At 61.1% G+C, this 57,546-nt stretch carries 52 protein-coding genes, 1 tRNA gene, 2 pseudogenes and 1 riboswitch (2 of these 56 only partly in view); of the genes and pseudogenes, 32 read left to right on the top strand and 23 right to left on the bottom strand.

What is annotated here, in order from left to right:
* The 10 genes and pseudogenes from U5A82_RS07510 to U5A82_RS07470 form a co-directional block, all read left to right on the top strand.
* Positions 1-1,209, top strand: a pseudogene (locus tag U5A82_RS07510) (cell wall hydrolase) (it extends 131 nt beyond the left edge of the window).
* 79 nt (positions 1,210-1,288) lie between these two features.
* On the top strand, positions 1,289-2,623 hold the full coding sequence (locus U5A82_RS07505; RefSeq protein WP_326289852.1) for an aminotransferase class V-fold PLP-dependent enzyme: 1,335 nt from the start codon (positions 1,289-1,291) through the stop codon (positions 2,621-2,623).
* 304 nt (positions 2,624-2,927) lie between these two features.
* Positions 2,928-7,091 (top strand): DNA-directed RNA polymerase subunit beta, encoded by a 4,164-nt coding sequence (gene rpoB / locus U5A82_RS07500; RefSeq protein ID WP_326289850.1) that lies wholly within the window; start codon positions 2,928-2,930, stop codon positions 7,089-7,091.
* 81 nt (positions 7,092-7,172) lie between these two features.
* Positions 7,173-11,459 (top strand): DNA-directed RNA polymerase subunit beta', encoded by a 4,287-nt coding sequence (rpoC, locus tag U5A82_RS07495; protein WP_326289848.1) that lies wholly within the window; start codon positions 7,173-7,175, stop codon positions 11,457-11,459.
* A 294-nt stretch (positions 11,460-11,753) separates the two neighbouring features.
* A tRNA-Gln gene (locus tag U5A82_RS07490) sits at positions 11,754-11,827 on the top strand.
* Between the two features lie 640 nt (positions 11,828-12,467).
* Positions 12,468-12,620, top strand: coding sequence for a helix-turn-helix domain-containing protein (locus U5A82_RS21710; protein WP_442802160.1), 153 nt, complete (start codon positions 12,468-12,470; stop codon positions 12,618-12,620).
* Between the two features lie 161 nt (positions 12,621-12,781).
* Positions 12,782-13,354 carry a helix-turn-helix domain-containing protein gene (locus U5A82_RS07485; RefSeq protein WP_326289846.1) on the top strand — a complete coding sequence of 191 codons (573 nt, stop codon included), beginning with the start codon at positions 12,782-12,784 and terminating at the stop codon, positions 13,352-13,354.
* A gap of 60 nt (positions 13,355-13,414) precedes the next feature.
* Entirely contained in the window at positions 13,415-13,753 is a 339-nt protein-coding gene (locus tag U5A82_RS07480) for a hypothetical protein (protein ID WP_326289845.1), read from the top strand.
* A gap of 24 nt (positions 13,754-13,777) precedes the next feature.
* Entirely contained in the window at positions 13,778-14,212 is a 435-nt protein-coding gene (locus U5A82_RS07475) for a hypothetical protein (RefSeq protein ID WP_326289843.1), read from the top strand.
* Positions 14,134-14,571, top strand: a complete 438-nt coding sequence (locus U5A82_RS07470) for a JAB domain-containing protein (protein ID WP_326289842.1) — start codon at positions 14,134-14,136, stop codon at positions 14,569-14,571. The genes U5A82_RS07475 and U5A82_RS07470 overlap by 79 nt, the downstream gene beginning before the upstream one ends.
* On the opposite strand, the gene U5A82_RS07465 is transcribed toward U5A82_RS07470, so the two are convergent.
* Both U5A82_RS07465 and U5A82_RS07460 read right to left on the bottom strand, forming a co-directional pair.
* Positions 14,568-15,248, bottom strand: coding sequence for a S24 family peptidase (locus tag U5A82_RS07465; protein ID WP_326289840.1), 681 nt, complete (start codon positions 15,246-15,248; stop codon positions 14,568-14,570). The two genes, U5A82_RS07470 and U5A82_RS07465, sit on opposite strands and share 4 nt — an antisense overlap.
* Before the next feature lie 721 nt (positions 15,249-15,969).
* The gene (locus tag U5A82_RS07460; RefSeq protein ID WP_326289839.1) at positions 15,970-16,584 is read right to left on the bottom strand and encodes a hypothetical protein; all 615 of its coding nucleotides are present in this window, start codon (positions 16,582-16,584) and stop codon (positions 15,970-15,972) included.
* A gap of 188 nt (positions 16,585-16,772) precedes the next feature.
* Here U5A82_RS07460 and U5A82_RS07455 point away from each other — a divergent pair, with 188 nt between their 5' ends.
* From U5A82_RS07455 to U5A82_RS07425, 7 genes and pseudogenes are all read left to right on the top strand, one after another.
* Complete coding sequence (locus U5A82_RS07455; RefSeq protein WP_326289838.1) at positions 16,773-17,585, top strand: S1/P1 nuclease; 813 nt, start codon at positions 16,773-16,775, stop codon at positions 17,583-17,585.
* 1 nt (position 17,586) lies between these two features.
* Positions 17,587-17,787, top strand: a complete 201-nt coding sequence (locus tag U5A82_RS07450) for a DUF5818 domain-containing protein (protein ID WP_326289836.1) — start codon at positions 17,587-17,589, stop codon at positions 17,785-17,787.
* 58 nt (positions 17,788-17,845) lie between these two features.
* Positions 17,846-18,037: a hypothetical protein gene (locus tag U5A82_RS07445; RefSeq protein WP_326289834.1), complete on the top strand. Its 192-nt coding sequence runs from the start codon at positions 17,846-17,848 to the stop codon at positions 18,035-18,037.
* 215 nt (positions 18,038-18,252) lie between these two features.
* Positions 18,253-18,426: a hypothetical protein gene (locus tag U5A82_RS07440; protein ID WP_326289833.1), complete on the top strand. Its 174-nt coding sequence runs from the start codon at positions 18,253-18,255 to the stop codon at positions 18,424-18,426.
* Between the two features lie 15 nt (positions 18,427-18,441).
* Positions 18,442-18,696 (top strand): annotated as a pseudogene (locus U5A82_RS07435) (DUF2513 domain-containing protein); the annotation flags it as partial.
* Positions 18,693-18,887, top strand: a complete 195-nt coding sequence (locus U5A82_RS07430) for a DUF6961 family protein (protein WP_326289832.1) — start codon at positions 18,693-18,695, stop codon at positions 18,885-18,887. The pseudogene U5A82_RS07435 and the gene U5A82_RS07430, both read left to right, overlap by 4 nt.
* A gap of 103 nt (positions 18,888-18,990) precedes the next feature.
* Positions 18,991-19,161, top strand: a complete 171-nt coding sequence (locus U5A82_RS07425; protein ID WP_326289831.1) for a hypothetical protein — start codon at positions 18,991-18,993, stop codon at positions 19,159-19,161.
* Between the two features lie 425 nt (positions 19,162-19,586).
* Here U5A82_RS07425 and U5A82_RS07420 read toward each other — a convergent pair whose 3' ends face one another.
* The 3 genes from U5A82_RS07420 to U5A82_RS07410 all read right to left on the bottom strand — a co-directional run bounded on the left by U5A82_RS07420 (position 19,587) and on the right by U5A82_RS07410 (position 24,757).
* A complete protein-coding gene (locus tag U5A82_RS07420; protein WP_326289830.1) occupies positions 19,587-20,612 on the bottom strand; it encodes a restriction endonuclease in 1,026 nt (341 codons plus the stop codon).
* Between the two features lie 240 nt (positions 20,613-20,852).
* Positions 20,853-23,789, bottom strand: a complete 2,937-nt coding sequence (locus tag U5A82_RS07415; protein WP_326289828.1) for a hypothetical protein — start codon at positions 23,787-23,789, stop codon at positions 20,853-20,855.
* A gap of 362 nt (positions 23,790-24,151) precedes the next feature.
* The gene (locus U5A82_RS07410; protein ID WP_326289827.1) at positions 24,152-24,757 is read right to left on the bottom strand and encodes a TetR/AcrR family transcriptional regulator; all 606 of its coding nucleotides are present in this window, start codon (positions 24,755-24,757) and stop codon (positions 24,152-24,154) included.
* 165 nt (positions 24,758-24,922) lie between these two features.
* Between U5A82_RS07410 and U5A82_RS07405 the strand changes: the two genes are divergently transcribed.
* The 3 genes from U5A82_RS07405 (at position 24,923) to U5A82_RS07395 (ending at position 27,146) form a co-directional block, all read left to right on the top strand.
* Positions 24,923-26,068: an MFS transporter gene (locus U5A82_RS07405; RefSeq protein ID WP_326289826.1), complete on the top strand. Its 1,146-nt coding sequence runs from the start codon at positions 24,923-24,925 to the stop codon at positions 26,066-26,068.
* A gap of 206 nt (positions 26,069-26,274) precedes the next feature.
* The gene (locus U5A82_RS07400; protein WP_326289825.1) at positions 26,275-26,706 is read left to right on the top strand and encodes a DUF1810 domain-containing protein; all 432 of its coding nucleotides are present in this window, start codon (positions 26,275-26,277) and stop codon (positions 26,704-26,706) included.
* An 80-nt stretch (positions 26,707-26,786) separates the two neighbouring features.
* Positions 26,787-27,146, top strand: coding sequence for a hypothetical protein (locus U5A82_RS07395; protein ID WP_326289823.1), 360 nt, complete (start codon positions 26,787-26,789; stop codon positions 27,144-27,146).
* An 87-nt stretch (positions 27,147-27,233) separates the two neighbouring features.
* On the opposite strand, the gene U5A82_RS07390 is transcribed toward U5A82_RS07395, so the two are convergent.
* From U5A82_RS07390 to rlxS, 3 genes are all read right to left on the bottom strand, one after another.
* Positions 27,234-27,461 (bottom strand): helix-turn-helix domain-containing protein, encoded by a 228-nt coding sequence (locus U5A82_RS07390; RefSeq protein WP_326289822.1) that lies wholly within the window; start codon positions 27,459-27,461, stop codon positions 27,234-27,236.
* Positions 27,458-27,877 (bottom strand): ribbon-helix-helix protein, CopG family, encoded by a 420-nt coding sequence (locus tag U5A82_RS07385; RefSeq protein WP_326289821.1) that lies wholly within the window; start codon positions 27,875-27,877, stop codon positions 27,458-27,460. The genes U5A82_RS07390 and U5A82_RS07385 overlap by 4 nt, the downstream gene beginning before the upstream one ends.
* A 167-nt stretch (positions 27,878-28,044) precedes the next feature.
* A complete protein-coding gene (rlxS, locus tag U5A82_RS07380; RefSeq protein WP_326292873.1) occupies positions 28,045-30,117 on the bottom strand; it encodes a relaxase/mobilization nuclease RlxS in 2,073 nt (690 codons plus the stop codon).
* A gap of 277 nt (positions 30,118-30,394) precedes the next feature.
* On the opposite strand from rlxS, the gene U5A82_RS07375 reads away from it, so the two are divergent.
* Positions 30,395-30,757 (top strand): hypothetical protein, encoded by a 363-nt coding sequence (locus U5A82_RS07375; RefSeq protein WP_326289819.1) that lies wholly within the window; start codon positions 30,395-30,397, stop codon positions 30,755-30,757.
* A gap of 73 nt (positions 30,758-30,830) precedes the next feature.
* Here U5A82_RS07375 and U5A82_RS07370 read toward each other — a convergent pair whose 3' ends face one another.
* Genes U5A82_RS07370 through U5A82_RS07360 form a run of 3 tightly spaced genes read right to left on the bottom strand, consistent with a single transcriptional unit; the run spans position 30,831 to position 33,857 of the window.
* Entirely contained in the window at positions 30,831-31,742 is a 912-nt protein-coding gene (locus tag U5A82_RS07370) for a HEPN domain-containing protein (RefSeq protein WP_326289818.1), read from the bottom strand.
* 49 nt (positions 31,743-31,791) lie between these two features.
* On the bottom strand, positions 31,792-32,037 hold the full coding sequence (locus U5A82_RS07365) for a sigma factor-like helix-turn-helix DNA-binding protein (protein WP_326289817.1): 246 nt from the start codon (positions 32,035-32,037) through the stop codon (positions 31,792-31,794).
* A gap of 59 nt (positions 32,038-32,096) precedes the next feature.
* Positions 32,097-33,857 carry a ParB/RepB/Spo0J family partition protein gene (locus U5A82_RS07360; protein WP_326289816.1) on the bottom strand — a complete coding sequence of 587 codons (1,761 nt, stop codon included), beginning with the start codon at positions 33,855-33,857 and terminating at the stop codon, positions 32,097-32,099.
* A 560-nt stretch (positions 33,858-34,417) separates the two neighbouring features.
* On the opposite strand from U5A82_RS07360, the gene U5A82_RS07355 reads away from it, so the two are divergent.
* Positions 34,418-35,470 (top strand): IS110 family RNA-guided transposase, encoded by a 1,053-nt coding sequence (locus U5A82_RS07355; RefSeq protein WP_326292872.1) that lies wholly within the window; start codon positions 34,418-34,420, stop codon positions 35,468-35,470.
* Between the two features lie 430 nt (positions 35,471-35,900).
* Here the strand turns inward: U5A82_RS07355 and U5A82_RS07350 are convergent, their stop codons facing one another.
* The 3 genes from U5A82_RS07350 to U5A82_RS07340 form a co-directional block, all read right to left on the bottom strand.
* A complete protein-coding gene (locus tag U5A82_RS07350; RefSeq protein WP_326289815.1) occupies positions 35,901-38,240 on the bottom strand; it encodes a S8 family peptidase in 2,340 nt (779 codons plus the stop codon).
* Between the two features lie 10 nt (positions 38,241-38,250).
* Entirely contained in the window at positions 38,251-39,288 is a 1,038-nt protein-coding gene (locus tag U5A82_RS07345; protein WP_326289813.1) for an AAA family ATPase, read from the bottom strand.
* Between the two features lie 99 nt (positions 39,289-39,387).
* On the bottom strand, positions 39,388-40,167 hold the full coding sequence (locus U5A82_RS07340; protein WP_228221171.1) for a hypothetical protein: 780 nt from the start codon (positions 40,165-40,167) through the stop codon (positions 39,388-39,390).
* Positions 40,168-40,230: 63 nt separating this feature from the next.
* Between U5A82_RS07340 and U5A82_RS07335 the strand changes: the two genes are divergently transcribed.
* Positions 40,231-40,461: a hypothetical protein gene (locus U5A82_RS07335; protein ID WP_228221170.1), complete on the top strand. Its 231-nt coding sequence runs from the start codon at positions 40,231-40,233 to the stop codon at positions 40,459-40,461.
* Positions 40,462-40,662: 201 nt separating this feature from the next.
* On the opposite strand, the gene U5A82_RS07330 is transcribed toward U5A82_RS07335, so the two are convergent.
* From U5A82_RS07330 to U5A82_RS07305, 6 genes are all read right to left on the bottom strand, one after another.
* Complete coding sequence (locus U5A82_RS07330; RefSeq protein ID WP_326289811.1) at positions 40,663-42,237, bottom strand: hypothetical protein; 1,575 nt, start codon at positions 42,235-42,237, stop codon at positions 40,663-40,665.
* A gap of 201 nt (positions 42,238-42,438) precedes the next feature.
* The gene (locus tag U5A82_RS07325; RefSeq protein WP_326289810.1) at positions 42,439-42,732 is read right to left on the bottom strand and encodes a zinc finger domain-containing protein; all 294 of its coding nucleotides are present in this window, start codon (positions 42,730-42,732) and stop codon (positions 42,439-42,441) included.
* A 7-nt stretch (positions 42,733-42,739) separates the two neighbouring features.
* Positions 42,740-43,183: a hypothetical protein gene (locus tag U5A82_RS07320; protein ID WP_326289808.1), complete on the bottom strand. Its 444-nt coding sequence runs from the start codon at positions 43,181-43,183 to the stop codon at positions 42,740-42,742.
* On the bottom strand, positions 43,180-43,341 hold the full coding sequence (locus tag U5A82_RS07315; RefSeq protein WP_326289807.1) for a hypothetical protein: 162 nt from the start codon (positions 43,339-43,341) through the stop codon (positions 43,180-43,182). Before U5A82_RS07315 ends, U5A82_RS07320 begins: the two co-directional genes overlap by 4 nt.
* 292 nt (positions 43,342-43,633) lie before the next feature.
* Positions 43,634-44,281, bottom strand: a complete 648-nt coding sequence (locus U5A82_RS07310) for an HNH endonuclease (protein WP_326289806.1) — start codon at positions 44,279-44,281, stop codon at positions 43,634-43,636.
* Positions 44,281-45,408, bottom strand: a complete 1,128-nt coding sequence (locus U5A82_RS07305) for an AAA family ATPase (protein ID WP_326289805.1) — start codon at positions 45,406-45,408, stop codon at positions 44,281-44,283. The genes U5A82_RS07310 and U5A82_RS07305 overlap by 1 nt, the downstream gene beginning before the upstream one ends.
* 295 nt (positions 45,409-45,703) lie before the next feature.
* On the opposite strand from U5A82_RS07305, the gene U5A82_RS07300 reads away from it, so the two are divergent.
* The 7 genes from U5A82_RS07300 to cls all read left to right on the top strand — a co-directional run bounded on the left by U5A82_RS07300 (position 45,704) and on the right by cls (position 54,146).
* Positions 45,704-47,116, top strand: a complete 1,413-nt coding sequence (locus U5A82_RS07300; RefSeq protein ID WP_326289803.1) for a DUF5623 domain-containing protein — start codon at positions 45,704-45,706, stop codon at positions 47,114-47,116.
* A gap of 181 nt (positions 47,117-47,297) precedes the next feature.
* Positions 47,298-48,302 carry a nucleoid-associated protein gene (locus U5A82_RS07295; RefSeq protein ID WP_326289801.1) on the top strand — a complete coding sequence of 335 codons (1,005 nt, stop codon included), beginning with the start codon at positions 47,298-47,300 and terminating at the stop codon, positions 48,300-48,302.
* Positions 48,295-49,479: a hypothetical protein gene (locus tag U5A82_RS07290; RefSeq protein ID WP_326289799.1), complete on the top strand. Its 1,185-nt coding sequence runs from the start codon at positions 48,295-48,297 to the stop codon at positions 49,477-49,479. Before U5A82_RS07295 ends, U5A82_RS07290 begins: the two co-directional genes overlap by 8 nt.
* A 519-nt stretch (positions 49,480-49,998) precedes the next feature.
* Positions 49,999-50,069: riboswitch (Fluoride riboswitch) on the top strand.
* A 23-nt stretch (positions 50,070-50,092) separates the two neighbouring features.
* On the top strand, positions 50,093-51,481 hold the full coding sequence (locus U5A82_RS07285; protein WP_326289797.1) for a voltage-gated chloride channel family protein: 1,389 nt from the start codon (positions 50,093-50,095) through the stop codon (positions 51,479-51,481).
* Entirely contained in the window at positions 51,474-51,869 is a 396-nt protein-coding gene (locus tag U5A82_RS07280) for a DUF190 domain-containing protein (protein ID WP_036528654.1), read from the top strand. Before U5A82_RS07285 ends, U5A82_RS07280 begins: the two co-directional genes overlap by 8 nt.
* Positions 51,866-52,681: a universal stress protein gene (locus U5A82_RS07275; RefSeq protein WP_326289793.1), complete on the top strand. Its 816-nt coding sequence runs from the start codon at positions 51,866-51,868 to the stop codon at positions 52,679-52,681. The genes U5A82_RS07280 and U5A82_RS07275 overlap by 4 nt, the downstream gene beginning before the upstream one ends.
* Positions 52,682-52,748: 67 nt before the next feature.
* Complete coding sequence (gene cls / locus U5A82_RS07270; protein WP_326289792.1) at positions 52,749-54,146, top strand: cardiolipin synthase; 1,398 nt, start codon at positions 52,749-52,751, stop codon at positions 54,144-54,146.
* Here cls and U5A82_RS07265 read toward each other — a convergent pair.
* Genes U5A82_RS07265 through copM form a run of 3 tightly spaced genes read right to left on the bottom strand, consistent with a single transcriptional unit; the run spans position 54,130 to position 56,497 of the window.
* Positions 54,130-54,702, bottom strand: a complete 573-nt coding sequence (locus U5A82_RS07265) for a DedA family protein (protein WP_326289790.1) — start codon at positions 54,700-54,702, stop codon at positions 54,130-54,132. The genes cls and U5A82_RS07265 overlap by 17 nt on opposite strands.
* On the bottom strand, positions 54,699-56,135 hold the full coding sequence (locus tag U5A82_RS07260) for a YncE family protein (RefSeq protein ID WP_326289788.1): 1,437 nt from the start codon (positions 56,133-56,135) through the stop codon (positions 54,699-54,701). The genes U5A82_RS07265 and U5A82_RS07260 overlap by 4 nt, the downstream gene beginning before the upstream one ends.
* Positions 56,132-56,497 carry a CopM family metallochaperone gene (gene copM / locus U5A82_RS07255; protein WP_263499663.1) on the bottom strand — a complete coding sequence of 122 codons (366 nt, stop codon included), beginning with the start codon at positions 56,495-56,497 and terminating at the stop codon, positions 56,132-56,134. Before copM ends, U5A82_RS07260 begins: the two co-directional genes overlap by 4 nt.
* Positions 56,498-56,697: 200 nt before the next feature.
* Here copM and U5A82_RS07250 point away from each other — a divergent pair, with 200 nt between their 5' ends.
* The gene (locus tag U5A82_RS07250) at positions 56,698-57,294 is read left to right on the top strand and encodes a uracil-DNA glycosylase (protein WP_326289783.1); all 597 of its coding nucleotides are present in this window, start codon (positions 56,698-56,700) and stop codon (positions 57,292-57,294) included.
* Between the two features lie 83 nt (positions 57,295-57,377).
* Positions 57,378-57,546: the 5' end (the start) of a LysR family transcriptional regulator gene (locus U5A82_RS07245; protein ID WP_326289781.1), read on the top strand. Its footprint extends 701 nt past the window's final position; the window shows 169 of its 870 coding nt (coding positions 1-169); it begins with the start codon at positions 57,378-57,380; the stop codon falls past the right edge of the window.

Raw genomic sequence — 57,546 nt, 5'->3', positions numbered from 1 at the left:
CTGGATGCGGTAATGGCGGCCCGTATGAAGCGGCCGACTACCCCGCCCCCGCCGGTCGAGCCGGTCGAGGTCTTCGCCCTGCCACGCGACAAGGCGGTGGCGTTCAACGCCGCCATCCCCTTTTCCCGCGATCCCAATCCCGCGGCCAGCCCCTTCCTCTTTCGCGGCGGGCAGGTCGATCTTGCCCGCGCAGTCGATTGCCTAGCGGCGGCGGAGATTTACGAGGCCGGGGACGATGCCATCGGCGAGCAGGCGGTGGCGCAGGTCGTGCTGAACCGCGTGCGTCACCCGGCCTTCCCCAAGTCCGTGTGCGGCGTGGTGTTTCAGGGACAGGAGCGCCGGACCGGGTGCCAGTTCACCTTCAGTTGCGACGGGGCGCTGGCGCGGACGCCCAACCCGGTGGCCTGGGCGCGGGCGCAGCAGATCGCCCGCAGCGCGCTGGCGGGACAGGTCTACAAGCCGGTCGGCCACGCCACCCATTATCATACCGACTGGGTCGTGCCCTATTGGAGCAGCAGCCTGGACAAGATCGTGGCGGTCGGCACCCATATCTTCTTCCGCTGGCGGGGATGGTGGGGCACGCCGCCCGCCTTCCGCCGGACCGTGGATGGCGGCGAGCCGCTGATCCCGCAGATCGGACGGCTTTCACCCGCCCATAGCGCCCAGATGCTGCCCTTGCCCGGCGTCATCACGCCTACCGGCGAGAGCGCCGAGGCCATCGCCGCACAGGCCCGGCATGCGATCGGCCTGGACCAGATCGGCAAGAGCGTGGGCGGCGTGCGGCTGATCGCGCTGGCCGATACGCGCAGCTTCGTCGTCGAATTGCCGCGCGGCAGCAGGCCGGACAATTGGCCCGAAAGCGCCCGCACCTTTTGCGCGGGACGACCGCAATGCCGGATCATGGGATGGACCACTAACGACGCCCCGAAGGAATTGCCGCTGACCCTGGCCAATCTGGCCGCCATGCGCTTTTCCTACATCCATGACACCACGACGGGATTGCAGAAGTCGCTGTGGAACTGCGCGCAGACGCCGCGTGCAGCCAAGAGCGAATGTATGCGCCAGCGTATTTCGGTTCCCTTGCCCACGCCTGTGGATGATGCGGGACTGGCGGGCGTGCGTCGCAAGGAACGGTTCGAGACGGTGAAGATCGCGCCGGTCGGGCCGAGCGCTGCCTCGCCCGCTGCGACAACGAACGCGACACCTTAATCGCTTTTTCGCTCGCATGGCGGGTTCGATCGCCTGCTCCGTCATGGTATGTTATTACATTCGCGATGTGGGGCAGATTATGGTGACGCGGCGGGCTTTTCTGGGCAGCGGCATGGCGATGGGCGGTGCGCTGGGATTGGCGGGCGGCGGCGGGGTGTCGGCGGCGAGCACCAAGGAAGGGGCCTGGCCGCAGGAACCGCCCTTCGCCTTTACCGGCGACATGACGGATTTCGATGCGGCGCAGGCGGCGCTGATGCGGCTCTATCGCGTGAACCGGGATTTCGCGACCTTCGACGCGGCCTATTATGGCGCGATGACGCTGCCGGTGCAGGCCGCCTACGCAGCGCGGTCGCATTGGGTCAACCAGAACCATGCGCTATTCCTGCGCAATGCCGCGCCCGGCCATCCGCGCGACGTCGAGTTGGACAGGTCGCGCGAAGCTGTCGCGCAACTGCTGGGCGCATCGACCGACGAGATCGCGTTGGCGGGCGGCGGGACCGAAGCGCTCTATGCGCTGATCGCCAATTATGCGCTGCTCCGGCCCGGGGACGCGGTGATCTACGCCGATGTCGATTATGACGAGATGCAGTTCGCCTGCGACTATCTGGAGAAGAGCCGGGGCGCGCGGATCGTGCGCTTTTCCCTGCCGGAACCGCATAGCGAAGCGAACATCCTGGCCGCTTACGACAAGGTGCTGAAGGAGACGCCCCGCGCCAAGCTGCTGCTGTTGACGCACCTGTCCAACCGCAATGGGCTGGTGCCGCCGGTCAAGGCGATCGTGGAGATGGCGCGGGCGCGCGGCGTCGATACGATATTGGACAGTGCGCAGGCGGTGGGGCACCTGCCCTTCACCGTCGCGGACACCGGCGCGGATTTCATCGGCTTTTCGCTGCACAAATGGCTGGCCGCGCCGCTGGGCACCGGCGGCATCTATATCCGCAAGGCGCGGTTGCAGGACATCGCGCCCTGGCTGGGCAACCGCATCCATGGGCCGGAGGATATCCGGGCGCGCATTCCCACCGGAACTGTCGACTTCGCTGCACGGCTGACGGTCCCGCGCGCGATCGCGATGCATGATGCGATCGGCGGCGCGGCGAAATATCGCCACCTGCTAAGGCTGCGCGACTATTGGGTCGATCGGGTCCGGGACATCAAGGGACTGGAGATCATGCTGCCGCAGGAACCGGGTCGCTATGGCGCGGTCACCGGCTTTCGCCTGCCCGGCATGACCGGCCCGGACGACGCGAAGAAGGCCGCCGCACTGTTCCTGGCGAAATACAGGCTGCTGGTTGTGGCGAAGGCGGGCCTGGCGTCCGGCCCAGTGTTGCGGGTGACGCCCGCCCTGTTTAACAGTGGCGCCGAACTGGACCGGCTGGTGGCGGCGATCCGGGCGGAACGCGGGCTGTTTGGCTGACCCCCCTTCACAAACCGGGCTATCATGGCTATATCGGCGTCAATCCGGTTGTCCTGTGCCCTTCAAGGTTGCGGGTCGGCCGTCCCCCGGATCGCTCGGGGTCCAGCATCGAATTGCGCGCGAAGCTGGCGGAATTGGGCGACTTCTGATGGGTCACAAAGTGCTGACAGTGCGGATCGGACAGCCCCGGCCCGCACTTTTTTGCGTGGAATGACGGGTGCGAATCACCTGCTATTCCATAGCGCACAGGCTGAGTATTCGCCGGGATGCGAAAAAATGCGACGAATGAAGGCAAGGACAACGCATGGCGACCAAAGCTCTCCCAACGATCAGCAACACCGGCGCGAAGAAGCGCATCAGGAAAGTGTTTGGCGACATCCACGAAGTGGTGCAGATGCCCAACCTGATCGAGGTCCAGCGGGAGAGCTATGAACAGTTCCTCCGGTCCGACCCGTCGATCGGTTATGTGTCCGGCCTGGAAAAGACGCTGCGCAGCGTCTTCCCGATCCGCGACTTCGCCGGCACCGCCGAAATGGACTTCGTTCATTACGAGCTGGAAGACCCGAAGTATGACGTCGAGGAATGTCGCCAGCGCGGCATCACCTACGCGGCGCCAATGCGCGTTACCCTGCGCCTGATCGTGTTCGAAGTCGATCAGGATACCGAAACTCGCTCGGTCCTGGATATCAAGGAGCAGGACGTCTACATGGGCGACATGCCCCTGATGACGGGTAACGGCACCTTCATCGTCAACGGCACCGAGCGCGTGATCGTCAGCCAGATGCACCGTTCGCCGGGCGTCCTGTTCGACCATGACCGTGGCAAGACCCACTCGTCGGGCAAATATCTGTTCGCCGCACGCGTCATCCCCTATCGTGGTTCGTGGCTCGATTTCGAGTTCGACGCCAAGGACATCGTCAACGTCCGTATCGACCGCAAGCGCAAGCTGCCGGTCACGGCGCTGCTGTTCGCGCTGGGCCTGACGCCCGAAGAAATTCTGGGCGAATTCTACAACAAGGTCGTGTTCGTCCGTGGCGAAGGCGGCTGGGTCATCCCCTATCTCGCCGAAGCGTGGCGCGGCCTGAAGCCTGCGTTCGACATCGTCGACGCCAAGACCGGCGAAGCGATCTTCCCGGCTGGCACGAAGATTTCGCCCCGCGCCGCCAACAAGGCGGAAAAGGACGGGCTGGAAACGCTGCTGATCCCGACCGAGGAAGTCTATGGCCGCTACAGCGCCTATGACCTCATCAACGAGAGCACCGGCGAAATCTACATCGAGGCGGGCGACGAAGTCAGCCCCGAGAATTTGGAAAAGCTGGACAAGGCGGGCATCGATCGCCTGGAACTGCTGGACATCGACCATGTCGGCACCGGTCCCTGGATCCGCAACACGTTGAAGGCCGACAAGGCCGAAGACCGCGACCAGGCCCTGTCCGATATCTATCGGGTCATGCGCCCCGGCGAACCGCCGACGAAGGAAACCGCCGAAGCGCTGTTCGCCGGCCTCTTCTTCGATCCGGAACGCTACGACCTGTCGGCCGTGGGCCGCGTGAAGCTGAACATGCGTCTCGACCTCAATGCCGAGGACACCGTGACGACGCTGCGGACCGAGGATATCCTCGCCGTGGTCAAGGAACTGGTGAACCTGAAGGACGGCAAGGGCGAAATCGACGATATCGACAATCTCGGTAACCGTCGTGTCCGTTCGGTCGGCGAATTGCTGGAGAACCAGTATCGCGTCGGCTTGCTGCGCATGGAACGCGCTGTCAAGGAGCGCATGTCGTCGGTCGACGTGTCGACGGTGATGCCGAACGACCTGATCAACGCGAAGCCCGCCGTGGCCGCGGTGCGTGAATTCTTCGGCTCCTCGCAGCTGTCGCAGTTCATGGATCAGACCAATCCGCTGTCGGAAGTCACCCACAAGCGCCGCGTGTCGGCGCTCGGGCCGGGCGGCTTGACGCGCGAGCGCGCAGGCTTCGAAGTCCGCGACGTTCACCCGACCCATTATGGCCGTATCTGCCCGATCGAAACGCCAGAAGGCCCGAACATCGGTCTGATCAACAGCCTCGCGACGTTCAGCCGCGTCAACAAGTACGGCTTCATCGAAACGCCGTACCGCAAGGTCGTGGACAACAAGGTCACCGACGACGTCGTCTATCTGTCGGCGATGGAAGAGGCCAAGCACACGATCGCGCAGGCCAACGCCGAAGTGAATGCAGACGGTCATTTCGTCGAGGATCTGATCTCCTCACGCGAAGCCGGTGAATTCCTGATGGCGCCGCGCGACCATATCACCCTGATGGACGTCAGCCCCAAGCAGCTGGTGTCGGTCGCCGCATCGCTCATTCCGTTCCTGGAAAACGATGACGCCAACCGCGCGCTGATGGGATCGAACATGCAGCGTCAGGCCGTGCCGCTGGTACGGGCCGAAGCGCCGTTCGTGGGCACCGGCATGGAAGGCACGGTCGCCCGTGACTCCGGCGCGGCGGTCGCATCCAAGCGGGCGGGCATCGTCGACCAAGTCGACGCGACCCGTATCGTGATCCGCGCGACCGGTGATATCGAAGCCGGTCAGTCGGGCGTGGACATCTACACGCTCCAGAAGTTCCAGCGGTCGAACCAGGACACCTGCATCAACCAGCGTCCGCTGGTCCAGGTCGGTGATCTGGTCGAAGCCGGCGACGTCATCGCCGATGGTCCGTCGACCGAGTTCGGCGAACTGGCGCTGGGCCGGAACACGCTCGTCGCGTTCATGCCTTGGAATGGCTACAACTATGAAGACTCCATCCTGATCTCCGAACGGATCGTGAAGGACGACGTCTTCACCTCGATCCATATCGAGGAGTTCGAGGTCATGGCCCGCGACACCAAGCTGGGGCCGGAGGACATCACCCGCGACATTCCCAATGTCGGTGAAGAAGCACTGCGCAACCTCGACGAGGCGGGCATCGTCTATATCGGCGCGGAAGTGGAGCCGGGCGACATTCTGGTCGGCAAGATCACCCCCAAGGGTGAATCGCCGATGACCCCGGAAGAAAAGCTGCTGCGCGCCATCTTCGGTGAAAAGGCGAGCGACGTGCGCGACACGTCGCTGCGTCTGCCGCCGGGCGTTGCAGGTACCGTCGTGGAAGTCCGCGTGTTCAACCGTCACGGCATCGACAAGGACGAGCGCGCCATGGCGATCGAGCGGGAGGAAATCGACCGTCTCGCCAAGGACCGTGAAGACGAACGCGCCATCCTCAACCGGGCAACCTTCAACCGTTTGCAGGAAATGCTGACCGGCCAGACCGCGTCGGCGGCTCCCAAGGGGATCAAGAAGGGCGTTGCCATCGACGAAACCCTGCTGGGTGAAGTCGAGCGTCACGAATGGTGGAAGTTCGCGGTCGAGGACGACAGCCGTCAGGCGCAGATCGAAGCGATCAAGGGCCAGTATGACGAAGCGGTGAAGTCGATCGTCGACAAGTTCGAGGATCGTGTCGACAAGCTGCAGCGTGGCGACGAGCTGCCCCCGGGCGTGCTCAAGATGGTCAAGGTGTTCGTCGCGGTGAAGCGCAAGCTGCAACCGGGCGACAAGATGGCCGGCCGTCACGGCAACAAGGGCGTCATTTCGCGCATCCTGCCGGTCGAAGACATGCCGTTCCTGGAAGACGGCACCCATGTCGACATCGTGCTCAACCCGCTGGGCGTGCCGTCGCGCATGAACGTCGGGCAGATCTTCGAAACGCATCTGGGCTGGGCTGCCCGTGGCCTTGGCCAGCAGCTCAAGCATGCGCTGGAAGACTGGCGCGAGGCCAATCCGAGCCCGGCGGCGGGCGACATGCCCGACGCGGTCAAGGAACGGCTGCTGACTTCCTATGGTCCGCGCTATGCCGAGCAGATCGAAGGCCGTACGCCTGAGCAGATCATCGATCTGGCCGAGCATCTCCAGCGGGGCATCCCGATGGCGACGCCGGTGTTCGACGGGGCGCGCGAAGCCGACGTGTCGGCGATGCTGTCGCTGGCGGGTCTCGCCACATCGGGTCAGTCGGACCTGTTCGACGGCCGCACCGGCGACCGGTTCGACCGCAAGGTGACCGTAGGCATCATCTATATGTTGAAGCTGCATCACCTTGTCGACGACAAGATCCATGCCCGCTCGATCGGTCCCTACTCGCTCGTCACGCAGCAGCCGCTGGGTGGTAAGGCGCAGTTCGGTGGCCAGCGCTTCGGTGAAATGGAGGTCTGGGCGCTCCAGGCCTATGGCGCGGCTTACACGTTGCAGGAAATGCTGACGGTGAAATCGGACGACGTGGTCGGCCGCACCAAGGTCTATGAGGCGATCGTCAAGGGTGACGACACGTTCGAGGCCGGCATTCCTGAAAGCTTCAACGTGCTGGTCAAGGAAATGCGCTCGCTGGGCCTCAACGTCGAACTCGCCACGATGGACCCGGTTTTGGACGAAGACGGCATCGCGCAGGCGGCGGAATAAGGATCAAGGGGCACTGTCTCCCGAAGGCAGTGCCCCTCCCCTTCTTCGCCCGGAAATTTACCCTCTAGAGGGACTGTTATTATGAATGAACTGACCAACTTCGCGAACCCGGTCGTCAAGGCCGAAACCTTCGACCAGATCCAGATCGGCCTTGCCTCGCCCGAGCGCATCCGGTCGTGGTCCTTCGGCGAGATCAAGAAGCCGGAAACCATCAACTATCGCACGTTCAAGCCCGAGCGTGACGGCCTGTTCTGCGCGCGCATCTTCGGTCCGATCAAGGATTATGAATGCCTGTGCGGTAAGTATAAGCGCATGAAGTATAAGGGCATCGTCTGCGAAAAGTGCGGTGTCGAAGTCACGGTGAGCAAGGTGCGCCGCGAGCGCATGGGCCATATCGAGCTGGCCGCGCCGGTCGCGCATATCTGGTTCCTGAAATCGCTGCCCTCGCGCATCGGCCTGCTGCTCGACATGCAGTTGAAGCAGCTTGAGCGCGTGCTGTATTTCGAAAGCTATATCGTCATCGAGCCGGGCCTGACCTCGCTCGACAAATATCAGCTGCTGAACGAAGATGAACTGCTCGACGCGCAGGATCAGTATGGCGAAGACGCCTTCTCCGCCGGGATCGGCGCGGAAGCGGTCAAGCAGATGCTGATGGACCTCGACCTGGAAGGCGAGAAGCAGATCCTGCTGGACGAGCTGGCCGTCACCAAGTCGGAACTCAAGCCCAAGAAGATCATCAAGCGCCTCAAGGTCGTCGAGAGCTTCCTGGAATCGGGCAACCGTCCCGAATGGATGATCCTGGACGTCGTGCCGGTCATTCCGCCGGAACTGCGTCCGCTGGTGCCGCTGGATGGCGGTCGTTTCGCGACGTCGGATCTCAATGATCTGTATCGCCGCGTCATCAACCGTAACAACCGCTTGAAGCGCCTGATGGAACTGCGCGCGCCGGACATCATCGTCCGCAACGAAAAGCGCATGTTGCAGGAAGCCGTCGACGCTCTGTTCGACAATGGCCGTCGCGGCCGCGTGATCACCGGCGCGAACAAGCGTCCGCTCAAGTCCCTGTCCGACATGCTCAAGGGCAAGCAGGGCCGCTTCCGCCAGAACCTTCTGGGCAAGCGCGTGGACTATTCGGGTCGTTCGGTCATCGTGACCGGTCCTGAGCTGAAACTGCATCAATGCGGCCTGCCCAAGAAGATGGCGCTCGAACTGTTCAAGCCGTTCATATACGCGCGCCTCGACGCCAAGGGTCTGTCCATGACCCTGAAGCAGGCGAAGAAGTGGGTCGAGAAGGAGCGCAAGGAAGTCTGGGACATCCTGGACGAGGTGATCCGCGAGCATCCGGTCATGCTCAACCGCGCACCCACGCTGCACCGTCTGGGCATCCAGGCGTTCGAGCCCGTACTGATCGAAGGCAAGGCGATCCAGTTGCACCCGCTGGTCTGCTCGGCCTTCAACGCCGACTTCGACGGCGACCAGATGGCCGTCCACGTTCCGCTTTCGCTGGAAGCCCAGCTCGAAGCGCGCGTGCTGATGATGTCGACCAACAACATCCTGTCGCCCGCGAACGGCAAGCCGATCATCGTGCCGTCGCAGGACATGGTGCTGGGCATCTATTATCTGTCGATGGAGCGCGAAGGCGAGCCGGGCGAAGGCATGCTGCTGTCCGACATGCAGGAAGTGCATCAGGCGCTGTTCACCAAGTCGGTGACGCTGCACACCAAGGTCACGAGCCGGGTGCCGCAGACCGACGAGGCGGGCAATCGCTACCTCAAGCGCTATGAAACGACGCCGGGCCGCATGCTGCTGGGCGAATGCCTGCCGCAGAGCCACAAGGTGCCCTTCGACGTCGTCAACCGCCTGCTGACCAAGAAGGACGTGGGCGACGTGATCGACGAGGTCTATCGCCACACCGGCCAGAAGGACACGGTGCTGTTCGCCGACGCCATCATGGCGCTGGGCTTCCGCCACGCGTTCCAGGCCGGCATTTCCTTCGGCAAGGATGACATGGTCATTCCGGACTCGAAGGAAGGCACCGTCGCCGAAACCAAGGCGCTGGTGGCCGATTACGAGCAGCAATATCAGGACGGCCTGATCACGCAGCAGGAAAAGTACAACAAGGTGATCGACGCCTGGAGCCGTTGCGGCGACCAGGTCGCGAACGCCATGATGGACGAGATCAAGGCCCAGCCCAAGGATCCGCAGACCGGTCGCCTCGCGCAGATCAACTCGATCTACATGATGGCGCATTCCGGTGCGCGTGGTTCGCAGGCGCAGATGAAGCAGCTGGCCGGCATGCGCGGCCTGATGGCCAAGCCGTCGGGCGAGATCATCGAAACGCCGATCATCTCGAACTTCAAGGAAGGCCTGACCGTCCTTGAATATTTCAACTCCACCCACGGCGCGCGTAAGGGCCTGGCCGATACCGCACTCAAGACGGCGAACTCGGGCTACCTGACCCGTCGTCTGGTCGACGTCAGCCAGGACTGCACCATCGTCGAGGAAGATTGCGGCACCGAAAAGGCGCTGGAGATGAAGGCGATCGTGCAGGGCGGTTCGGTCATCGCATCGCTGGGCGAACGCATCCTGGGCCGCACCACGGCGCAGGACATCGTCGACAGCAAGGATGGCAGCATCGTCATTCCGATCGGCACGCTGCTGGACGAACCGATGATCGCCAAGATCGAGGCGATCGGCACCCAGGCGGTCAAGATCCGCAGCCCGCTGATCTGCGAAAGCCGGATGGGCGTGTGCGGCAAATGCTACGGCCGTGACCTGGCCCGTGGTACGCCGGTGAATATCGGTGAAGCGGTCGGCGTCATCGCGGCGCAGTCCATCGGCGAACCGGGTACGCAGCTGACCATGCGGACCTTCCACATCGGCGGCGCGGCGAACTTCAACGAAACGTCGAACCTGGAATCGATGGCGGACGGCACGATCGAACTGCGTGACATGCCGACCATCACCGACAAGCATGGCCGTCGCCTGAGCCTTGCCCGCAACGGCGAGATCGCGATCATCGACAGCGAAGGCCGCGAGCGCGAAACCCATCGCCTGCCTTATGGCGCCACCATCCTGTTTGCAGATGGCGACGCCGTGAAGAAGGGCGAGCGGTTCGCCGAGTGGGATCCCTTCACCATGCCGGTGATCACGGAAAAGCCCGGTATCGTGAAATATGTCGACCTGATCGACAGCAAGACGCTGACCGAACAGACCGACGAAGCCACGGGTATCGCCCAGCGCGTCGTGACGGAACATCGTGGCGCCGCGCGCACCAAGGAAGACCTTCGCCCGCGCCTTACCCTGCTGGACGACCAGTCGGGTGAAGCTGGCCGCTACATGCTGGCGGTTGGTGCGACGCTGTCGGTCGATGACGGTGCGCAGGTTCAGGCCGGCGACGTACTGGCGCGTGTCAGCCGTGAAGCGGCCAAGACCCGCGACATCACCGGTGGTCTGCCGCGCGTCGCCGAACTGTTCGAAGCCCGCAAGCCCAAGGACAATGCGATCATTGCCAAGGTGTCGGGCCGCGTGCAGTTCCTCAAGGATTACAAGGCGAAGCGCAAGATCGCCATCAATCCCGAGGATGGCGGCGAGCCGGTCGAGTATCTGATCCCCAAGAGCAAGGTGATCGACGTTCAGGAAGGCGACTTCGTGAAGCGCGGCGACAACCTGATCGGTGGTTCGCCCGATCCGCATGACATCCTGGAAGTGCTCGGTATCGAGCCGCTGGCCGAATATCTGGTCGCCGAAATCCAGGAAGTCTATCGCTTGCAGGGCGTGAAGATCAACGACAAGCACATCGAAACGATCGTTCGTCAGATGTTGCAGAAGGTCGAGATCATCGAGTCCGGCGACACCACCCTGTTGGTGGGCGAGCAGATCGACCGCGAGGAAATGGACGAGATCAACGCCAAGCTCCAGCCGGGCTTCGCGCCCGCCGCTGGCAAGCCGGTGCTGCTGGGCATCACCAAGGCGTCGCTGCAGACCCGCAGCTTCATCTCGGCTGCGTCCTTCCAGGAAACCACCCGCGTCCTCACGGAAGCGGCGGTCCAGGGCAAGAAGGATACGCTCGTCGGCCTGAAGGAAAACGTCATCGTTGGCCGCCTGATCCCGGCGGGCACCGGTGCGGGCATGAACCGCCTGCGCGTGGCCGCTTCGTCGCGTGATGCGGCGCTGCGGGCCGCGTTGCGCGCGTCCAGCCAAGTCGACCTGATCGCGCCGAAGACGGCTGCTGCCGAACGTGCGGCCGAACTGGCACAGGGTCCGGAAGCGGCGATCGGCAACGATCCATTGGCAGCTGTCGAGGGCGAAACCCACGGCAGCGATGCGGATGCGGGCGATTACCTGCTCAAGAGCGACGGCGAATAACGTCTTTGAAAGCTTGGGAGCCGCTTCCTATATGGGAAGCGGCTCCCAGCCCCTCTCCGCCCGTCAAGGGAAAGAGGTTATGCCCGCCGGACGCTCAGGCGCTCCGGCGGGCTTTCTTTTTGTCGGTGCGGGTTCAAGATGTGCGTTCGGAGTCGTCAACTGGGCGACGATACGGGCAGTAGAACTCAGTCGGCCGACTTCCAAAAAGTCGGTCGAATGATTTTCAAACCCTCTTGACCGGGACAAAAACCGCGCCTATCTGCGGCTTCCCAAGCGCGACGCGCGCAGGATTGATGCCCGATCCTCTAATGGTAAGAGAGCGGACTCTGACTCCGTCAATCAAGGTTCGAGTCCTTGTCGGGCATCCACATTCTTCTTCCGAACATACTGACTTCATTGAAAAAAGTGCCAGATCGGCTCTGACCGTTCCCCAGTTTGTTCCCTCATTTCATTCTGAACAACGACGAACAGGCGCGAACGGATTCTTCATCTGTGGCGACCATCACATGGTCCGTGTTTGACCACGGAGATGCCTGATGACCGCGTTCCGGCCAATTCCTCCCGCGCCGCTCTCGCCATGCTTGATGCGCCAATCATCGACGCCCATATCATTTTATCGGACCCTGCTGCGGCGGGCCTTGTGAAAGGCTATGCACTTCTCCTGACGACCTAAGACGCCGAAGGCACATACGAGGCGGGAGACAGCCGGATGTCGCGTGAGACTTGGGAGAGGATCATCGCCCATAATAAGATCGATGGTGTCTTCTCGACCGGCTCCGTCCGCATAACGGATGGTGATCAGGACGACGGCCCGCGACTGACTGCAATTGGCATTCGGTTCGACGCAAAGTCCATCGCGTCTGCTGCAACTAAGCATGGGCTAATGACAGCAAAGGCTATCGACCCTCCTACCCCCTTAGAATCTGCGCCTGATCAATCCACGCCCCCCCGCCATCGGTCACGAGCAGAAGCATAAAGCGCCATGTACGCATCATTCCACAAGGCGCTTTGCAACTTACCATTGACGAAGTGATGGCCGTTTTAGCGGTAGGGCGGACCACGTTACACAAGCTGATAAATGACGGCACTTTAGAGATGAAGAAAACCGGCGGGCGGTCGCATGTGACGACGCTCAGCGTGCGCACCTACATGGAAAGGTAGCAGCATGGATTGCCGCCAGGCGTCCGTGCGCCAGCAGGGCTAGCTGTCATCGAAAAGGGCATAGCCGTCATCGTTCGCCTGCCGAATTAACTTGGTTGCGCACGTGTTAACCCTGCCCTACTCCATATCACACCCGTTCATTCAGGGTAGGATGGGGCTAGATGACGAACGCACAGGTAGGCGCGGGGGTGTCGTCGGATGCAGTCGCCATGTCGCGATTGACGGATAGGCAGCGCGACTGCTTGCGGCTTTTGGGTCAAGGTTACCGGATTAAGGAAATTGCGATCCGGCTTGGAAACTCGCCGGAAACGGTCAAGCAGCATCTCGCGGCCGCCCGGAAGATCCTACAGGTATCGACCAGCGTCGAGGCAGCACGAAGTTTCATCGCATTCGAGCAGACCACGACCGGCAATATCTCCCTAGGTGACTGCATCGTTCTGGAGGATTGCGAGCAGACAGAAATAGAGGCCCCTCCCCCGAAATGGGTTAACCCCTCGTCTCCTCTTGCCGAGGCGGCGGGTTCACCCCCAAGCATTGTTCCAAGCAGGGGGTGGCGCCGATGGCTTGGTCCATTTGGTTGGCTGATCCCTGCTTATCGGGGAGCGACCAATGATCTCTCAGCGGTCCAAAGGGTTATAATTCTGGTCATTCTGCCTCTGGCCATCATGTTGGTGTCAGTTGGCGCACTGAGCAGCTACGAAACACTTTTGCGTATCCTCATCCGCTTAACCTAGTCGGCCTGCCATCAGGCCGATCGCCACTGGGCTGCGAGAGCAGTCCAAAGGAGATGAATCATGTCTTCAGTCGTCACCCTGCGCCAACGCCAGTCGGCCCTTCATAGCGAAGCCCCAAAGGTTGCGAACAAGCTCCGGGCAACCGAAATCGCTATCGACACCAGCATCAGCCATCTAGCAGGTTTGACGGCAATGCTGGTCGATGCCCGCGTGGACGCGCAATTGTCGGCCATCTATGGTCAGGATGCTCTGTCCAGTCTGGGTGAGGCGCTGAACACGATGATCAAGGGACGGGCTTCGGTTGTTGACGCACATAGCCGTCTTGCCGACACCGGCAAGCAACTGCGCCTGGATGTTTCGGCATTCGGAGGGCTTGAGCAAAAGCCGGCCATGCCTTGATGTAGTAGCCTGGAGCACAGCTGCTTGACCCTTCTCCTCTGGTATCTGAACTGGTTGTACGTGCCGGTGATCCTCATCCTTTCGGCACTCTGGGGCGGGAAGTATGAGAGAATTGGGGTGTGCCTGTTCCTGCTGGCTTTGGTGGGAACCCATTTTGCCACCTCGGCCTTACCAGTCAGATACCGGAGCGTTGAGCTGGATGTGCTCCTTATCGATGGGCTTCTGGCGGCAGCGCTGATCGCGCTGTCGCTCAAGAGTGACAGGTTCTGGCCGCTATGGGCAACGTCATTTCATCTGCTCACCATATACACGCACATGGCCATGCTGATGGCGGTGTCGATAGTCGCATTCCCTTATGCTTTTCTGGCCGGATGGTGGGCATGGCCGACACTGCTGTCGATGGCGATCGGCGCTTACGGCTATCACCGGAGGAAGCGGCAGCAGAAGTTCGCCGTCTGAAACAGCAATGGATCGCCGACAAGATTTCGCGCTTTCGGGGCTTAAAGCGCGAACGCCTCCAATTTTTCTTTTATGATGGCGATCTTTCGAAGCCGGTCGGCGACATCTATTTCGAAGGCCAGATTGACCAGGTCGAGTACGATTTACCTCTCGTGCTTCGATCAGCCTTACTACGCTGCGGCTCGATGATCGTGATGGGCCATAACCATCCTTCTGGCCAAGCCCAGCCCTCGCGACAGGACAGAGATGAGACAAGGCGCGTGATAGCCGCTTGCAATCTGCTCGGCCTTATCATGCATGACCATTTCATCGTGGCAGATAGTGATTATTTCAGCATGCGAGATGCTGGGCAACTCTAGCATAGCCGCCGCCCCGTCCATACTACCCGCCCAACCACCTGCACCAAGTCAGGTCCAAGGTCCTGCCATCCTGGATACAGAGAATTGTCGCTTAACAAGCTGAAACGCCCCTTTCGCGGCCCCATGGCAATACGCTTTACCATCAGCACTCCGTCGAGCCGCAACACATAGACCCCGTCGCGCAGGCGTCCGGCATTATCGTCATGATCGACCATGATGTCGTCGCCGTCGTTCAGCGTCGGTACCATCGATTCGCCTTCAACCCGGATGATGGAAACGCCTTGCGGTCGCACCCCAAGATATCGCAGCCAACGGGCATCGAACGCCATCACGCCCCCCGCCTGCTCATTCTCGTCCAGCGACCCCTGCCCCGCCGACGCACCCAGCGCCAGCCGCGGCACTGCGATAGCCGTTGGCATACCAAGTGCGGCTGCAGGCGTGAGGGCAGGTTCCCTGGCCCCGCCCAACATCTGTTCCGGCACGCCAAAATAGCGGGCCAAGACCTGCCGGTCCGCCTCATCCAATTTCCGTGGTGTCCCGCGCTTTATGAACTGCTGGATATAGGCAGGATTGCGACCAAGAAGACGAGAGAGATCGGCATAGTTTTCGCCATTCCTAGCGATCAGCCGATCCAACACCAGGCGAGGATCGATTTCGGCATAATCGTCTTCAAGCATGTTGGCGTCCAACCAGCGGGTCACGAGATAAAAAGCACCAACTCAAGTGCCCCGTCCACTACAAACACGTAACTACTCCGAAATGGATAATCCTCCGGTTCTGCCTGATCGACACGTCGGTTTCCGTTGCCCATGATCGGACGATCGATTCGGGGGAATAAGATGGAAAGGCGGACGTTCTTTCTTTCATTGCTGGCTGTGGCCGCTGTAGGCGCAGGGGATGAGGCCGACGCCATAGGAAGACGCAGAACGAGCAGTCGGCGTAGGGTCCGCGGATACTCTGGCGGCGGCGGATCCAGGGGAACCACAAATAGCGGAAGCTGCCCGTGTAACGGTGGGGACGTATGCGTGGGCCCGCGTGGCGGCCGCTACTGCATTACCTCGGGCGGCAACAAGCGATACGGGGTCTAAGCTAAGGGATAAGGCCGAAGTGTCGAGCCGCGGCCAGGGCCTTCTCGTCGCCTGCCTGAAGTTGGTCGGCCAGGTATTTGATCCCGTCCGCTCGTCTGACCTCCATGAACTGTCGCGCCTGTCCGCCCCGCTTCAAGGAAGTGCTCGGCCCCGGACCAGTTCCTGCCTCCTTCGATATGCTGATTGAGTTCATCGATATCGCCACCATCGGCCAGCAACCTGACGCAGATGAGGGGGCGGCTGATCTGAACGGTTACGGGCCATTTCAACCACCAGCCGCCTCATCAAGTGCTAAATGTGAGCGGCAACCTTACTGCTGCACGATCGCAGCCACCGGTGTCGGGCTGAGTGCGACGGGTACAGCCATCGGGGCCGGTGCCGCTGCCTGAGTGAAAACCAAAGGCACATCCTCGCCGATGAAGCCCTTGATCTGAGCGCCGGAGTCTATGCGAGCACTGGTGCCAGTGGTGAAGAAGCCAACGACAGGCACGAGCAGCACCGCTGCGACTACACCACCTGTGCCAGTGACGCCCTTATCATCGAAAGTGCCTGTGAGACGGATTTGCCGCCCATTGACGCTGACATACTGCAAGGCTGCGGTCAGATGCCCGGACTTGCCCCACATACCCTTGTTGCGGACTTCCGTGATCTCACCCGTCGCTGGCGAGCCGACAGGAATGACGATCTGACCACCGACCGATACTGCTTCAGCAACCGACATTCGGAAATGCTGCCCCACGCGCAGTTTCTTTCCCTCCGTCGATAGGCCCTCTTCCATCTTCAACTGAATTTCAGTGCCTGTGCGAAGGACCTGCGCGCTGTCTGGGCCGACCGAGAGAGCGGCCGTAGCGGACGGCGCAATCTGGGCGCAGACGACGGTAGGAAATGCGATGGCACACGCCGCCGCGACAAAAGCGAATTTCATAGACATCCCCCCAATGGCCGTCCCCACGGCCGCCAAGCGAGGTTGGCCCGCACTGCCCTTAAAGTCAAGCGAACGGAATTCTATATGCCTTTGCAATTCGCCTACTTTCGATGCGCCAGCAGTAAGATGCGATCTGAACACGGATTCCACATATTGCCTTTCATCAAGAAGCGGGCATGAGAGGTAATATGCGTAAAATCTATCTGCTTGCATTACCCCTCCTTACAGCCACGCAAGCACATGCCTGGGGTCCAACAGGCCACCGGATCACCGGCGCGATAGCTGACGAAAACCTGAGCGGCGTTGCGCGCGCCAATGTCCGCATCCTGCTTGGCAGCGAAGACCTGGCAGAAGCAGCGACATGGCCAGACGATCAGAAGTCCAATTCAGCTGATTTTTGGCAGAAGCAGGCAAGCCCATGGCATTATGTAACCGTCCGTGAAGGCGATGATTATCAGCCGTCAGATGCCCCAGCCGAGGGCGACGCGATGACGGCCCTCCACCGTTTCACCGCCACCCTTCGTGATCCCAAGGCGTCGATCGAGGATAAGCGCCTTGCATTGCGCTTCCTTGTCCACATCATTGGCGACCTTCACCAGCCGCTACATGCCGGCGGAGGCAATGACCGCGGCGGCAACGACTTCAAGGTGACATGGTTCGGTAAGTCGACCAACCTGCATTCGGTATGGGACTCGGCCATGATCGAACAGCGCTCCTTGTCCTATTCGGAATATGCAGGCTGGCTGTCGCGATCGATCACGCCGGAACAGGTGATAGGCTGGAGCGATCCGAACCCGTCGACCTGGCTTCGCGAGAGCATCGCCTTGCGCAAAACGGTCTACCCCACCAATCCCAGCATATCGTGGGACTATGCCTATCAGCACCGCAACGAGATGGATGATCGGCTGAAGCGCGGTGGTGTGAGGATCGCTGCCTATCTGAACCGGGTGTTCGATGCTCCAGTGACGCCGACAGCAGCAACCAAGCCAAAGCGGAAATGACATGCCACTTGGCGCTGCCCATGAAGAAGTCGGCATCCTGATCGGTGATGGCGTCTATCCCGTGCTGAAGATCGAGGGCGGCGGCAAGTGGCGCCTTGATCCGTCCTGCCGATACCGGCACCTCATCGGCCAGAGAGTCCGGGTGTATGGCACACGCGCGGACTTCGATCTTCTGGATGTCAAACGGATTGAGCCAGCCTGAAGCGCGGGTCTATCTTCCTAAGCGACTCACTCCTGGGTCGATTGCAGGACGAACCACTATGAAGATCGTTGTTGCTCTCATCGCCGCAGCTTCCCTCGCTGCCATCCCCGCGGTTTCCAACGCCGCGCCTTGTCGGGATGCAAAGGGAAAGTTTATCAAATGTCCGGAAACAAAGGCCCCGCCCAAGAAGTGTAAAGACGCCAAGGGCAAGTTCGCCAAGTGCGGCACGCCCGGCGCGAAACCCGCCTGATATGAAAAGCATCGCCTTCACGGTCATGATGGCCGCAACCCTTTCCATCGCGTCCATGAGTGGAACGGCTGAAGCTCGTCGCAACTATGGGGGCAAGCATCACACCTCCAGCCATGGCGGCCAATATTCCGGCGCGCGTAGCGGCTCCAGTCACAAGGGTGGACGCTATAAAAACTCTCGGACAAGCAATCGTTACGGCAGGCACAGATGATGTAATGGACGGGGGCGTCGGCTCCCGTCTTTCATACCCCCTGTCCTACACGATCACATTTTGTTCTCATGCGCCAATGAAGCGCGACCCTGATCTGATTCGAGACCTGATGCTGACGCTGGAGGCTGCCGACGGGGCTGAGGCGCTGATGGTGCCGGCGCTCTCCGGCTATCCTTAACATCAGGTTGACCACCACTTCCGTTTACTTGCCGAAGCCGGATTGACGGCTGCTGCATACACCTCCCGCGACGCAAGGCGCTGGATCGGCATAAGGCTCACCTGGGCCGGGCATGACTATCTCGACAAGATTCGTGATCCTGCCATCTGGCGGCATACCAAGTCGGCGATGACCAAGGCCGGATCGTGGTCACTGGAAACCATGGGCGCAATCACGAAGGCTGCTATCATGTTGAAACTGGAGACGTTGGGTATTGGCACTGCCCCATGACAATGACCGAAGATCAAGTAATGCTGGGTGCCGCAATGATGCTGCTAAAGCGACACGGCGAGCGCGCGCCATCGAAGGTGGCAGAACGAATTGGTGAGCTTGTAAGCGAAGGCGATGATGTCGGCGTTGCCGTGTGGAAATCCATCGCCCATCACATGGACGCCATACTGCGCGCCGGGCCGGTTCAATGACATCGTTATTTTAAGGCCGCTGCATCAGCGCTTTACCATTACCAAACCGAAACGGATTAAGTTTCGTATCTGCCGAACGGGATCAACAAAGTAACAGCGCGGCATGCACACGCTTTTCCGGCATTCGATTTCGCCATCAAGCATTGAGGATTTCATCAACCCGGCTGACGGCAAGCTCTACGATGCTCTTCTCGAATCCGTCCGTGAGGACATCCGCGTGATAGGCCAGAAGGTCGAGCTGCTTAAGCTGCTTTCCGGTGAATCCCGAAGGTGATGTGACGGGCGGCGTTCAAATATGTGGGCATAGATGAGGGAACGAGTTTCCGAAGGCGCGACCAGCACTATGCATTATCTATTTTTGGGCCATTTGCATGACATGGTAGGAATATAACCCCCGAATTGACTGTTTCTCAGTCGCTCTCTGGGGTGGCGCACTGGGTCCAGAGGCGGCGCGAACAGTAAGATTTCCCATCTTATACACGCACGACTGGCCGATAGGGGACTGTCCGGTTCGGCGCCGGTTTGCGCGGATAGCTGACGCTTACGCGGAGTCGGCTGCCGACCAAATTGCGTCGTTCGCCAGCCGAGCTCTGAACGGCAGCATCTGCAAGCACCTGTCATTCGCTCCGCGCGAAGCAGTCTGGCATCAGCCAAGCGACCCGCCCCCCGTAGCGTTGCAGGCCGTCCGGAGCTCTATGGTCACGGACTGAGCGTACGAAAGAACTCTTCGAGCTGCGCGTCGATCACCTCGAACGGCTCTTCGCCGTTTTCGCGCATCTCGAGCATGCCTATAAGATCGGTCGCGCTGAGGAATACGATCATCTTCTGGTGCTCGAGCCAAGCCCGGCGCCGTTGGACAATCGCCTGCGGCGCCGGAAGTTCGCGCGAGACCAGCAAGCCGAATTGCCGCTTTGCCGGGATCCAGAGATACTGTTGGATGGATTCAACTTGCTTGGGGCCGATCGGCCCGGTGTAATTCTTGTACTCAGCCACCGCAAACCGGGTTCCATACTCAGCACGGACCAATGCCCAGGGCGGACTTCCAGCGCGGATGGGAAATATTGCGTCCATGATGTCCAGGCCATCGTCGGTTCTCGTTTGTTGGTCAGGCGGTCCAAGGTCGGGCTTGAATATCTCGGTTAGGATCTCGGTGCCCCAATCCTCAAACATGCTCCAATCGTCTTTGCCGGCCTTTATGGCAACGAGTCGGTCTTCGAACTGCGCTGAAAGCGGGCGAGGCGGCATTGGCGCCGCGGCCGCGGTCGCCATCATCTGGAGCAACTGCGATGCCGCCGCGCTGTTCGCCGCAGCGTTCGCAACATTGGGGAAGCGCTGCAACAGCCGACGAACGTCGTGTCCCGTCCACACGTCCAGGCCATCCTCTTCCACGATGGCCTGTCGCGCCGCTGAGGACAGGTCACCGGACACGACCAGCAAGCCCTTGGTGTTGGGCATCTGGAGCCGGGCGCGGGCAATGTCGCCGGAAAATTGGCGCACGATGGCGCTTGGGATAGGCTGACGATAGTGTTTAACTTCGACGATCATGCGTTCGCCGGTCGGTGATATTGCTTCGAAATCGGGGGCGTTTTGGCCCGGTCGCGACTGTGCGATCACAGGTGACCCGGATTGAGAGAGCAGCGCGCCAACGAGGAGTTCGAAATCCTGAGGACTAAGGCTTTTGAAGTCGAATAGCTCGTCGTTCGATGATGTGTCCGACAATCGCATCACTCCGTTTTCAGCGTCACGCTGAGCTGAGCGGCGGGGGTACCATCTGGTCACTTCTCTGATCAATTCGAAACGCTCTGGCCGTTAGAAGATCGCATGGGGATTCTGGTGAACAGGGATGCGCGAGGCATCTGCGGACCAAAGTTGGCCGTTTACATTTGGACCGGTGACATCCGGGTCCTTACGAAAGCTGCCGATCAGATCAAACGAACCGGACGAGCGGCAGCGCGCCATAAGCTTTTAACTTAACGCTGCTCCGCCCCATTTAAATAGGTCACTATGTTTTATGTCGTCGGATCGAAGCCCGTAACGCTGTATCAAGAATTTCTCGACGGCATCTCGGTCTGAAAGGGCGGGGCTCCCTTGCAACTGCCAGCCAGCTGCGAGCGCGCCATGAAACCCTTGCCTGTTGGCGATGAGAAGTTCGTCCGTGAAGAGCGCCGGGTCCAACGCATCCCGCACCCGCTCCTTTTGATCGAACATGCCGCGCACTTGCTCTAGCTGCTCTGCCGTCGCACTATCGTCCGTGATCGGGAAGCGAATATTTGCCGCCGCGTTAGCGACAATCGACAGGATCTCCCAATCCAGCATACCCTCCCGGTGCCAGCTTTCGAGGAATACGCGGCGATCCGGTCGAGCAAGTAAACGGCGGAGCGTGTGCCGGATGCAACCGGCAGCTCTCTCGTAGCGCTCCCCGATTGACTGCAATGCGGATTCCTTGTCATAGCCCTGCCCAGGCCCCTGTGGGGAGCCAAGCTGCGGATGCTCGCGGGACGCGAATGAGCGTTCGCGCGCAAGCGGTTCGAGATCTAGCCGCTCTTCTTCCAGAAAGAGGTCTTGGAGCATCGTCTCGCGATAGATTTCTCGGTAGGGCCTGCCCACGAAAATCCGGTCCAGCGCCATGCGGACGAGCGGCCCCGTTCGTTCGGTCAAGGTGCGATGGGGCAGAACAGAGCATAGGCTGATGAGGACGGCCGTCATCTTCCCCGCCGACCGGATCCCCTCCTCAATGTCCGCGGCAGCTTGGTCGTTCGGCGGGAGGCGCACCGAGAAGGTGATCCCCTGTCCCTTCGCCCAACCCTTACCCTTCGACACACCGACGTCCTCAGGCCCCGTCGCCAGAGCGAGCTCCATCCGGACGATCGTCGGCAACAGCATGAGATCGACACCCCCCAGCGTTGCCTGTACAATCTGCAGCTGTGCGACGAACTCTTCCGCGATGGCAGTGTGGCCGTAAGTGTTTTGAAAGGTTGCTACCCATCGAACGCCGAGAGCGCGCCACTCGATAAGGCGCTGCTTTCCCAAGTCGCCAAACGGGCGGCCGATGAATGCTTCTTCGATACCCTGCCAGACATCATCCTGACCGCCCTTGAACCAGAAGCCGTCGGTACCGTCCGACGAAGCGACGACTGAGTGGCGTAGATGCTCTGGCCAGCGCGCAAGAGCCTGGTCGACGATTGCCATGTGCGCGCTTCCAAGGCGTCCCGTAATGCCGCGCAACGCCGCGACCTGACCGAGGTGTGCGGTCAGTTCTGGATGGCGATCCTGGTCGAATGGATCAGGCTCGAATGCGAAATGCGCGCCGATGACGGGGAGCAAAGTCTGAACATACGAGAGAGAGTTGCCGGCGGCATCATCCGCGTCAGCGACGAGCATGAGCATTTGGGGAAGCTGGGCCTTTACCTCGGGTCGCTCACTATGCTGCGCGAGATAGCTACCGACGAGCGCCATGTATTTTGCGGCATAGGCGAGACCGAGTTCGAGGTAGGATTTGGAGAGGAGAAATGTCGCGCGTTGGAAACCTTCGAGGCGATCTCCGCTGAACCAGCGGTGCTGAATGCGATGAAAGTCGTGTACCGCCAGCAGCAGGTCATCTTGCTCGTAGCGGAGAACTGCGCGGTCGAAGCTTTTGTCGGCCGCGACTGCGGGGCCGGCCTTCTTGGCAACAAGATCCTCCGCGCGCTCCGCGAGCGCCTCGAAGCGAGGGTGATTGCCGAGCATGGGCGTTAGCTTATTGAGAAAGTCCGTGAAGTCCTCGATCGGGAATAGCGGCGCGCTGTGGGCAGCGTCGAGCATGCGTTCCCAATCGTCGAAGCCAGCGCTGAGATCGGGCGCTGTGTCGGCCGCTATCGGCACGGTCGCAAGTGATGCGCGGATACGAAGCAAGGCGGCGAGGCGCCCAGGGCCCTCCGATGCGTCAACCTCGCGGTCGAGGATTGTTGCGATTCTACCACGCCAAACGAGCACTTCGGTCAGATCGCCTGAGAAGTGGCCCAGGACCCATGCGCCAAATGCGTAGCTCACGAGCGTTGCCGCATCTTGTAGATCCGAGGGCGCGAGCCACGCATCGACATCCGAAAAGAAGTCGACGATCAAATGTTTGGCGGGATCGAGATCGGTCTTCCCGCGAAGGTTCGCGACGGCGATCTCGTAAGCCGCAGCGCGCGCCATCTCGCGTAGGCAAGGTTCGACGCGAAACGCCTCTGTGAGTTTTAGCCATTCAAGAAGATCTGGTCGGCCCTCCTCGTTGAACGTTGCGTACCTGAGCCCGGACTTCACCTCAAAGAAGTCCGACGTGCTGAACGACATCGGTTCCCTGCCGCGCCACCGATCGCGGTGCTTCGGATACCAGCTCTGATCTCCGGCATGCGTGGGGAAGGCGTCGGCGGGAAGGTGTAGATATTGCTGCGCGATCCAGAAGACGTCGGCGTCCGCCAGCATTTCAGCGATTGCGGTCCCGTCGAAGATCTGAAGTTCGAGGCTGTGCTCGGATGTAGCCCAACGTGTGAGTTCGAGCCGCTTTTTAATCGGGACATTCGCTTCGCAAAAATACGCGATCGCATCAGCCGTCCCAGGCGCGGCCATCGTTTTGACGTCAGACTTGATCTTGGAAGTGATCTTGGTTGCCAGCGAGCATCCGAACCTGACGCGTCGCAATCCGGAGCTTAGCTCGTTCGAAACAGCACTGATTGGCCGCGTGATCGAGCTACGATAGGTTTCGAAGTCGCGACCCTCATCACCGCCAGCGCTCACCGGTCCAGTAGCGGGCAGGATGTTGCTGTGCACCTTGGCCCGCGCCAGATAGCGCGCGAGATGTTCGAACTCATGATGCGCGTTGCGCGCCTTCATCTCGCTGAGGTTGAAGCGGATCATCGCGACGAGCTGGACTTTGTTCATTCTGGCAACGGCTTTTCAGATATTCACATGGCAAAGCCTAGAGTAGCGCGCTTTGACATTTGCGTCGCGCTGGTTGTTGAAGCGGTGCAGGTCCGCCCTTGCGGGTTCATGCTGAAATTCCGCCGAATTCCAGTCAGCCTTCAGCCGGCAAGGCTTTCGCATTCGCGTTCAATTTACCGATCGTCGGCCTACGACCGCTTCTGACAAGACCCGTCTTTCGCCCCAAGCTGGCGAACGACAGCTTCGTCCCAGCCCCGGCCATAACCGGACTGATCGCTCGTAGGCCCGAGACTTTTCAAATTGAACGGCTTGAATGGGCGCACTCGGCAGAATTCCGTCAGTCACGCATCGACCCTACACCGTCAGACTGCAGCTCGATCCCAAAGCAGCATTAATGACGTAATCGCTGCGTCGATCTGCGATAAAGGTACGCCGTCTCTGGCTTCCACTGATATACCGCTCAGAAAGGAGCTAAACATCCCTGCCATTGCGGCAGTGTCAGTACCTGGTGAGAACTCTCCGTCCGTTTTAGCTCTCTCAACATGCCGTTGGATCCCTTGTCGGTTGCGTTGACGCTCCTGGACCAGAATCGCCTCGACCTGCCGATTTTCTGGCGAGCAGTTGCTGGCGCCGAGCATGATCAAGCAGCCTGGCGGATGCGATTGCGCCGTTTGCATAGCGGCCGATTTGCGCAGTGCCGTCTCGATTGCGTCGCGCGGAGCGAGCGTATCGTCCTTGAGGCTGGCGGTCACCTGGCCATAGGATTCGATGTAATGGTCTACAACGTCTTGGAACAACGCCTCTTTGGACGTGAAAGCCGCATAGAAGCTGGCCGACGATAGCCCTCCCATGCAGGACCTGAGCTGCGACAAGGACGTTGGCTCATAACCTTGAGCCCAAAAAAGCATCATTGCCGCATCGATGGCGGCGGCTCGGTCAAAAGTGCGCGGGCGTCCTGTGCGTGGCATGCCGTCCTCATTTATGGATCAATCATTCTATAAATCATTGCCATCCGGCTGTCACTAGCGTACTTATGGATCGATCAATCCATAAATGTGAAGGTTTCCATGCCTAACAAAGAATTCAACCGGGCAAGCGATCCCATGCCAGTTTCCGCACTTCTAGCGCTCGCAATGACGGGCTTCATCTGCATCGCCACCGAAACCCTGCCAGCCGGACTGCTGCCGCAAATTTCCTCGGGCATGGACATTTCATCAGCGCTCGCGGGCCAGACTGTTACTGCTTATGCGATCGGCTCACTGATCGCTGCCATCCCCCTCAGCATCGCGACGCAGGGGTGGCGACGGCGCAGTGTGTTGTTGCTGACGATTGTCGGTTTCCTCGTCTTCAACTCGATCACTGCACTTTCAAATAACATACTGCTCACGATGGCAGCCCGGTTCATGGCCGGCATGTCGGCGGGATTAGCCTGGAGCCTGTTGGCGGGATACGCGCGCCGGATGGTTGCACCCGAACAACAAGGCCGAGCGATGGCGATTGCCATGGTTGGAACGCCTGTAGCCTTGTCCCTCGGTGTTCCCTTCGGAACCTGGCTGGGTGCCGCAGTCGGCTGGCGTTCTGCTTTTGGTGTAATGTCACTGCTGACGATCGTGCTGATCCTGTGGGTGCTGGCGAAGGTTCCCGATTATCCCGGTCAGGCCCGCAGCGCGCGCATGCCGCTTTACCGCGTTCTCACTAAACCAGGGGTTCGTTCCGTGTTGGGGGTCGTCGTCTGCTGGATGCTCGCACACAACATCCTTTACACCTATGTGGCGCCGTTCGTGACGCCTGCTGGTCTGGCAGACCACTTAGATCTCGTCCTGCTCACATTTGGCATGACAGCCTTGGTCGGCATATGGCTGACCGGGAGGCTGGTAGATCATTTTCTGCGGACGGCCGTGCTGGCCAGTCTTGCTCTGTTCGCGCTGGTCACGGTGACGCTTGTGGTGGGCGCCAGGTCCGTCATCGTTATCTACGCCTGCACTGCGATCTGGGGACTGACTTTTGGCGGCGCAGCAACTTTGCTCCAGACCGCCCTCGCAGATGCTGCTGGCGACGGCGCCGACACGGCTCTGTCGATGAATGTCGTTGCCTGGAACGGTGCGATCGCTGCGGGCGGCCTTGCTGGCGGTTTTATGCTTGAGGCTTGGGGTGTCGCAGCATTTCCCTGGGCCATGCTCGCGTTGATATGCATTGGATTAATGGTGGCATGGTCATCACGCGTGCACGGCTTTCCCGCAGGAAGCCGCACTGGAGACATGGCGGTGATAGGACATTGATTGAACTCGGCGGGATTGGGGGACGTCGCCTTGGCTTTCGGCCTCCCATGTTTGAGCGAGGGAAGCTGCGGGAATGACAACTTCGTCCGAAACCAAATCATGATCCAAATGTCCGCTTCCGGGAGCGAGAATATCGTTCTCGAACGGCGAAAATGGGCGCAACCCGGTCACGCGGAACGACCAGCTTCTGACCGCGTCATACCTGCATGAGCAACGACCCGTACAACCTGAGCCGCTTCCTCGCCGCCCAGCAGTCCGTTTATGCGGCCGTCCTTGCCGAGTTGCGCCAAGGCCGGAAGACCAGCCACTGGATGTGGTTCATTTTCCCCCAGGTCGCTGGCCTGGGCCGCAGCTCTACGGCACAGCATTACGCCATCGCGTCACTGGACGAGGCGCGCGCCTATTTAGCGCACCCCACACTTGGTGACCGCCTGCGAGAATGTGTGGTGACGCTGGAAGACCTGCCACACAGCAGCAGCCCGGCAGGCGTGCTCGGAGAGGTGGACGCCATGAAGCTACGATCGTCCCTTACCCTGTTCGAGGCTGCCACGGGCGGTGACCTGTTCAGCGCCGCGCTGGACCGCTGGTTCGGCGGCGTGCGCGACGATGCCACCCTTCGGCTGCTGGCACGGCAATAATATCAACGCGTCAGCATTCCGTCATCGAACGCGAGCGGGTAACTGATATGGGGCTGGCGATCGGGATCTGGAGCAAATGCATGAGCAATCCGTCAAAGCCATGGAATGGGGCGCTGGTCCGTAAATGGCTGGCGCGCCGGTTGGACGTGTCGAAGCTGGATCAGGCGGCGGCTGACCGACGTGGCTATGAGGCGCGCGATGACTATGACAAGGCCGCCGCCGAGGAATGGGTGTGCCGTGCCCTTCAGGCTCCTGATTGCACCGAAGAGCAGGCCCCGTTTGCCCAGCGCCTCAAGGCGCTGATCGGCCAGGAGGAATATCACGCAACCGGCGTTTACGACGATGTGCGGTTCGAGCGCCATGTTCGCAGCCATCTGAGGAAAGTCGCCAAGATGGCGAAGGCGAATGATGGGTTCGAGAAAATGCTGCATCATCAGTGAGCTGCATGCGTTGGCCGGTCTGCACGCAGGCCATTTCCGAAACCCAGCCTGCACAGCCGCAGGCGTAGCTGCCAACCCGCCTTCCGATCATCCCTTCTCAAGCCGCCGGACCAATGCCCTGATCTGCTCCATGGGCACGAGCGTGGCGCTACCCAGCTTGAGGATCCTGATCTCGCCATCGGCGATCAGCTCATAGAATTTGCTGCGTCGGATGCCCAGCATCCGGCAAGCGTCGGGAACGCGCACCGTGATCGGCTCGAACCCATCGGGGGCGGGAAGGTCTGTTGCCTTCAGCGCGCGATGCTCCCGGCTCATTGCAAACTCCTCAGCTTCAAGGTGGCGGGGTCGTCCGTGGCGGGCGCGGCTTTCCCGGCGAACCGATCAGCGATCTCGTCGATCAGCTGCGCAAACATCCTGGCCCCCACGGCCTGCGCCGCCTCGTCGACCGGATGCATGGCGCCCATAATCAGCTGATGCCGGACCATCCGCGCCAGCACTTCCCAGACCAGGCCCTGGTTGCGGCGCAGCCATTGGGTATCGCGCTCGATCCGGGTCAGGCGGATACCGATGCTCTCGTCGGATTTGGGTGCCTGCCGCCGATTGAACCAGGCGTCGAGCGCCTCGACCAGGATTTCGGACCGCGCGCGGCCTGAGCTCTTCGCCAGATGGTCGAGCCGCTTGCTCATCTCCTCGGGCAGGAACAGTTGATGCCGGGTCTTGTAGCTTTTCATAGGATGTCGCCTGCCCATGGGGATGTCGGGTGGCAGCGGACCAGCCCTTTGCAGGGGGAACATAAGAGCGATCCGCTACCGTGGGCGATTATCGCCGTCCGACCTGTCGCAAGGCTATGATGCTGATGGGCGCAGATCGGCTCGGATCGGACCTGTGTCGTGCTGGCTCACATACCGCCGATGCTGGGACCGCTCCGCCCCCGGCCTATCGTCCAGTTGATCGACCGCCCGTCGCGCATGATGCCGGACAAGGGTTTGCCGACATGGCGTTCCAGATCGTCGCGCCACGACACGAGCGTGAAGTCCCGCGCGCGCTCGATCAGCGCGAAGCGTCCCGAGGTCATATCCACCCTCCGCCTGAGCGTCCCCTCGACGCGCTCGCCCGGTTCGATCTGTGTGAACTGCAGGCCCATCTCGTGCGACAATTGCCCTGCCACCGCGCGCATTTCGCGGTCCCGCAGGATGCGCAACAGATTGGCGCGGTAAAGGACATCGCTCCCCTGACGCTCGGCGAGTTGCTGCTCGACCAGCCATTGTTGGCGCAGCGCCAGCGCCTTGCGGACCTCTGCGCCATAGCCTGTATCGGCAGTGACCATCCTGTCTTTCGCCACCAGTTCCCGGTCCAGCCAGGTCGCGGCATGGACGCCGGTCTGTGCGAGGATCGGCGTCGAGGACAGCATCTCGACCTTGACCGGTTCGGCGCGCAGTTTGCGCTGCTCATAGGCCAGCGCGGTATCGAGATGATCGGGACCGATCTGCCATGTCCCATCGGGCGCGCGCTCGGGCTTGCCGATCACCCTGCGGATCGCCTCCAGTCGCCGGACATGGGTCTGTGCAAAGCTTTCGGTGGCCGTGGGATCATGGCGCAGGTGGATATCGACCGTATAGCGGCCACCATGGGCCTCGGCGATGTGGGCGACGGTCTGATCGACGCTGCGGGGTTCGGCCTGCACGGGCGTCAGGCTGACCACGCCACCGATGGGTGTCGGTTCGGCGCTGATCCCGATATCGACATAATGGCTGTGCCCATCAATGCCGTCGACGATGATATAGCGGCGCTCATGTTCATCGTCGGCAGTGCCCCGCTTTACCACCCTACCGATGATGGGGCCTTCATTCTGTTCGGGCACCTTGTCGATGCCATGGACGACACAGCGATCATGCTCAATTCCGGGCGCTGATTTCTCCTGCGTCATCTCGCGGTGCATGAGCCGGATGATGTCGCCACGCATGCCCATGTCGATCAGCGTCTGTTCCATGTGCGGGGCGAGCCTCCAGGCCAGCGGCCCTGCTGGCTCCGCCAGCTCCATCCGCTCGAGCACACGGGCACGCGCGACCAGCAGTTGCTGATGCTGGGGATCGAACGCACGCCGACCTTCCTGTCCGCGCAGGTCGATGACATGGTCGCGCGCCTTGTCCCCGGCCTGCGCCAGCATCATCCGGTCGAGCCGGGTGAGCCGTTCGGCATCGACCTCGCGCTCGAGCTGGTGGCGCACCTCCAGCTCGCTCTGCGGCCCCAGCGCCCAGGTCATGATCTGCGATCCCCGGTGGCGAATGCCATGGGCGATATAGTCACCCGCGATGTTGAGGGTCTTGCCGTCCTCGGTGATGCCCCGGACCAGGATATGGCTATGGGGATGACCGGTGTCGAAATGATCCACCGCCACCCAGTCGAGCGTCGTGCCCAGATCCTCCTCCATTTTTGCCATGAGATCGCGGGTAAAATTGCGCAGATGATCGAAGGCGGGACCATCCTCGGGCGCGACGATGAACCGGAACTGGTGACGATCGCCCGCCCCACGTTCTGCAAATGCCTTCCCGTCCGCATCATCGGCAAAGGTCGAATAGAAGCGCCCCGGCTCGCCTTCACGGCTGACGCCATCGCGTTCGAGATAGCGTAGATGGGAACGGACAGCCGTCGCCTTGCCCGCCAGCTTCACGACGCGTGCCTTCACCGTTACCCGCCGGGGCCGCACCCGCATGCCGCTGCCGTGGTCGAACGACCAGCCCGAACCGCGCGGCACGGCCGCCGCAATCCGGGCGCCCCGGCCCCGCGCATTGAAGCGCCCAGTTCGGGGCGCAGAAACCGCGCCAGCATCGCCGAGCCGACGCGGGTCACCGCCGCGCCGGGCAACCTGCTTTACTATCTCAGCGCGCAGTCGCGTAGCCCGCGGCGGGCGGGCGCTGTCGCGCCGTGAACGCCCGACGCGGGGCTCGAAAATATCGTCATCCTGTGCCATCGGCAGGATATGGCGAGCCAGACCCCGTAGTCTCAAGTATCTCGCACAAAAGCCCAGGACTTCTGCGGCTTTGCGCGCCACCGGCGCCGAACCAGTCTCGCCAGCGAGACAGGTCGTCTCCATAAAAAACGATGTGCAGACAAGGGCTTGGCCGGACAGATACGACGAAGCGTGTCGGCCTTTATCTTGCCATCACCTCCCTATCCGACCCCCTTCCTTATGTTCACTCTATGTTCTATTCTCACACCTGTTCCGATTCTCAGGGGAAGGGCCAGGCATGAGCGTGCAGATTGAGGCGATGGATGGCGGCAGGCTGAAGCTGACCGGCGATGTCGACGACGTACTGGCCCTACCTGCCAGCGCGGTAACGGATGGTTTTGCCTTTGCCTTTTCCGATGGGACATTGCTGCGAGGCCATCATGATATCGGCAGCGGACGCTGCCATTTTGCGCTCGCCGTAGAGGGCGCGGCTATCGTCAGCATCACGCGCGAGGGACGCCATGATCATGCGCGGATCGACTGGAAAATAGAATGGATGACGCTTGCCTGCGGCAGCAAGACGCTGTGCCCGATCCATGCGGATGCGGGTGATGACGGGCGACAGTTGGTGTTGGATATCGACCGGAGAGAAGCGGCCTGACGCACTGACAGCCAGGTGTTATCGACGCGGAATTAATGGCAAACAGGCCGTCATGCAACGGGTTGAATGCCGCCTAGGCTGCCTTGGCAAGCGTCTCGATACGCAGCTCGCACGCCTCACGAACCAGGCTCTGCAGCAACGTCACACGCTGCGCGATCCAGTCCAGTTCCTCGGCTGTGATGCGATAGGCACGTGAGTAGCGGGCCTTGATATAAGCATCGCGCAGAAGGGAATAGCAGCGTTTTTCAAAGCGGCTATCGCGCGGCCAGACCGCTTTGAGTGATGGCTCCAGTTCCTCGGCAAGATCGCGCAGGCGGTTCAGATTATGGGTCTTGGGGGAATATAAAGTGCGGACGAGAAAGAGGCAGTGATAAAGCCGCTCGACGGACTGATGGTAGTTGAACGCCGCGAGGTTCAGATGCTCTTTCCCTAAATGGAATCCAGCCCCCTCGATGAACTCCTGCGCCGTGCCGAACCAATCCTCAAAATAGTCCTGCGTCTCCTTAAGCGCCTGTTCGGGTGAAAGCGCCTGCGGCTCGACAAAGGGGTGGTCCGGCTCTTCGAACAGGCTGATCCCGTCCCGCAATATGTCCATGAAGAAGTAGCGCCCAAGCCGCAGCTTGTCGTTCACATCGTCAAGGCTGTGATAGATGAGGCTGACCGGGGTGCGCAGGACCGTGCCCGCCGAGAGGTCCGCGAGAAACTGTGCCTCGGTCTTTTCCCAGAATTCGGCCATGTCGGTCAGATCGTCATGGTTGACGATAATGAGCAGGTCGTAATCGGAAAAATAGCGGCCCACCGGGTCCTCGACCCAGTCGCCGCGCGCATAGCTGCCGAACAGGATGATCTTGAGCAGCTGGCCATTGCGATAGCGCGGTTGGGTACGCTGGGCAGTGGCGCTGGCGAAGCCTGCGCGCACCGTCTCGACCACATGCGCCAGTTCGCGCTGCTTGGCTTGCGGCAGATGATCGAGACTGGTCTTCATGGTCCTGATCCTAGCCTGCTATCGCAATGCCGCCAACCTCGCCGCGCAACTATGTGGGCGACGACCCATCCGGCGATGGCGCATCGGCATCGCGCAGATGACGGCCAATATGCACGATCGCGCGGGCCATCTGGCGTTCGACTGCTCTGACAGACAGGCCGGTCCTATGGGCGATATCCCCATAGGTCATGGCGTCCAAGCGGGCGGCGAGGAATATCTCACGGCGCAGGCGCGGCATCGACAGCAGGGCCGCCTCCAGACGTTCGAGCCGTTCGGTATCGGTAATGTCGGTCATGACATATCTCCCGTTCAAAGAGAGGACCGGCGGCGCGCAGGCCGCCGGTCAGGGACAGGTCATGCGGCCTGCGACAAGGGCGCGGGATCGGCGTCGGTCAGGGTGTCGGCGGCATCGGGGAAGGCCATGGCCTGTTCGGCGCTGGCAGTCCGGCTGACGCTGGCGACGCCGCCCCGTTCGGTATAACTGGTGGCGGGGAAGTGCAGCCAGCGCGGCACCCAGCCCTCGACCTTGGCGCGTCCGTTGCTGCCGGTGAGGCAATCGCGGATGATCTGCCGCTTGGTCTTGCCGGTCTCCTTTATATTGGAGTCGGCAATGTCCGCGCCCGCCACCTCGGTGAGGATCGCATCGATGACGGCGCGGTCGCGCAGGCTATCCAGCAGCGCGTCGTCCGCCTGCCAGACCTGCGCCATGTCGATGCCAAGCTGCACGCCGAGCGCATCGACAAGATCGCTGCGGGCGTCCAGCGTTTCGCCCATCACCACGGACATCACGGCCATGATGCTGGCATCGTCCAGGGTGCAGAGTTTGGCATAAAGGCTGGTCAGTCCATCGCTGCCGCCGGTGATGGTGGGCGTATCGGGATCAAAGTCCAGGAGTGCCAGCAGCCTGCGCCGCTCGCCATCGAACTGCGCTTCGGACATGCTGTTCTCGACGCTTTCGGCAATGGCGTCGGCAGCGCGCTGCGGTTCGGTCCTGATCGTCCAGAGCGGCGATCCGGCAATCATATGCGCCACTGCCACCCGCAGGCACAGGCCGGGCGCATCGATCATCCGCGCGCGCACGGCGGCATGGCGGTGGAGATCGATATAATCCTGCTGGCTGCTGGTCAGTTCGGGACGCGATGGCTTATCGCTGGTTTCGCCACCCTCTTCACCCTTGGCAAGCCTGCGGGCTTCCTTCGCGGTCAGATAGCCATCATGGAAGGCGACATCGCCGCGCGGACTGGTGACGACGTAGACCTTGCCGCCCTTGCGCTTGGGGCACCGTTCATAGTCCCAACCATGGAAGGGTTCGCCCTGCGGCAGCAGGACGACATCGCGCCATCCGGCATCGCGATATGCCTCAACCCGAGCTTCGATCGCTGCGGTCTGCGCGGTCCAGAAGGCGGCGACATCGGCGAAATAGCGATCTTCCCCGAACAGGTCGGCGACGATGGCACCTTCATAGCCCTCTACGTCGAACAGAGCCGCTCTGACCGGGATCGACGCACCGCCCAGCACCCAAGATTTGAGCGCATGACCGGTGGGGCAATAGCTGTCGGGATCGTCAAGCAGCGCCAGCCATTGCTGCTGCTGGCTCTTGGTTGCCAGTGTCAGGTGCCGGACGGACGCCGTTTCGATATCGCCGCGCCGATAGAGGGTGCGAATGCGCGGCAGCAGATTGCCGAGCGCAAGGGTGCGTTTCACCTGCAAATCGGTAAGGCCGAAGGTGGTGGCGATATGATCGGCGCTGCGCCCTTCCCGCACCAGCCGGGTGAAACATTCCCAGCGGGTCACCTCGTCGGGATCGAGCCGGGCGATATTCTCGATCAGCGAGGCTTCCAACGCCGCCGCATCATCACCGGCCTCGATCACCGCGCAGGGCAGCGCTTCGGCTTCGCCGCTCTCCTGAGCGACGGCCAGCGCGGCCTGATAGCGCCGTTTGCCTGCCACGATCTCGTAGGTATCGGGACTACCATTCTGCCGCACGATCAGCGGTACCAGCACGCCGCGTGCGCGCACCGACGGAAGGATGTTGGACAAGTCTGCCTTGCCCTTGCCGCGCATGTTGACGGCAGCGACAGACAGGTTGGCGATATCAATATGCTTGAGTTCCATTTCTTATCACTCCTTCAAACCGCAGCAACCGGCGCCGGAATGGCGGGTGGGCGGCAGGAGCGTGACCAGCAGGCCCGCCGACAGAGCCGGGCGGCATCCGCAGGACTGAAACAAAGTGTAAGACCCGGCACAGCCGGGTTGCGGCCCGGCGCGGCGGGCCTACAGGGCAGCGACGCCCACCCGCCAGATCGACGCCGCCAAGGCCAACGCCGCCGCGCCAAGGGCGCGGTGACCGCCGGGCGGTGCGCATAGCAACGCCCCCTGCGTTACTGATCGTCACCCGGATGGGACGAGACGCGCGGCACGCGCGGCTCGGTGGCGCGCAGCGACATAGAGCAGGGTCGCGCCTGCGGCGCGAAACGCCCATATTATATGGAGACAGTCGCCTGAACCACGAAGCTTCATAAACTGTTCAGAGACTTGGTCGAATATTTCAGTGTCCGTAGGGACAAAGGAAGCGCTTCGCCGTAACCTCGCTGTAGGCGCGCTGACCAATGGTGCGACCTAGCTTCTCAAGGTGGTACGCGCTCCCCATTTGATAGCTGGAGGTTGCGTTGAAAATGCAGCAATTCTGGGCCGGGCTGGACATCGGAGAAGCAAGAACAGCGATTTGCGTCACGAGCAATGCAGGTGAGGTGCTGCTCGAGCAAATGGCAACATCAGACATTCGCAACATTGCTGACGTTCTCAAGCCGTTTATGCAATTGGGTGGAATGCGTGTTAGCATCGAAGCGGGAATGGGAAACCAACTTGCAAGAAAACTGCGAGAACTTGGATACTCCGTCGTCGTCTTTGACACCATAACCTCGAATAAATTCCTTACGATCAGGCGAAACAAGACCGACACGAACGACGCGCGCGGTCTCGCTGACCTGGGGCGGATGCGTCGGGCTACTGAGGTCTCGGTTCACGTAAAAAGTGTAGCGATCCAACGCCTGCGGTCCCAACTGGTATTCCGCGACCAACTGCTTCGACAACGTACTGCGATCGACAGTGCGCTGCGCGCATTGTTGCGCGAGAACGGAGCGGACCCGAAAGCCGTGCCCCCAAACAAAGGCTGGCGGGTCCGCCTAGAACAGGAACTGACCCGCCTTATGCACGACGAAAAATTGGATCTCACGCCACAGGCTCGACCGATGGTAGATATCCGTGAAGCCTTGGACCGCTATGTGAAGGCGGCAGATAAGTACGTGCTGCAAACGGCCGAATCGAACCCTGTCACCAGAAGATTTCTACAAATACCCGGCGTCGGTCCAATCAGTGCGCTCTCATTCTACAGCGCTATCGACGATCCAATACGCTTTGCTACATCTGCGGATGTCGGGGCGTATCTGGGTCTTGTACCTCGGGTGAAACAATCTGGAACGATATGCCAGCATTCGCGGATCACAAAAGCTGGCAACAAGATGACCAGGGGGCATCTCGTGATGGCCGCTGGAGTTTTGATCAGCCGAACAAAAACTGAATGCGCGCTAAAGGATTGGGGTAGGCAGCTGGCAGCTCGCGCGGGACATGGGAAGGCAAAGGTCGCAGTGGCCAGAAAACTCGCGACCCTCATGTTGAGCTTGTGGAAATCCGGTCAAGACTTCCAGCCGTTCCCGATCCGCATCTGAATTTGAAGCCTATAGGCTTGGACCCCGACCACATGTCTCGATTGTAACTCAGTATCAGGAGCTGGGGCCAAGCCTGTAAATCGTATATGCAGATTTCGCCGGGTGGTCGGCGCGTATGTCCAAGTCGTCTGACCAAAGGCGCCGACACGCAACTCAAGGGCGTCTCAACACCCGGCTCGTGATCGCATTGCCTGGTTGAACTTTGTCAGATCCGGCCCACGGGGGAAATTGGAACGGCTTGGTTTGGGACATTGTGCTCTGTCCCGTCTTGAGCGTCAGGGTGAGGAAAGCGGACGTTCCCTGCGTAACCTAACGGCGGGTTTGCCCCCTGCGCTGGAGCCGATTGGTTACGTCCGGACCTAAGGCATAAAGTCCCCAACCGCGCATGCTCGATACCGAACCCCGCCAGTGGGAGGAAGTAGGCGTGCAATCAGGCGCGGACGCGCACCTGCTGGCGGAGGCGCTCATACAGCCCCACTTCGGCTTCATGCGAGATTTCGACCGCGACCGCGAAACTCTGCTGTCCAGCGTCACCGGCCCAGCCACCTGCACAACGGACAACCAAATAGTAGACGTCGCCGTAACCGCTCACATCGCGAGCGAAACTGACCGAAGCGCTTTGGAGGCTCGATTTCTCCCGCGCCGTCGACGACGGACTGAGATTGCAGTTATTGCGGTTTGCCATCTCAGGAATCGGCCCGTCCGCCTGAGTGCGTCGGCGATAGTGGTCGAAGATTTCTTCAGGCGTGCACCCGCGTATAAGCCGAAAACTCATGGAGACGCCGTTATAGTCGAGCCGGCTATGCCGAACCGGCGGATCATAGGCGAGGCTCACCCGAATCGTGCGGCGGCCACGCTCCGTTTGAAAAGGCCGCGGAATCGGAATCTGGTACACCGCGAAATGGTCGATCGTCAGTTCGTCTTCGGCATAGAGGACCACTCGATTGTCATCGGAGTAGGAAGCCATTTCGGCATCCACCATCCCATAGCCGCACTGCGCGCGCGTCGGTGCTTCGCCGAGCGTCGCAAGCCGGCGCGTGGCTTCTGCAGGGATAGCGGCGCTTCCAGCCAACAACGCGCGCACCAGATTGGCTGACGAATTAGGAAAGCGCCCGAGGATCTGACTCGCCTTATAGGCAACCAGAGGTGCTGCGTGAGATGTGCCAGACCGCGTTGCGAACAGGCGGTCGACAGGCCGATGGTGAAGCGACAGAACGCCCGCTTCCGGTCGCACTTCCCCGCCTTGCAGACGATTCGTCGTACCGTCGTAAATCAGTGTTCCACCAAAATCCGTAAAATCGGGTTTGATGGCCCCGCGCACGCCTGGGCCTGTTCGTGAGAATGGAGATGGCTCCAGGCGCTCGGTAATCGGGCGAATGCCGACGACACCTCCCGCCGCCGCCGGAAGGCCATTGCCGTTGGCCAGCGCGCCCACCGTGACGATGTTCATCGCGCCCGCCGGCTCGCAAAGTCGGTTTGCAGGCTCTGCGAGATAGGTTGGATATTCGGTGACCGCCTCTTCCACGCGCAAATGGCTGCGCGGCTGCCGATTACCGGCAGAGACGATGATGACCACGTCCAGTTCGCGGACAAGCTCGTCTAGGGTCTGTGCCCAGACGCCCACTTTTGTGCCCTCGATCAGCTTAGTGCGGTCGCCGAGAGAAATGACGAATATCCGGCAACCAAACTCCTCGTTGAGCTGCGTAATCGCCTCGCGCATCAGACGGGGAATGAGACGGCTGTTGGGAAAGCGGCCGGTCGCATCAACGACCTTAGCGGAGCACAGACGGGCATTGCGGACGAGCGCGCCATTTCCGATCTGTGCCCGCAGGTCTCCGAACGTCGCAATGCCGCCTACAAAGGTGCCGTGTCCCCATTCGTCAGCTGTGCCCAGGGTTGGCGGTACGCCTATGGCGCCCGCGATGATATCCTCGATCAGAGGGTGGTCGTTCACGCCGCTATCGATAATCCCGATGAGAGGGGAATCTTCGGCGAGTTCTTCTACAGGCGGCAGATCTCCGATGGCCAGATCATCTGTATCTCCCGCCAGAAAATCCGGTTCCGGCGGGAAGTCGATCTCGGCAATCTCTTCGATCGAAAGCAGGGACCGCACGACACGGCCGTCGCAGCTGAGCCGAACCATCGTGATGTTCGGGCCAACGTGGCGGTCAAGTTCTTCAGCGCCTAGCGCCTCGGCGTAGGCAACGATGTCATCGAGCTTGCGCTCGCGCACATCACGCCGGCCAAGATCCCAAAGCTCCAGATCGACGATGTAGGCCGTATCAGGCTGGAAGTCGTCCGCCTCCACAAGACCCGCTTCGCGCGCGCGCAGGCCGATGCGATCGCGCGGCGCCACAGCAGCGATACCTTCGACGTTGGCAATGAAGCCCGAATAAGAGGGGTTCAACTGCCCTGCCGGCGTGCCTGCACCATAGGTGGCAAGTTTGCGCCGGAAATCTGTCAGTTCTTCGCTCGACGCGAACAGAACCAGCGAGCGATCCTCGTCGCTGGAAAGCACGGTCAAGCCGACCTTCGCCCATTCCTCCTCCAGCAGCGGCCCGCTCATATTAACCCGAAGGATTAACGCGGGATCGACTGCGTCAGGCCGTCGACGCTGGCGTTGCTCCGCAACTGCCTGATCGAGTTCCGTCCCGAGCCTGCGGCTATGGCCGCCTGGCTCGCGCATCGGCGGCGGGCCACCGCCGCCGGTCTTGCGCCGCGGCATCCGCTCAGGCAGCCGAACAAGCTGCAGATGGTCGTAGCGGGCCATGCAGTCCGAATCAGGCTGATGTCATGCGCCGAGTCCGACGCTGCCGCCGTTGCTCGTCGGCGACAGCATCCTTGAAGTCCGAACCAGAGACCTCCTTGCGACGATCAATGATCGCGGCCTTGATCGCCTGCACGCAGATACGATCCAGTTCTGCGTAGGAATGGCCCTGAAGCACATCCAGATGATCAGCGGGGTCGAATGCGATCGCCACATTCTTGAATTTCATCTTCAGGAAGCGGGCAACCATTCGCTGATCCGGGCGGTCAAACCAGACGACCTCGTCGAACCGGCGCCAAATTGCCGCGTCGAGCGCATGATCGAGGTTGGTCGCGGCAACCAGATAGCCCTTCGGCTGGATCCGATCGATGAAGATCAAGAGGCTGTTCACGACCCGGCGCAGCTCATTGTGCTCGCCATCCTCATCCCGCGCCCGCGCGATTGCGTCGAACTCGTCGAAAAAGAGGACTGATGGCTGTTTGCGCGCGAACTCGAAAATCTTGCGGATGTTGGTCGCCGTCTCTCCAAGATAGGAAGAAATGAGACGGTCCAGCTTGACGACATAGAGCGGCAAGCCAAGCTCCGCGGCGAAAATCTCCGCGCACAGTGTCTTGCCGCATCCTGGCGGGCCGCAGAACAGCATCTTGGACCGCACCGACAGTCCCCGGCGGCGGATTTCCTCGCCACGGCGAAACTCCTCCAGCAGTCCCTGGAAGATGCGAGTATTCTCAGCCGAGAGGATGATATCCTGCTTGTTATGGCTCGGCTCAACGAGTTCGACGAAGTCGCCTGCCGCCTCCGGAAAGGGAATCAGCGACGCAAGTGCCTTGGGCCGGCTCGCCTTGGGCGGCGCGACTTCCAGCGAACGGCGGAGCGATCGGGCGAGAACCTTGTTGTTCTTCGCTTCCTCCTCCGTGATGATCTGCTCGGCAACCGCCCGAAACTCATCGTCTCGGCCGTAGCTCGCCAGCAGTTTTTTCATCAGCTCGCCGCGCGCCATCTCACCCTTGCCAGAAAATCGGTCCCCGAAATTGGACAATAGCGGAATCATCAGATTTCGCCATATGTTCGCGATCCCTCCGCGTGATTTTTGTCCAAGCGGGAAGCTCAACCATGCCGGTTCGAGTGCGAGATTCCATAGAGCTCCTTCTTAGAGAAGCTGAGGAATTGAATCGGCGCGATCGATCACATAACCAATCGTCTCCTTCGCCTCATTTGTGAGCGTGTGCCCCTCAAATTCATAGGCGAGCCCGTCCTTCAGGCGACCGACATGCCTGCCATGGGCAGGTAGCAGAGCCCCATCCATGCCCTCGAGCCTAACATAAATTGTCCGATCGACTTGCCGAACGGTGCCATGTCGCTTGAAGCCAGGACCGCGCTGGGCAGAAGGTATCCGCCACTCCACCTCATCATGCGCTATGACCGGCCGCACAGGGGTCGGTGCCTTTTTCGAGAGGCGTTGCGCCTCTGCAACCACGATGATCTGATCGACCTGTTTGACCGTGGTAATTTCGATGGGCTTGATCGTGAGGCCGCTGATGACGACGGCCTGCACCGTCTTGTTCGCGATAGCTTTGCGGTAGGCTTTGAGCAGATCGGTAAACAGCGCGCTGAATTCAGACGGGTCGCTCGCAAAGCCGAGGTGCACAATCTCGGCAAGGTGCGTCATGAAGGCGGGCAAAATGTCGGAACCTAGTTGCAGGAGGCCAGCGACTTCGGCTGCGTCCCTCAATCGCGCCCAATAGCTGCCAGTGCCGCTATCGACGATAACAAGGTCGCGAGCGCTCTCGCCATTTGCACGGCACCAAGCGCGGAACGCCTTGTTATGGGCCTTGAGCAGATCAGCTGCGACATTCGCGCTGATCGTTCCGCGGATCTCGACCAGCAATCCCGGTTCGCCGCGGGCATCCTCCAACGCGGTAAGCGCCACTCCGTCATCCTCCCAAATCTACTCGAAAAGTTCAATCTGACGCGATGCTAGGGAAATGACAATGTGAGGCAATACCGGCCGGCGAGTGGCGCGATCGACACTCATGCCACCTCCGCAGAGTCGGCGATCGCGCGTGGCCATGCCGATGCAGTCTCGTTCGGCCAGCCGTTCATCGCCAACCCGGATCGTTCGCAGCGCCTTTTTGAAAATGCGCCGCTCAACTCGACGGACAGGAATACCTTCTATGGCGGCGATGGCCGGGGATATGTCGATTATCCGACCCAGCAGTCATAGGTGGCTCACCGCATACGGCATCGGACCAACACAATATCTTGAAGGTCCAGGCTATCGCGCATGTTCAGGGGCGTGGGCGTTGTCGGTCGTTCGACGTCGCTCACGCCCTTTGCCTTTCCCGCTATCTCGGTCGGCGCTGTCAGGTCGCCGATCTGGCGGTTCCCGTGGGCCCAATGTCTTGGTCGCAGGGGCCATCGAGCGTCACGTACTACAGGTCAGACGCAGCGGGCTGTCGGCCTCGCCAGGCAAAGCGGTATCAGCGGACGCATCGGCTGCCAGCGCCTTTGCCACCGTGGCGAACGGATGCTCGATGAAGTGCTGGTTCATGGCGTCGGCAATGGCCTTTTCCTTCCCGTCGCGCGCAAGCGCGAGAACCGCTTTTCCATCCATCCACCCGATCGGGGCCTTTACCCGTCTTTCCCGCTCGGCCTCGAGCTTCGCCAGGGCATCGGGCGCGATCGAGCCGCTGGTCCAGATCTCGTATCGCTGTTCCGCCTCGCGCAGCGTATGGTGATGCGCATAGTGGGCGCAGAACACCGGGATCTTCGCGAGCCAGTCATCGACATCTTCGAGGCTCAATGTGCCACCCGGTCCCTTCCCTTTGCACTCGATCGCCGTCACGCGGCTATTGTGCGCCGTGATCGCCTGGACATCGATGTCTTTGCTTTTGCCGCTCTTTGGGTCCTTGGCCCTGATGCCCATGTCGATCGAAACGGCGTTCCTGCGCGCGAGATAGCCGGCCATCAGTTCGAACAGGATGCCGCGCAGGTTCCCATTGCGGCCTTCGATGTCGAAGAGATTGTCGAGGAGGAAGTTCAGCCGATCCGGGCTGGACGACGCGTAGCGCGCTGCGTCCTTGAGGACTTCGCATAATGAGGCGATCGCCGCCCCGACCTTTCTGCCGAACAGATCCTTTGGCGTGGCAAGCATCACGCCGGCGGCATGCCCGGCCGTTAGTGCCTCGCCCGTGAAACCCTCGGCGATGATGATCGCCAAAACCCCGACGTCATTCAGCGTAGACTTGAGGACGCGTGCCTTTCGGATGAAATATTGGATCTCCTGGACCATGAGAATGCCCTCGGCGAACGCATCGGCCACGACGAAGCCCGGCTTGGAGCCAGCCCCCTGCAATGGCAGGAGATAGCTCGGTCCGGCCAGGTCGAAGGCGAACGGGCCAATCGGTCGCAACTCGTCGTCGCCCCTGATCCGGATCGCATTGTAGCTGGCCATGCCGATCTTGCGACACCATTCACGCACGCCATCCAAAGTGATCCGCTCGGTCAGGTCGCGCGCACGCATCACGGCGGACGTGCCATAGGTGAGAGACCCGGCAAGTTCGTAACAATGCCCGTCGTCGGCATCGTGCACTTCCTTGATGAAGCTCGCCGCGATCAGGCGCTTCGCGACTGCATCGACATGCAGTTGCCCCTTGCGCGGTGACACGGTCGCTCCGCTGATCACCGCAAACTGATCTGAGGGAAGACGGCCACCCCGAGCGATGAACCCGTCAATCGCCGCCGCATAGACCGAGTTGGTATCGCGCAGGTCGCGCAGGAAGTTCTGCCAGAAGCGCTCGCCGTTCCGATCTTTCGCCAGATAGAGAAAGGCTTCCCGCTTCGGCAGCAAAGCAACAGGGAAGCGCAGGACCGGCTTGGAAGCGCGCGACACACGTTGCCGGGCCGCGACCGGCGAGAGGCCAGACGCCACCAGAGCCTCCACGATCAGCGACGAGCGGGATGGGCCGTGGTCGGAAAGGAACTGCGCAACAGTGGTCATCTCCGCATGTCACACTGCTTAATTTATTAATACAACTACCTTCAGAAGCGGCGCGTCGCGCTTGTGTTTACGGTCTCAGCAATTTCAATAGGTTATAATGCATTTCCCAGCGGCATTTCGTCGGCTCATGTCACAAAGCCCCTAGATCAGCTATCTTCGCCGTGCTTTTGAACGCGGAAAATATGTCTCCGTCGACCTTCGTCATTCTGCCGATTCGGCATCCCCGGCTGACGATGTCGTGCGGTTGCGCGCCCAGCGTTCGCGGTGGAAGGACCAGCGCACCGTTCCCTCTCTGGCACCTGCGCAGGACTGACTCGCAGGCGCGCCGCATTTGGGGCAATCACGGCTCCACGCCCTTATCCTGGCTTCATACATCCGCCCGCTGGGATCTGGTCGCCAATCATCCGGTTCCGCAGCGCCAGCCGCGATATCGCGCTTTTGCTGCGCGATCTGTTCGATGCTCTTGCGGCGATGCCTGCGCTTTGGGCGGTCCATATCGCACTCAGTCGGGATCGGCCGCGAACGCCTTTTCCACGCGCTTGAAAAAGGCGGATCGGTTAAAGCTCAATTTCTGATTGAGCGGCATTTCGGCCGCGACCTTAAACATCGCGCCGCTAATCTCACTCTCTCCCGGATTGTCGGGCGCAGCCCTGATATAGGTCTGGGCATCGTCAAGCGCGGCCATTTCATTGAGCGCCATGATCCGCAGCAAAATGGGCTGAAGCTTTCCTTTGGGAAACTGATTGCGGATTGCAATTGCGGCTCGGTTGAGCGGGGTGTCGGTCAGTTCGATCCGCTGAACATCCCCGTCATCCGTCCGGAGATTGACGCCCATACCCTTCACGCCCGACTGCGGTATCGCCCCGGTTGCGGCATTACCACCAACGGCATAAGCAAAGAGCAACTCGTCCACCGTAACCGTTTCGACATGAGGCAGTTTCGTCATTGCGCCAGGTTGCCCGCTCGATCATTCGTGACTGCACCGGCAATGATAGCCGGCCGATCTTCCAAGGCGTTTTTCAACTCAGTGGGCTGACGATCCATCTGTTCGCGCTCTTCCTGTTTCGATCCGGTCGAAGCTAATCGATCGCGCGAAAGCGTCAAATCAGTTCTTCGATATCCAAGTGCGAAATCCGTGGAGCAGCCAGGGGATAAGTTTCGCCTCGGTGGGTATGTCCGTATTCGCACAATTACGGAATTTCCTACTTACGTAGCCTTCGGGCAAACGCGATGGGGCCGGGCCGCCTCGGGCCGCCTGACGGCGCCCCGATCCACGGATTGGCGCGGACACGCAAGTCCGCGCCCGCGCCAATCCGTGGATCAGTAAAGGCGCAATTGTGCAGGTCCGTGCCTGCACATTTTCTGAAGACCGGCATTACGGACCGTTATCGACGGCTCAATTCGCCTGACCGTGCAGCCGGGCCAAATCTCGGATCGCGTCCGCCACCGATCCGTCAGCCGCCTCAAGTCCCTGCGCCCGGTTGAAAGTGTCGATCTCCAATTCTTTCAGGGCAAAATATTCGTGGTGATAGTTGCCCTTGGCGCTTCCCGGCACGACCGTGAACTTAACCAGCACATTGCCGCTGGTCTGAACCGTCGTTCTGAGCAGATGATTGTCCCAGACGTCGAAATTGGGGTGGACGAGCCGGTAATTTGCGCCCGTGTCCGCTGGGCCTGCGCCCTGCGCATCGATCACAAAAGCCACGCAATCCTTCTTGAACTGCATGTTGCAGCGCTTGCACGAGACGGACAGGTTCCATGGCGCGAAGGTGAAGGGCTTATACAGGCTCTTGGGGAGGATATGCTCCCGGTCGATCATAAAATAGCCGCCGCCCTGAAGGATGGCGCGGCAATAGCAGCATTGCTGCTTGTGCCGCGCCATATGGTAGGAAAGGATACGCTGCTTGGCGCTCTTCATCGCGTCCTTGTGGGCGGCAGGCACCTTGTCCCATGGACTTTCCTCCAGCATCGCCGCAGCGATCGCGGCTTGCTCTTCGGCGCTGAATTTGAAATCGCTTAACGCAGGCAAATAGGCATCGACCATCAGGATACGCCGCTCCCGGCGCTGAGCTTCTTATCGAGGTCGTCCACCAGCTTCGAGACCGCCTCCAGAAACGCTTCCTGTTTCCGGTCGAAACTGGCCTCTTTCATGGCTGCGATAAGGTCAAGAACCTCCGCCTTCGTCGTATCGCCAGCCTCGAACCGCGAGACCGCGCCTACTAGCTCCTCGCTCACGAAATGGCTGACCGGCGTGACCACGTCGAACGCCTTCCACAGCATCTCCTCGATGCTGCCACCGGCCGCAGCGGTGTCAAGCTTGAGGAGCTTGGGGCGCGCATTCTCGACCTGAAAGACCGATATCATGCCCGGATTCTGGGCGATCGCTCCGGTCACGACGAGTGGCGCATGAGTGGCCACGACGATGGCGGCATCGCGATAGCGCAGGGTTGTCAGTACCGTGTCGATATATTCGCGCTGCCAGTTGGGGTGGAGACTGTTCTCCGGCTCGTCGACGATCACCACCCCATCGTCGATGACGTTGGCGACCAGGAAGATCATCGACGACATGAGTGACAGTTCGCCCGAACTTGCCCGGTGCAATTCGATCGTCCGACCGTCAACGTCGCGCTCCAGATAGACATCGATGCCGCGCACCACCCGGTCCCGGCGCAGATCGCGCTCGAACGACAGCAAAGCCTGCACATCATCCGCGCGGTAGGAAAAACGCGTACCGGAGGAAGCTGCATCGATCCAGAATATGTCCGAGAACGCTCCCCGCTCGATATTGTCGACGAGATTTCGATACACATCATTCTCGTAATAGACGGTGGACCGCTTACGGTCGCCGCGTTTGCCCGGCTTCACCCGGAAGCCGAATTGCGGCCTGTAATGGCAATATTCGAGCACGGATCCGATCTGGTAGAAGCGTGAGTCCATCTCGGCGAAGGTCATCTGGACGCAGCGTTTTATGATCGAGATCGGCGAATTGAAGCCTTTGCCCGCCGAGATGCGTTCGACGCCCCGCAAGCCGCTGAATTGATCATAGGCCGTGTTTGAGATGATGGCGACCTTGCGATAGTGTCGGTTGCGTTGCGCGAGGTCGAACAGGAACCTGCTCTTTCCCGCGCCGTTCGGTCCGACAAGGATCGCGACCCGCTCGTCCTTTCGCATACCCTCTTCAAGACCGAGTTCAGAATATAGCATCGCGCGTTGCCCCGCATTTCCGACGTCATCGGTTCATCACGGCATCGTGCCGAGAAATCAACCAGCAGCTACGCATGCCGACCGTTCGCGCAATGGAGCCGGCGCGCTCAATTTTCGACGTCGGTGCGATCTCGCCGAAACAAGGCTTGAAATAGCTCTGCCGACGCGGCAATATCGACTTTGCTCGTGGTAGGAGCACGCTACCCGCCGTTGCGAAGCTGTTGACAGCACTACTCTATGACATTCGGTCTCGATCAACACATTGTTCGGACCTGTGAAGTGGTTGGCGGGTAACACTTCGTTGCAGGTCGGGAGAATGATGATGTTAAATCCTGATACCCGTCCCTCGTCCATCGAGGGCATCAAACGACTTGCAACCCAGATCAAAAAGACTGTGGGCATCCCGCATCATGAGGCGCTCGATCTTGCGTCGAGAGCGGCCTCATTTCAGAGTTTCCCGCTCGCCCACAAGGCATTGGTGCGGCCGGCGGAGGGCTATCCACGCTTCCAGCTCTTCCTCACATTCTACTGGACCGATCGCGAAACCTATCGGCGCGGCCGTGAAACGCTAGAAATCTGGCTGTCCCAGCCGCTGCTCGACCTTTGTAGCAAGGCCGAAATGAAGATGGTGAGCGGTCTTGCGAACATGCGTCTGGTCGCGCCCGATCATCTCGTGACGGACATGATGGGGCAGAGCCAGGAGTTCGCGCGAGGTCAAATCCTGAAATCGGTTCGCGCGCTGAGATTCATGGAGGCCACCGGCCTGCGCCCGTGCGACCATGAGCCGTCACGCAAAGCCAAGGCGTCGCTCTCCGAAGAGTTGCCGGATCACGACCAAGACAGTGACTGGTATGATCCGGTCTCCGGTCACTATGTCATGATCGACGAGCCTTATAGCCGCCCGGTCGTTTCGAGCGAACGTGCAGCATGGGCACGCGTCAATGGCTGGCACATCGAAGCGGCGCGTTGGCCCGGTATCTATTTCCCCAACCGATGCGCCTTTTTCGTGGCGGCCAATGCCAATGCCGGTTTCGACTTCTCCGCGCTGATGGACCGGATCAACGCGATCCCGGTCATCACCGACAACTGGTTCGGCATCTCGGCGCGTGGCCACGCGCTATTCGTCAGTCCGGCAGCGCAAACGCCGCAGGACCGCCGCCGCGCCAAGGCGAAGGCGCTGGTCGTGGCCCGTCCATCGAAGACGACCACGCCTTATTTTGGCATGTGGGGACATGCGAAGCGCCGGCCCAACGGCACGCCAGGCCTGGAGGCGCATCAGGTCATGGGGCGGATGATCAAGGCCGTGCTGCATTCCCGGCACAAGCCATGGGCGGTAAACAGGCGGATGGACAAGGTCCGCTCGACGCTTGAGGACTGGCTTAACTATGAGCTGGAGCAAGGCGATCTCGACGGGCCGGAATTCTTCGACGTCTACTATAATGACCTGCCGGATGGCGACCCCTTCGAGTTGCTCGCGCAATCGAGCGAAGGCGTCGCCTATCTGTTGCTTGAGCTGAAGCGCAAGCTGGAGTCAGTCTATCCCATATGCGCACCGCGCGCGGCGATGATGTCCAGGATCGACGTGTCGGTGCGAATTGTCTGCGATGACTTCGCGCACGAAAGCCCTTCGTTTAGGGGTGAGCCCAGTCTTCGGCGTGACGAACGCACAGGGTAGCTTAGTCGCTGGTCGAGCTGCTAAGACGCGTCCCGCCGCGACGGGTATTTCGACTCCCTCATGAGCTTCAGGGCTATATGAAACCATTGCCCGTCACAACGCTCAGTTGCTATGATGTTCCGTGCCCGTTGCCGCAGATCTAGGAGGATCGAGCGCCGGGCGCTGAGGGGGGATCGACACGTTGAACGAGATCGTAGCACTTGCCATACATGACCTCGATCGCCGCGATGGCGTCTACAAGGTCCAAGCCGCCGACAAGCAGCTTAACGTCACGCCGACGACGCAGCGGCTGATCGACGAACTGTACGACCTTTACAACCGTCGGGCGTCAAAGTCGCACGGCAAGTTCACGACTGCGGAGGGTTATCCGACGCAGGCGCAGGTGCGCGACTACGTGGCGGATCCGCAGAAGGATTTCCTGAGCCTCACATCGCGGATGATGGAGACGCTGCGCAATCAGGCGCAGGCGCGGTCTGCGTCGACTGGCGGGCACGTCCTGTTCGCGCACTTCCGTCGCGAAACGCGCGACTATCTGCTCGTCGCCATCATCACCGACAAGCTCAGCGCCGCGCTGACCTCGCAGCGCGACGTGCAGGACGTGCGGCATCTCGACTTGGACGGCTTCCGCTTCGCGGGGCGCATCAACTTGACAGCCTGGTCGAACGGCGAGGAACGCTACATCAGCTTCCTCAAGGGAAAGGGCGATGTGTCGGCGTATTTCCAGCACTTCCTCGGCTGCGATTCCGTCGTTCAGGATCGAGTGGACACGTCGAACCTCGTCACTGCACTGAAGGAGTTCGTGGCCGAGACCAAGATGCCCGAGAAGGAGGGCAACGAGTTTCTCGGCAAGGCCAAGGCGATCTGCGAGCGCGCGTCCCGCGCGCGTGAGGAAATCGAGTTCGACGCGCTCGCGAATGAGCTGATGCCGAAGGATCCCAAGAAACTGGCCGACCATCTCGCCCACACCGATCGGGCGTTGAGCGACCGGTTCGTCCCGGACCGGCGCGCTCTCGCATCGCTCGTGCGGTTCCGGGGTGGCACGAAGCAGTGGAAGGTCGAGTTCGACCGCGACGCGGTCAGCAACCGCTCGGTGATCTACGACGCCGGTGCGAACACGCTCACGCTGACGGGGCTGCCCGACGACCTCGTCGAGCAGCTGAAGTCCGAAGGCCTCGGCAATGGCTGACGTCGGCTTCGCCGACCTCGTCGAGATATACAGACGCACGCGCTTCGATGGGAACGGCGGCGGCACACTAACCGTGGCCAACTCGGGGATCACCGCGATCTTGCGTTCGATCGAGGCGGACCAGTCCCTGTATGATCTGACGCAGGTCAGCCTGGTCGAGCCGGGCGAGCCGGTGGTCGGCTCGCAGGTCGCCATCAACGTGGCCCCGCCGAACCTCAAGCTGGGCATACTCGCCGACACGTTTGAGAAGTTGTTCCTGGCGCCGGGCGCGGCGTTCGCGGAGCCGGTCAGCTACTTCGTAATCGACTGCAGCTATGCCAGCGGCGATGTCCCGGCGCCTCCATTACTCCTCGCCTATCGTGCAATGCTGACCGTCACCGCGCAACTCAAGGAGGCCGCTTCCTATGTGATCGAGCTTCAGCGCGAGCTCGTGTTCATCGGCACCGAGAGCGTGGTCGTGCCAATCAGGTTCAGGGAGGCGGATCTCACGCCTTCCCTGATAGGCGCAGCAGGTCGGCTTGAGACCTTGTTCGCTGACCCGCTTCACGCCCAGGAGAAAGCTGAACTGCTGGGGGCAGCCGTGATCGAGCTGGCGGGCGGTCAGCGGATCGATCACCGCTTCCAGTTCATCGTCTCGAACCTGGAGCGGGTCTGCGACGAGGTCGAGAAGGGTTACCGTCTCTTCGTGTCGAGCTTCTCGTATTCGAAGATCCGGAAGGAGATCGAGACCGCGCGGCTCGACTACATCAACAAGATCCACAAGACGATCGTGGACATACAAGGGCAGCTGCTGGGCATTCCCGTCGCAACGATCGTCGTCGCATCGCAGCTGAAGCTCTCAAAGGGCTGCGGTACCGAGTTCTGGACGAATTGCGCCGTGCTGCTCGGAGCGTGGATATTCATCGGCTTGCTTTGGCTGGCTGTCAGGAACCAGTGGCACACGCTGTCGATGCTGGCCGGAGAGATCACGGGACAACGGGTCAGGCTCGGCGACGATTACGCAACCCTGAGCGGCGATTTCGTCGACGTCTTCGACGATCTCGACGCGAGGATAAAATGGCACCGCCAGGTGCTGGTCGGGGTAAGCGGGCTGGCGCTCGCCGGCGCCGTGCTAGCGACTGTCGCCTTCCTCATGCTGACGGAGAGCGGTTCGGCACGTTGCCTTGTCGGTGGCTAAACGAGCCGCAGAAAGGTCGGCGGATCAGAACAGCTTGTTGAAGGCGGCAGGCGAGCTGTCGAGCAGCCGACGTAGCATCTGGATCGCGTAGAACATGTCCAGTGACGCCTGAGCCGGGAAAACGATCACCTTGTAGTTCGGCACCCGTCGTATCCAGCGTAAACGTCACGAGCCCCACGCCGTGAACGGTGCGGAGCGCCTTCAGCCGGCTGGTCGACAGCTGCCGGAAAAGCGGAACGTCTGCTGCTGGGGATCGTAAATCGGGAGCCGAGCATCCACAAAGGGTCGGCATCGGTAGGCGGCAACTGGGACTTACCCGCCGTTCCCGCGCGGCCTCTTGAGTGGCAGGTCCATCGCCAAAACCCGACACTCAGCGAATGGTCGACTGGCCAGGAATAAAGCCCGCAAAGGGCCGTAAGGAAAACGGCCGCTGCCAGCTCAGAAGAAGCATGAAGCTGCCGTACAGTATCACCGCCGCATGCGTTGCAGCTTGACCAACTGCGCATGTCATACGATATGCGCTGCCAAGGCGATGGATTTCCGCCGGGCTTTGGCCGAACCGCCTTCGGGCTGATGATTCCTACCTGATGCGTTTTCGCAACAAGGAGGAATCGTGCGCGCTAAATTCGCAATATTGCTGTCCAACCTGAACGTCCTGGCCTTTGTTCGGGATCGGCATGATCACGCCCTGTCCGTCCTGCTCTGGCTGGCGCTCCTTGTTCCCATGGCGGCGGCGGTCGGCAGTCTCTGCGCCGCCTTCCTTTGGAGCCTTGACGTTGCAACACGCACACGCTTTGCGCATCCGTGGCTGCTGTTTCTCCTGCCGGTCGGCGGTTTCGCGGTCGGCCTGCTTTATCATCTGTTTGGTCGCAGCGTCGAAGGCGGCAATAACCTGATCGTCGAGCAGGTCCATGAACCGGGGGGCGGCGTGCCCTTGCGCATGGCGCCGTTGATCTTCGTCGGCACCGTTGTCACCCACCTGTTCGGCGGGTCGGCCGGGCGCGAAGGCACGGCTGTGCAGCTTGGCGGCAGCCTTGCCAGCGCGTTCGCCACGATGTTTCGCCTTGATGCCGAGAGTACCCGTATCATCCTGATGGCCGGTATTGCCGCAGGTTTCGGGGCCGTGTTCGGCACACCGTTGGCGGGCGCCGTTTTCGCACTGGAGGTTCTGGCGGTCGGCCGAGTGGAATATCGCGCGCTGGTGCCGACGTTGATAGCGGCGGTTGTCGGCGACTGGACCTGTCACCAGTGGGGTATCCACCACGGATTATATCATATCGACTATCTCAAGGGTGCGGTTGGGAAGATCGCTGTCGACCCGGTGCTTTTGCTCGAGGCGGGCATTTCCGGCGTGGCGTTTGGACTGGTCGGCCTGCTGTTCTCCGAATTGTCGCACGGCTTCGGCGACTTCGTGAAACGCCACGTCCGGTTCGGACCGCTGCGTCCCTTTCTGGGCGGCCTTACGGTGATCGCTCTCGTCTATCTGCTCGGCAAGCGCGACTATCTTGGTCTCGGGGTCTGGGCACCCGATGCCTCCACACCCACGATCGCAAGCTTCTTCTCGCCCGGTCAGGATTACTGGAGTTGGGCGCTCAAGCTGCTGTTCACGGTCGTGACGCTGGGCACAGGCTTCAAGGGCGGCGAGGTAACACCGCTGTTCTTCATCGGCGCGGCACTGGGTCATGCCCTCGGCACGCTTTTCGGCGGACCTGTCGATCTCTTCGCGGGACTTGGGTTCGTCGCCGTCTTTGCCGGGACGGCGAACACGCCTTTGGCCTGCACCATCATGGGCATCGAACTGTTCGGTGCGACCCATGCCGTCTACATCGCCGTTGCCTGTTTCGTCGCCTACCTGTGCTCAGGCCACAGCGGCATCTATCTGTCTCAGCAGATCGCCGTCCCCAAGCATCCGCGCATTTCCATCAGCCCAGGCATGACGCTGCGGGGCATTCGCGCAGCGCGCACCCAGATCACCAGGCAGGACCTCCACACAAATGACTGACACAGCTATCCTTACGTCCAGCGAGATCGGCATGCTGCGTATCTATATGGCACCGCGTGATACGGCAGAGCCGCGCAAGGCATGGAAGCTGTGGTCAGCGCGTCCGCTTTATCGCGAGCTTGTCGTCCAGGCAAAGGCTGCCGGTCTGATGAACGCTGTAGCCCATCATACCCACTACGGTTTCAGCAATCACGGACCGGTGCTCGATCAGGGTGCGGAAACGAGCAATCCCTATCTGACCATGTGCGTCGAACTGATCGGTCATCGGGCGGATCTCGAACTGTTCTGCCAGCGCCACGCCGCCCTGCTGGAGACGAAGGTGGTCATCTACAAGCAGCTCGAGCATTGGGCGATCGACGCTGTGACAAAGCAGGAGAGCGATGTATGAAGATTCTCGCCGTCATCGTCGGAGCCGACAGCACTGCGACGTGCCTCAACGCAGCCGTTCTCGCAGCGCAGTGCGTGGGGGAGTGTACGATCGAAGCCCTGAACGTTGTGGTCGATCCTGCCCATCTGGTTGCTGCCAGCGACGAGGTCGACATGCAGCGTCTGCGCGAACGTTGGGAAGGCACGGCCAGCGAGCGATCGGCCGCCTGCCACACGGCTTTCCTCGCGTGGAACGCAGGAGCGGCGCAGGACGTTCCGTCCGTCACCTGGCGGACCGTGGTTGGCGATGAAGAAGCCGTGGTGACGGAGGAGGCCAAGAATGCCGACCTGTTAGTCGTGATCGCCCACGAGCGGAACATGGACGGTGGGGACGCCCTGCATGCCGCGCTGTTCGGCACCCAGAAACCGGTGCTGATCGTCCCGATTTCCTGGAAGCCAAGGGCCGGTCAGCGCTTTTCGCATATCGCTGTAGGCTTTAGCGACTCCCCTGCGGCGAGACGCGCTGTCGAGGCGGCCACGCCTTGGTTGAAAGGTGCCACTGACGTCACCGCTATTCGGATCGGCGATGTAGACGATCCTGCGCTCAAACTGGAATCGCTGCTCGATGACGCAGGGATTGCGAACAGACTGCGCCTGGTCCCGCGCTCGCACGGGAACCTTGGCCATCAACTCCTGACGGAAGCCCATCAAGCCGGAGCGGATATGCTGGTGACGGGAACGTATCGGCACAACCAGCTGATTGAATGGTTCGCAGGCGGCATAACCCGGCACTTGCTCGCTTGCGCGGACATACCGCTGCTGATGATCCATTGAGGCACAAGACGGCATGGCCGGGCGGCCCCCATCGACATGGTGCGGCAGAGGTGGATAGCATCGCGCGATGATCTCCATCCCGAACCTGACGCTCGCTTATCTGCTGCTCGAATGGGCGATCCGGCTCATCATGGTGGTGGTCATTCCGCTGCGACGTCCGCCCGAAGCGGCACGCAGCTGGCTGCTACTGGTTCTGTTCCTGCCGGTGCCCGCCTTCATCCTGTACCGCCTGATCGGCCGCGCCGCGTTCCCGTCCTGGCGGCGGGATCGCTTCAGGCGGGCGGCGCCGGAGCGGGAGAGCGCCGCGCAGGCGCTGACGAGCAGTAAACGCACGCCTTCCCGGACAGCTGTGCTTGCACAATCTCTGGGCGGCTTTCCCGGCTGCGGTGGCAACGCCCTCAATCTCCTTGAGGACTATGACGGCGCGATCGACGCCATGGTGGCAGCGATAGATGCAGCCCATGTTCGGGTGCATCTGCTGACCTACATCTTGGCCGACGATAGGACGGGACTGAAAGTCGCAGATGCCCTTGGCCGCGCCCGCGCGCGGGGCGTTGATGTCCGCGTGCTGATCGATGCGCTAGGGTCGCGCCCCTGGGTGAAGCGCAGCCTGGCGATGCTGGCGGACCGAGGCGTCACCGCCCAACTGGTCCTACCGGTTCGCTTCGCAGCGCTGCGCCGTGCGCGAAGCGATTTGCGCAACCACCGCAAGCTGTGCCTGATCGATGGCATGGTCGCTTTCGTCGGATCGCAGAATATCGTGAACCGTGATTTCAAACCCGGGATCGTCAATGACGAACTTGTCGCCCGGGTCGAAGGCCCGGTCGTCTGCGCGCTCGATGCCGTCTTTGCCAGCGACTGGTTTCTTGAGACCGAACAGACCATCGCGGTGTTGCCCTTGCCCGACGTCACCGGCGCCTCAGAGTTGCAGGCGATGCCCAGTGGCCCGGACTATTGCGTGCCAGGCTATGAGCGATTGCTCGTCGAACTCGTTCACGAGGCGCAAGAGAATATCACCATCGTCTCGCCCTATCTGATCCCAGACGAAGCCCTGCTGACCGCGCTCAAGAACGCGGTCGCACGCGGCGTCGCGATCGACCTTGTCGTTTCGCATGTTGTGGACCAGCGGCTCGTGAACCTTGCCCAGCGATCCTATTATACCGAACTGCTCGAGGCAGGCGTACGCCTCCACCGCTACCGCGACAGGTTGCTGCACGCGAAGAACGTATCGATCGATGGCCGCATCGCCGTCATCGGATCCAGCAATGCCGATGTTCGCTCCTTCATGCTGAATGCGGAGATCAGCCTGATCTTGCATGATGAAGCGTCCGCCGGACCTCTCGCGGATGTCCAACGGGGATACATCCGCCGAAGCGACCGACTTTTGCTGGAGGAATGGCGTGATCGCCCGCGTGTTTCCCGCTTCTGCGAAAATCTGGCTCGCCTCGTCAGTCCTTTGCTGTGACCTCACGCCTGCGGTGCCGGAAGTGTGCGGCGAGGCCGACGAGGAGCAGCACCGCGAGTACAGGCAGCAGAACATGGCCCACATCGCGGACGCGGCCAAAAGCGGCCTCGATGCCCTGACCGAACAGGTAACCCAAGGTCACGAAAACCGTCGCCCAGACCACGGCCGCCAATGCGTTGATAGCCATGAAGCGGGAGGCAGGAAGCGCTGTCGTGCCGATCGCGATGGGGCTCACAGTACGCAGGCCATACAGAAAGCGGAACCCGAACCCGAACAGCATCGGCCGCCGCTCGAACACATCGATGGCGCGGCGGAACGCGGCCTTCTGCTGGACGCGCCGAACATAGCGATGATCGCGGAACCGGCGGCCGAGGGCAAAGAAGATCTGGTCCGCGATAAAGGACCCGAGCGCGGCTGCCGCGATGGCCGCCGGGTACGCGATCAGGCCACGATGGACCATCACGCCGCCCAGCACGACCACCGTCTCGCCCTCAATTCCCGCGCCAAGGAACAGGGCTGCAAGGCCGTACTGGGTAAGGATCGCTTCAAGCGTCACGGCTTCTGCCGCTGGACCACCACACCTGCCTCATCCGGCGCGCCGGAACGGATTACGAGGAAGCGGCGCTCTGCAGGCGCGGCGTCCTTGACGATCTGCCGGATCGGGCCAACCGCATTGACGATCGCCGCGCCTGCCGGATTGGTCATGAACTTGGCCAGCGGCTCGACCGTACCGGTACCATCCTGACGCGCCGCCAGACCCAGCGTAAAGGTCTGCTTGGGCGCCAGTCCGGCGACCGCGGCCTGCAGGATCTGCACCTGGCCCTGATCGAACAGCGACACCTGGCTCTGTCCCTGACCTTCCAGCACGACCTGCACTTTGCCCTGCGCCTTGGCGAGCGGCACGAGGTTGTCGAGGCCTTGCCCTGATGGCACGGCGCCGGGAACATAGGCGACGCCTTGCGGGCCCTGTCCGATCGGGATCGTGGCAATGACCTTGTTCGTGGCCGTATCGATGACGGCGACCGCATCGTCATTTTCCAGCCCGACATACATCCGGCTACCGTCGCCTGACGGCCAAAGGCCGTGCGGCAGGGCGCCGACCGGCACCGAGGCAATTTCCGAAAAGTCGTCGGTGCGGAAGACCCTGACGATATTCTGCGTGCCGACCGTGACATAGGCGAACTGGCCTTTGGGTGTCCTGGCGATGTTGACGTGGTTGGTGATCGGCCCGGTGTCGATCGTCTTCCGCACCGCAAAGGGCGGCTTGGCATCGAAGACCATGACCTTGCCGACGTCCTTGAGCGTCAGCCATACCTGCTTGCCGTCAGGCGTGGCGGCGATGTCCGGGCAGAACGGGCTGTCCTGCTTCACGCGGCCAACGATGCGCTTTGACCTGGTGTCGATGACGACGGTTTCTGGCGAGAAGCTGGAACAGACGTAGCCGTATTTCCCATCGGGCGAGAAGATCGTCATGCCCGGCCCGTTGGGCACGGCGATACGGCCCGTTTCCTTGAAGGTGGTTCCGTCGAGCACGGCGATATAATCCTCGCCGCGCACGCTCACCCAGACTTCACGGCCGTCGGGCCGGAAAAAGGCTTCATGCGGCGAGCGCCCGACATAGGCGGTGTGCTTCACGGCATTGGTCGCGGTATCGATGAAGCTGACCGAGTTGGACCCGATCGATACGACCGCCAGGGTCCGGCGATCGGGCGAGAAGCCCATGCCATGCACCAGAAGCTGGCCGCGATAGAGCGGGCTGAGATTTGCAGGCGTAGGATCACCGAGCTTGATGACACCCAGCAGAGTGTTCGTCGACGGATCGATGACCGACACTGTGTTGGAGAACTGATCCGAAGTGTAGAAACGGTCCTGCGCGCTGATCGCCCGATTAGGCTGGGCATCGGGAACCTGTTGCGCAGTTGCCGGGAGTGCGACCAGGGCAGCCGCTATCGGCAAGGTGCATGACACGATGCTCAGCGTCTTCTTCATTTGTCGTCTCCCATGTGGTGGTGCGCGCCGGCAGCGGGGCCGGTCTTTTTCGCGAGAATGTCCTGCATGACGGCGATCTCCTGCCGCTGCTCGACGATGATGCCTTGGGCCAGACGGCGCAGGCGTTCGTCTTTTCCGTATCTGAGTTCCGCTTCCGCCATCTCGATTGCGCCCTGGTGATGGGGGATCATCATCGCGGCAAAGTCGCGGTCCGGATCGCCGGTTGGCGCAATCATCATCGCATGGTGCATCCGTTCCATGGAGGCTGCCATCTGGCTTGCAAAGCCATCAGGCGATGCCGCCAGTGCGGCCGCCGATGCTGTCGCCGCGCAAAGGCCGGCCAATCCCCATAGCAGTTTCAAGTGAAGCCCTTTCGACATGGCGTTCCGGCGATAACGCCCACAGCGGACGCAAGTGTCATCGTCGCAGCGGGCAACGGAAAAAATGCGAGCTGCTGAGGAGCAGGCGCGTCAACGCATGCGTTGCCTGTCGAACACATGGTGCAACACTCGCCATCGATCCAACCGATGGTTTTTGTAGTTTCAATAGGATTTGACGATCAATGGTCTGGCTGGATGATCCCGCGTTGATCGCCGAACGCAGCGCAGCACTTGGTAAGCCGCACATCGCACCGCTGGAGATATGGCGTGAGGGGCTCGTTGGCGCAGGACACCCGGTGCCGCATTTCGACCCGTTCGATGGCGGCATAGACGCGCGCCTTCTCCTGCTTCTTGAGACGCCGGGGCCCGGGCCTGATCGCACTCGCTTCGTGTCGCGGGACAACCCGTCAGGCACTGCCCGGAACCTTCGCCGCTACCTTGAGGCAGCAGACATTGGCCGAAACGACGTAGTTCAGTGGAACTGCGTGCCCTGGATCGTCCACTCTCCCGGGGCCCGCAATCGCGCGCTGCGCCGCGTCGAGATTGCCAAGGGCCTCGCAACGCTCCCCGGCCTGCTTGCGAGACTGCCGTGCATGCGGGTCTGTATCTTGGCAGGACGGGTGGCTGCGGGGGCGAAAGCGCTCATCGAAGAGGCACGGCCCGATGCGTTTGTCATCACCATGCCCCACCCCAGTCCGGCCAATGTTTGCACCAGCCCTGATGTCGGCCAACGGATCGAAAGCGCGCTGGTGGCCGCCAAGAACGCCCTGATCGAATGATCTCGAATTTTGATTGGAATGATACAATCAATGCGTTGGAGCGATTGATCGAGCTGCGGTATCAATGGTGACAGGAGATCACCATGACCCTAGAACAATTACGCATCTTCGTAGGCGTCGCCGAACGCGAACATATGACACGGGCCGCCGAGGCACTGGGCGTGACCCAGTCCGCTGCCAGCGCCGCGATTGCCACGCTTGAGGCCCGACACGACGTGCCGCTATTCAACCGCGTGGGCCGCGGCATCGAAC

This window comes from Sphingobium sp. CR2-8 (assembly GCF_035818615.1).
Taxonomy (GTDB): domain Bacteria; phylum Pseudomonadota; class Alphaproteobacteria; order Sphingomonadales; family Sphingomonadaceae; genus Sphingobium.
The sequence above is the reverse complement of the archived record's forward strand: the minus strand, read 5'-3'. Positions and strand labels throughout refer to the sequence as shown.

Bases quoted from the DNA above. Each gene is read 5' to 3' on its own strand.
- U5A82_RS07370 (WP_326289818.1), bottom strand. From the start codon at position 31,742: ATGAAGACCAGTCTCGATCATCTGCCGCAAGCCAAGCAGCGCGAACTG.
- U5A82_RS07310 (WP_326289806.1), bottom strand. From the start codon at position 44,281: ATGGTCGATGCCTATTTGCCTGCGTTAAGCGATTTCAAATTCAGCGCC.
- U5A82_RS07465 (WP_326289840.1), bottom strand. From the start codon at position 15,248: ATGCTTGAAGACGATTATGCCGAAATCGATCCTCGCCTGGTGTTGGAT.
- U5A82_RS07440 (WP_326289833.1), top strand. From the start codon at position 18,253: ATGGACGGGGGCGTCGGCTCCCGTCTTTCATACCCCCTGTCCTACACG.
- U5A82_RS07400 (WP_326289825.1), top strand. From the start codon at position 26,275: ATGAGCAACGACCCGTACAACCTGAGCCGCTTCCTCGCCGCCCAGCAG.
- U5A82_RS07385 (WP_326289821.1), bottom strand. From the start codon at position 27,877: ATGAAAAGCTACAAGACCCGGCATCAACTGTTCCTGCCCGAGGAGATG.
- U5A82_RS07505 (WP_326289852.1), top strand. From the start codon at position 1,289: ATGGTGACGCGGCGGGCTTTTCTGGGCAGCGGCATGGCGATGGGCGGT.
- U5A82_RS07325 (WP_326289810.1), bottom strand. From the start codon at position 42,732: ATGGACCGCCCAAAGCGCAGGCATCGCCGCAAGAGCATCGAACAGATC.
- U5A82_RS07430 (WP_326289832.1), top strand. From the start codon at position 18,693: ATGACAATGACCGAAGATCAAGTAATGCTGGGTGCCGCAATGATGCTG.
- U5A82_RS07480 (WP_326289845.1), top strand. From the start codon at position 13,415: ATGTCTTCAGTCGTCACCCTGCGCCAACGCCAGTCGGCCCTTCATAGC.
- U5A82_RS07450 (WP_326289836.1), top strand. From the start codon at position 17,587: ATGCCACTTGGCGCTGCCCATGAAGAAGTCGGCATCCTGATCGGTGAT.
- U5A82_RS07290 (WP_326289799.1), top strand. From the start codon at position 48,295: ATGGCTGACGTCGGCTTCGCCGACCTCGTCGAGATATACAGACGCACG.
- U5A82_RS07405 (WP_326289826.1), top strand. From the start codon at position 24,923: ATGACGGGCTTCATCTGCATCGCCACCGAAACCCTGCCAGCCGGACTG.
- U5A82_RS07455 (WP_326289838.1), top strand. From the start codon at position 16,773: ATGCGTAAAATCTATCTGCTTGCATTACCCCTCCTTACAGCCACGCAA.
- U5A82_RS07250 (WP_326289783.1), top strand. From the start codon at position 56,698: ATGGTCTGGCTGGATGATCCCGCGTTGATCGCCGAACGCAGCGCAGCA.
- U5A82_RS07420 (WP_326289830.1), bottom strand. From the start codon at position 20,612: ATGCGATTGTCGGACACATCATCGAACGACGAGCTATTCGACTTCAAA.
- rlxS (WP_326292873.1), bottom strand. From the start codon at position 30,117: ATGGCACAGGATGACGATATTTTCGAGCCCCGCGTCGGGCGTTCACGG.
- U5A82_RS07410 (WP_326289827.1), bottom strand. From the start codon at position 24,757: ATGCCACGCACAGGACGCCCGCGCACTTTTGACCGAGCCGCCGCCATC.
- U5A82_RS07375 (WP_326289819.1), top strand. From the start codon at position 30,395: ATGAGCGTGCAGATTGAGGCGATGGATGGCGGCAGGCTGAAGCTGACC.
- U5A82_RS07460 (WP_326289839.1), bottom strand. From the start codon at position 16,584: ATGAAATTCGCTTTTGTCGCGGCGGCGTGTGCCATCGCATTTCCTACC.
- U5A82_RS07395 (WP_326289823.1), top strand. From the start codon at position 26,787: ATGAGCAATCCGTCAAAGCCATGGAATGGGGCGCTGGTCCGTAAATGG.
- U5A82_RS07355 (WP_326292872.1), top strand. From the start codon at position 34,418: ATGCAGCAATTCTGGGCCGGGCTGGACATCGGAGAAGCAAGAACAGCG.
- cls (WP_326289792.1), top strand. From the start codon at position 52,749: ATGATCTCCATCCCGAACCTGACGCTCGCTTATCTGCTGCTCGAATGG.
- U5A82_RS07360 (WP_326289816.1), bottom strand. From the start codon at position 33,857: ATGGAACTCAAGCATATTGATATCGCCAACCTGTCTGTCGCTGCCGTC.
- U5A82_RS07305 (WP_326289805.1), bottom strand. From the start codon at position 45,408: ATGCGAAAGGACGAGCGGGTCGCGATCCTTGTCGGACCGAACGGCGCG.
- U5A82_RS07275 (WP_326289793.1), top strand. From the start codon at position 51,866: ATGAAGATTCTCGCCGTCATCGTCGGAGCCGACAGCACTGCGACGTGC.
- U5A82_RS07345 (WP_326289813.1), bottom strand. From the start codon at position 39,288: ATGATTCCGCTATTGTCCAATTTCGGGGACCGATTTTCTGGCAAGGGT.
- U5A82_RS07415 (WP_326289828.1), bottom strand. From the start codon at position 23,789: ATGAACAAAGTCCAGCTCGTCGCGATGATCCGCTTCAACCTCAGCGAG.
- U5A82_RS07485 (WP_326289846.1), top strand. From the start codon at position 12,782: ATGACGAACGCACAGGTAGGCGCGGGGGTGTCGTCGGATGCAGTCGCC.
- U5A82_RS07445 (WP_326289834.1), top strand. From the start codon at position 17,846: ATGAAGATCGTTGTTGCTCTCATCGCCGCAGCTTCCCTCGCTGCCATC.
- U5A82_RS07365 (WP_326289817.1), bottom strand. From the start codon at position 32,037: ATGACCGACATTACCGATACCGAACGGCTCGAACGTCTGGAGGCGGCC.
- rpoC (WP_326289848.1), top strand. From the start codon at position 7,173: ATGAATGAACTGACCAACTTCGCGAACCCGGTCGTCAAGGCCGAAACC.
- U5A82_RS07350 (WP_326289815.1), bottom strand. From the start codon at position 38,240: ATGGCCCGCTACGACCATCTGCAGCTTGTTCGGCTGCCTGAGCGGATG.
- U5A82_RS07320 (WP_326289808.1), bottom strand. From the start codon at position 43,183: ATGACGAAACTGCCTCATGTCGAAACGGTTACGGTGGACGAGTTGCTC.
- U5A82_RS07260 (WP_326289788.1), bottom strand. From the start codon at position 56,135: ATGAAGAAGACGCTGAGCATCGTGTCATGCACCTTGCCGATAGCGGCT.
- rpoB (WP_326289850.1), top strand. From the start codon at position 2,928: ATGGCGACCAAAGCTCTCCCAACGATCAGCAACACCGGCGCGAAGAAG.
- U5A82_RS07330 (WP_326289811.1), bottom strand. From the start codon at position 42,237: ATGACCACTGTTGCGCAGTTCCTTTCCGACCACGGCCCATCCCGCTCG.
- U5A82_RS07425 (WP_326289831.1), top strand. From the start codon at position 18,991: ATGCACACGCTTTTCCGGCATTCGATTTCGCCATCAAGCATTGAGGAT.
- U5A82_RS07390 (WP_326289822.1), bottom strand. From the start codon at position 27,461: ATGAGCCGGGAGCATCGCGCGCTGAAGGCAACAGACCTTCCCGCCCCC.
- U5A82_RS07470 (WP_326289842.1), top strand. From the start codon at position 14,134: ATGGCCGACACTGCTGTCGATGGCGATCGGCGCTTACGGCTATCACCG.
- U5A82_RS07280 (WP_036528654.1), top strand. From the start codon at position 51,474: ATGACTGACACAGCTATCCTTACGTCCAGCGAGATCGGCATGCTGCGT.